Genomic DNA, 54,981 nt, shown 5'->3' with positions numbered 1-54,981 from the left:
CTGTTCGGCGCGCTGAAGGCAGCGCCCGACGAGACCAGCGCCAAGCATGTCGAGGCGCGGATCTGGGCGATCTGGCTGCAGACCCCGAGCGACACCGCGGCACTGTTGATGTCGCGCGCCAAGACCGCGGTCGAGGCGCAGAAGATCGATGTCGCGATCAAGCTGCTGGATTCGATCATCAAGCTCAGGCCCGACTATATCGAGGCCTGGAACCGGCGCGCCACGCTCTATTACATGCAGAACGATTATGGCCGCTCGCTCGCCGACATTCAGCAAGTGCTGATCCGCGAACCGCGCCATTTCGGTGCGCTCGCAGGGCTCGGCATGATCATGCAGGAGGTCGGCAACGAGAAGCGCGCGCTGGAAGCCTACCGCAAGGCGCTCGCCGTCAATCCGCACCTCGAGAAGATCCCCGACCAGGTCAAGGCGCTGACCGAGAAGGTCGAAGGTCGCGACATCTAGCCTATAACTCGATCATTTCTTGAGCGATCGCGGCCGGCGTGGATTAACCACGATCGCAGGCGTCGCGTCGCGAGGGCTATTGCCGGGGCTGCCGCAGGCCTACCTGCATCGCAGGAGCAAAAGCCATGAAGCGTTTGATCTTTGCAGGTAGCTTGCTGCTCGCGTCCGGGACGGTGAGCCTTGCCGACGGATTGTTCTGGGTGGTCGGCAACCGCGCCACCGGCAAATGCGATATCGTGACCAGCAATCCCGTGATCATCGGCGATATCTGGTTCGGTGACGGCCCCTACAAATCCAAGGCCGACGCCAAGCTTGCCCGTTCGACGATCCGCGCCTGTCCCGCGGTCACGCCCGACGAGGAGAAGGACGAGGACGGGTCGAACTAAGTCGCTTGCACCTGGTGCAGGACACCTAGTGCAGGACGCTGCCGCCGCGCTCGGTGAGGCCGCGATCGGCGACGGCGGCGTAAGCCTTTGCAAGCTCAGCTTCGAGATGCTCGTTGATCAGGAGCAGCGCCCGCACGGCACCGCGCAGGTCGCCGCTGCAGCTCGCGACGATCTCGTCGATCGCAGTGTCGTTCGATCTGAAGCTCATCGAAAATCCTCCGGTTCAAACCAGGAAAAAATCCTGCCGGTCTTTCCCGCATCCCCGAGGCTGCGAGGAGGATCGGCGCCCACCCGCGCCTAGATGGCCGAACCGACCATGGCGATTATATGGAAGCCGCGATGACGACTGCATGAAGCTGGTCCGAGGCTTGCGTGTCGCCAAGGAATATTGTTGATTCCGTTGGGTTTTTACGTTCCCTAATTGTGCACATATCCACAGCCCCGCTGTTTCCGGTGGAAGCCCTGAAGCCGACTGAGCGAAACTGGCGTGTGCCAAGACCCGTAACTGTCCTGTGCCCAGGACCGCCCGGATTCGCTCAATGATCGTGATGTCAGTCGTGACGGCGCTGGTTCTGCTGGCGCTGGCCACGCAGGCCGGAATCCTCGTCGTGCAGCGCGCCTATCCGCCGCAGGGCCGGATGATCGCGGTCGACGGCGCGGTGCTTCACGTCGTCGATCTCGGCCCGCGCAACGCTGGCCTGCCGATCGTGATGCTGCACGGCGCAAGCTCCAATCTCGAAGCAATGCGGCGGCCGCTCGGCGATCTCCTCGCCAGGGATCGTCGCGTCATTCTGATCGACCGTCCCGGCCATGGCTGGAGCACGCGTGTGCGGCGGCAGGATTCGACGCCGCAGATCCAGGCGCGGATGATCGATGATGCGCTTCAGAAGCTCGGGATCGACCGCGCGGTCTTCGTGGTGCATTCCTGGAGCGGCGCCCTCGGCGCGCGGATCGCGCTCGATCACCCGTACCGCGTCGCTGGCCTCGTGATGCTCGCGCCCGTCACTCATCCCTGGCGCGGCGGCGTCGGTCGCTACAACGAGATCATCGCAACGCCCGTGATCGGTCCGCTGCTCGCCTACACGATCACGCTGCCGCTCGGCTATGTTCTTACTGAATCCGGTGCGCGCAACGTCTTCCTGCCGCAAGTTATGCCGGACGGCTTCGTCAGGGACTCCGCGACGCCGCTGCTGTTACGTCCGCGCGAGTTCATCGCCAATGCCTATGATCTGGTGACGCTGAAGGAAGCGGTTGCTGCACAAGTCTCGCGCTATGGCGAGATCAGGGCGCCGGTCACGATCATCGCCGGCGAGCCCGACAAGACCGTATCGACCGGCATCCACGCACGCCCGTTTGCCGCGATCGTGCCGAATGCGAAGCTGATCGTGCTGCCCGATCTCGGCCACATGGTGCAGAACGCCGTACCGGATGTCGTGAAGGCGGAGATCGAGACGATGATCGGGAAGATCGTCCAGGCGCAGGCGGCCGCCGATTAAAGCGTTTTCGAGCGAAGTGGATGCTGGAGCTTCGGTTCTGATTCAATCAGAACCGTAGCTCTAGCGGCCGCCTTTTCCGCACCTATTGCTTGATCTTCCCGTCCTTGTCGAACTGCGAGACATAGGCCCAGAGATTGTTGATCTCGGTCTCGTTCTTGATGCCGGCGAACGCCATCTTGGTGCCGGGGATCTTGGCTTTGGGATCCTTGATGTATTCCTTGAAGGTCGGCTCGTCCCAGGTGATGCCGGAATTCTTGTTCGCATCCGAGTAGTTGTAGTCGGGAGCGGTGCCCGACTTGCGGCCGTTGAGGCCGTTGAGCTCGGGGCCGACCTTGTTCTTGGCGCCTTCGCCGATTGCGTGGCAGGCCAGGCATTTGTTGAATGATGTCTTGCCGGCCGCGACATCCTGCGCCATCGCGGCGGGTGCGGTGGCAATCACGGTGAGGATCGTCAGTGCGCCAAAAGTCAGTTTTGTCATCGGGTGCTCTTCGTCTCTTCCCTGGTGGGTCTAGTCAGTCTCTTGCCTGAGCGGCAATTGTCGGACCTGCCGGTTTTGGCAGGCCTGCCCGGCTTGGACAAGCCGCCAGACCATGGCAGGTTTCACGATTTCCTACTTGTCCCAGAGCGAACTCGCTGGCGATTGCGGGTCCGACTTTCGGATGGCCTACCCAAACACCCCCGGACGTGGTTGATTTACCGCGATAAATTGGATCGTGCGGCGTGAGCCGGACGGATATGCCATGAAGGATTTGATATGGCCATCATGATGCCTGCGAGCGACCAGGCCGTGCTCGCGCGCCGCGCGGACGTCGTTGCCGCACTGCGCGCAATCGTCCCCGGCGAAGGCGTGATCGACAGCGCCGCCGAGATGCGAGCCTATGAATCCGACGGATTGACGGCCTATCGGCAGCCGCCGATGGTCGTGGTGCTGCCTGACACCACCGAGCAGGTCTCGCTGGTCCTGAAATATTGTGCAGAGCAGGGCATCAAGGTCGTGCCCCGCGGGTCCGGTACCTCGCTGTCCGGGGGCGCGCTGCCGCTCGAGGACGGCGTGCTGCTCGGGCTCGGCAAGTTCAAGCGCATCCGCGAGATCGATTTCGACAACCGCGTCGTCGTCACCGAGCCCGGCGTCACCAACCTTGCCATCAGTCAGGCGGTCGCGCATGCCGGCTTCTATTACGCGCCAGACCCGTCCTCGCAGATCGCCTGCTCGATCGGCGGCAATGTCGCGGAAAATTCCGGCGGCGTGCATTGCCTGAAATACGGCATGACCACCAACAACGTGCTCGGTTGTGAGATCGTGCTGATGAGCGGCGAGATCCTGCGCATCGGCGGCAAGTCGGCGGAGAACCCCGGCTACGATCTGATGGGCGTCATCACCGGTTCCGAAGGCCTGCTCGGGGTCATCACCGAGATCACGGTGCGCATCCTGCAAAAGCCGGAGACCGCGCGCGCGCTGATGGTCGGCTTCGCCGAGGTCGAGGCCGCCGGCGAATGCGTGGCGCGCATCATCGGCGCCGGCATCATCCCTGGGGGCATGGAGATGATGGACAAGCCCGCGATCCACGCCGCCGAGGCCTTCGTCCATGCCGGCTATCCGCTCGACGTCGAAGCGCTGCTGATCATCGAGCTCGACGGTCCCAAGATCGAGGTCGACGAGCTGATCACGCGCGTCGAGGCGATCGCGAATGGCTGCGGCTCGACCACCTGCCAGATCTCGACCTCGGAGGCCGAGCGCAATCTGTTCTGGGCGGGCCGCAAGGCAGCGTTTCCCGCCGTGGGCCGCATCTCGCCCGATTATCTCTGCATGGATGGCACGATTCCCCGCGGCGCGCTGCCGAAGGCGCTGGCGCGCATCCGCGAACTCGGCGAAAAATACCAGCTCGGCTGCGCCAACGTGTTCCACGCCGGCGATGGCAATCTACACCCGCTGATCCTCTACGACGCCAACAAGCCCGGCGAGATCGAGCGCGCGGAGGCTTTTGGCGCCGACATCCTGCGCGCCTGCGTCGAATTCGGCGGCGTGCTCACCGGCGAGCACGGCGTCGGCATCGAGAAGCGCGACCTCATGCCGGATATGTTCACCGAGATCGACCTCAACCAGCAGCAGCGGTTGAAATGCGCCTTCGACGCGCAGGGTCTGCTCAATCCCGGAAAGGTGTTTCCGACCCTGCATCGCTGCGCCGAGCTCGGCCGCATGCATGTGCATGCAGGTAAGCTCGCGTTTCCGGATATTCCCCGGTTCTGAGCGACCGGGATCGCTCACACAAAGAGCCGCCGGGTTGAGACCGCGGCGGCTCTTGTCATTGGCCTATTGGCAATTGCGAGACGACCGTCAGTAGCCAGACTTCGTGCTCGCGCCACCAGACTTCGTGCTCGCGCCAGTGGTTTGGCCGGGAGCGTAGCCAGAAGCGCCGGGGTGACCTTTCTTAGAACCCATGGCGTGCTTCTTATGTCCCGGAGTGTAGCCGGATGCTCCCGGATGGCCTGCCTTGGAGCCCTTGGTCTGCATCTCTTGGCCCGGCGTCTTGCTTGATACGCCTTGGGCAAAGACGGCCGGCGCAGCGCCGATGAGGGCGATGGCAGAAAGTGCAACAATTATCCTCTTCATCTTCATTCCTCCTTCTGAAGGAAGCATCGTGATCAACGGGTTGGAAACTGCGCCGTTCCATGAACGCCTGTTCATCAATCTATTATCGCAGGTCCAGCAAATGCCCGATGGGCGCGTCGCGCCGATCCGCCGAAGCAGTGCCGGTGATCCCGACGATCGATGCAGAGCGCGAAGTCTGGTTGCGGGCGCCGCGAGATTGCGTCGCCCCACCGTTCTTGCTCGCTTCGTCCGGCTGGGCTGCTTCGGTAAGATGCGCCAGTTGACGACAAGCAGCGGAAGGCTTGCCTGCCAACGGGAGCGCCCCGGCCAGCGCTCTTTCGCGTTGCACCAGAGATTGTCAGCCCGGGCGAAGCGCAGTGTCTGACAGATTTGATTTCCGGCGCGAATTTCGTTACGGCCTCCTCTCGTGGATACGCTCAAGGTCAGAGACGGCAAAGACGTCGAAGAGGTGGTGCGCGCGGCGATCGCCAACGAGCAGCCGCTCGAGATCATCGGTCATGGCTCCAAGCGCGGTATCGGCCATGCGATGGCGACCAATGCCGTGCTCGACGTCTCCGCGCTCAATGCGGTCACCTCCTACGAGCCCAACGAGCTGATCGTCACGCTCCAGGCCGGCGCGCCGCTGGCCGACGTGCTGTCGCTGATCGATGCCAAGAACCAGCAATTCGCCTTCGAGCCGATGAACACGGCGCCGCTGCTCGGCACGCCGGCGCTCGGAACCATCGGCGGCATGATCGCCGCCGGGCTCGCCGGTCCGCGGCGGATCAGGGCGGGCGGGGCGCGCGATCATCTGCTCGGGGCGCACGCCGTTTCCGGCTTTGGCGACAGTTTCAAGACCGGCGGCAAGGTGGTGAAGAACGTCACCGGCTACGACCTTTGCAAGCTTCTCGCCGGCTCCTGGGGCACGCTGGCGGTGATGACCGAGGTCACGCTCAAGGTGATGCCCAAGCCCGAGGCCGAGCGGACGCTGTTGCTCCGCGGACTCGACGATGCCCGCGCCAACAAGGCGATGACGGCGGCGCTCGGCTCGCCCTTCGACGTTTCCGGAGCCGCGCATCTGCCGAAATCGGCCTTTCGCACCAAGGCCAATGGGCTCGGCGACGTCGCGGGCCAGGACGAGGCGCTGACCGTGCTGCGGCTCGAGGGCATCACGGCGTCCGCCGCGCACCGCGCCGGCTCGCTGCGCGAATTGCTGGCGCCGTTCGGAACCGCGACCCTGATCGAAGACGCCGCATCGTCCGCGCTGTGGGCCACGATCCGCGACGTCCTGCCGTTCGCGGCAAACGGCGCGCTGGGCGCTTGGCCGGTCTGGCGGATCGTCTGTCCGCCGGCGTCGGGTGCGGCGCTCGGCACCCAATTGGCACGCGAGACCGGCGGCGACCTGATCTATGATTGGGGCGGCGGACTGATCTGGGCGGCGGTGCCGCCGAAGCCGGACGCGCATGTCCCGGCCGTGCGCCAGCTCACCAACGCGTTCGGAGGACATGCCACGCTGATCCGGGCGACCGAGGACGTCAGGTGTGATATCGATGTATTCCATCCGCAAGCGCCTGGCATCGCGGCGCTGAGCGAGCGGGTGCGCGCCAGTTTCGATCCGAAGACCATTCTCAACCGGGGACGCCTGAGGCGGGGCGCTGCGGCATGAAGACCGAATTCTCACTGGCGCAGCTCGCCGACCCCGACATCGCCGAAGCCGACAAGATCCTTCGCGCCTGCGTCCATTGCGGCTTCTGCACCGCAACCTGTCCGACCTATGTACTCCTCGGCGACGAGCTCGATAGCCCACGCGGCCGCATCTACCTGATCAAGGAGATGCTGGAGAAGGACCAGGAGCCGACGGCGGAGGTGGTCAAACATATCGACCGCTGTCTGTCGTGCCTTGCCTGCATGACGACCTGCCCGTCAGGGGTGAACTACATGCACCTCGTCGACCAGGCCCGGGTCCGGATCGAGCAGCGCTATCAGCGGCCGCTGACTGAGCGGTTGTTGCGTCAGGTGTTGGCCTTCGTCCTGCCGGACCCGCAGCGTTTCCGCGCGAGCATGTGGCTGGCGCGGCTGGCCCGCCCGCTTGCCGTCTTCCTGCCGACGCCTCGGCCTTCGGCTACGCCCGGATTGATCCAGCGCATCAAGGCGATGCTGGCGCTGGCGCCGAACCGGCTGCCATCGCCCGGGCCCGCCGCCGGCAGCGTGTTCGCCGCGCTCGGCAAGAGACGCGGCCGGGTCGCTCTGCTGCAAGGCTGCGCCCAGCAGGTGCTGGCGCCGCGCATCAACCAGGCCGCCATCAGCCTTCTCACCCGCCACGGCATCGAGGTTGTCCTGGTCCGGGACGAGCAGTGCTGTGGCGCGCTGACCCATCACCTCGGCAACGACCACGATGCATTGGCACGGGCGCGCGCCAATATCGCTGCGTGGTGCCGGGAGGCGGCCGGCGAGGGGCTCGACGCCATCCTGGTGACGGCGTCCGGCTGCGGCACCGTGATCAAGGACTACGGCTATCTGCTGCGCGAGGATGTGGCGTTCGCAGCCGATGCGGCGAAGGTGTCCGCGCTTGCCAAGGACATCACCGAATACGTCGCCGGCCTCGGACTTTCGGCCACCGCGCCACAGGACAACATCGTGGTCGCCTATCACTCCGCGTGCTCGTTGCAGCATGGGCAGAAAATCACGGGCCTTCCGAAAGAATTGCTTTCCAAGAATGGATTCGTGGTGAAAGATGTGCCGGAGAGCCATTTGTGTTGCGGTTCGGCGGGCACCTACAACATTCTCCAGCCCGAGCTTGCGGACCGGTTGCGCGATCGCAAGGTCGCCAACATCGCGAGCGTCAAGCCGGACATGATTGCTGCGGGCAATATCGGCTGCATGGTGCAGATTGCCAGTGGCACATCAATTCCGGTCGTACACACGATTGAGCTTCTCGATTGGGCTACGGGCGGGTCGCGGCCGGCATTGAACGCGCAAGTTTGAGCTTTCAAAAGCTGAGCTTTCGTCCGCAGGTGACGGCAGAAAGACGCCCGATCGACCATTGTTCGGCGGCAACAGGAGGACCACGATGGCGAAAGCGAAGAAGAAAAAAAGCAAGAAGGCCAAAAAGGCTAAGAAGGTCGTAGCGGCGAAGAAGAAGACCGCGAAGAAGGCAGCCAAGAAGTCCGCGAAAAAGTCTGCCAAGAAGTCTGCAAAGAAAGCTGCCAAGAAGGCAGCCCCGAAGAGAGCCGCCAAGAAGGCTGCGACGAAGTCGGCCAAGAAGGCCGCACCCAAGAAGGCCGCGAAGAAAGCAGCACCGAAGAAAGCGAAGGCAGCTCCTGCTCCGAAGCCATCAGCACCGGTGGAAGCTCCGGCTCCCGAGCCTGCCGCCGAGACAAGCTGGGCGATGCCTTCGTCTTCTGCGGAATCGTCGCCGGCCGAGGGACAGGGGTAGGTCCAGCGACCGCGATCGACAACAGGAAGGCCGCTGCGGTGACGCTGCGGCCTTTTTGCATCGCCGCAAGCACCTACAGAGGACGTCCTTTCTCGCGCCCGTCTGATTCGTCACCTGGGTGACACGCTTCCCGGGCCGTCCCGTACTTGCACGGTGCTTCCTGCGCTTTGCGATGCAAATAATGTGTTCGAGAAGACACACAGGCTGACAACCTTTCGTGGAATCGTCAAAACGCCTAAAAAGTCGGCAGATGCCCGCGCTTTTTGCTTCACCGTTCGCACCCCTCAATTCACATTGCCGCAGTTACGAAATTTGCAATCAGGTCGAGCGCCCCGGGGGGCTATTGGGACCTGACTAGGTCTAAGAACTGGCGATGGGGATCGAAATGAAAAAAGTGGCTTTGTTGGCAACGGCGCTGGCAATGGTGACGGGTTCGGCTTTCGCGGCAGATATGCCGGTCAAGGCATTGAAAGCCCCGCCGCCGCCCGCTTTCGAGCCCTGGGACGTCGCCTTCGGCGGCGGCATCATGAGCGACTATATTTTCCGCGGTATCACCCAGTCGAACCACAAGCCGTCGGTCACGGCCTATTTCGAGCCGCGCTACAACGTCACTAAGGACCTCCAGCTCTACGTGGGCGTGTCCGGTGAGAGCATCTCCTTCCCGAACCGCGCCGCGGCCGAGATCGACGTCTATGGCGGTATCCGCCCGACCTTCGGTGCCTTCGCCTTCGACATCGGCGTATGGGGCTATCTGTATCCGGGCGGCAGCTGCTTCTTCGGCGCGCCCGGAATTGACTTTGCCGGCAACTTCCAGGGCGCCGAGTGCGCCTCGCAGGCCCTGATCAACGGCAACGTGATCAAGAAGGACCTGAGCTTCTTCGAAGTCTACGGCAAGATGACTTATACGGTGAACGACAACTGGTCGTTCGGCGTCAACGAATACTACACCCCGAGCTACCTGAACTCCGGCGCCTGGGGCAACTACACCTCGATCACCGGCAAGTACATCGCGCCCAGCACGGTCTTCGGCTCGAGCGGCGTCGGCATGTATGTCTCGGGCGAGTTCGGCCGTCAGTGGCTCGGCACCTCCGACAGCTTCTACGGCGTGCCGGCGTTCCCGAACGGCATCAAGTACGCCGACTACAACACCTGGAACATCGGCATCGGCTTCACCTACAAGGTGTTCACGCTGGACCTGCGTTATTCCGACACCGACCTGTCCAAGGGTAACTGCAACGCCTTCACCAGCGACTTCTCCGCCCGCGGCAACATCGCTCCGAACCTCGGTACCGACGTGACCCCGATCAATCCGTCGGGAGTCGGCTCCAACTGGTGCGGCGCGGCCGGTATCGCCAAGCTGTCGTTCGACCTGACGGCGATGACCAACCTGAAGTAAGACTTTTCCCGGAATACTTGGCGAGGGCGGCAGAGCGATCTGCCGCCCTTTTGCTTGGGGCGAACGGCTCTCGTGGGGCGCCGGATTGATAGCTGTCGTCATGCCCTGGCCAACGGTTCATTCCGTCATTGCCGGGGCGCGAGCGGAGCGAGGGAGCCCGGAATCCATCGGGCCACAGAGTACGCGGCTGAATGGATTCTCACGGCCCCGTACCCGGGAATGACATTCCCGGAATGACGTTGACTCGCTCAGACGTCAGAGACGCAGCACCAGATGTGCCGGGCATCCACGTTCTTCGTGCCGCTGGGCAAGGCGGGGAGATAGGCGAGCGGAAGCGACGCCATCCCTTGGACGGCTGTCCCAGCGATCACGATCCGGCAGGTAGCGCAGGCGGTCTCAGCGCGCCGCGCTCGGCTCCGCCTCGGCCGGCTCTTGGCTGCTGCCGAGTACGTGGATCTCTCCGCTCTCCACCATCGCGACCTTGCGGGTGTGGAAGACGTCGAGCGTCGAGCGGTGCCCGATCGAGACGATGGTGGCTTGCGGCAGCTTCTCCGCCAGCAACCGGTACAGCCGGGCCTCCGACAACTCGTCGAGCGAGGCGGTCGCCTCGTCGAGGAAGAGATAGTCGGGCGCATGCAGCAGGGCGCGGGCGAGCCCCAGGCGCTGCTGTTCGCCCAGCGACAGCGTCCGGTTCCAGTGGCCTTCCTCGTCAAGCCGTCCCGACAGCCGCGGCATGCCGACCCCCGCCAGGGCCTCCCTGATCTTGTCGGGCGCGATCGTGCCGTGCTCGGCGGGGTAGATCACGGCATCGCCGAGCGGGCCGACCGGGAAATACGGCCGCTGCGGCAGCATCATCAGCCGGGCGTTCTCGGGGATGGAGATCGTCCCGGTGCCGAACGGCCAGATGCCGGCGACGGCGCGGAACAGCGTCGACTTGCCTGAGCCCGACGGCCCAGTCACCAGCACCCGCTCCGACGGCTGGATCGTGAAGGCATCGACCGTGACCAGCGGCGCGCCGTTTGGCAGCTTCACCAGCAACTGCTGGAGTGCGATCGCCTTGCTGCGGCTGGACGGCGCAACGCCAATGGTGGGCTCGTGCGCCGCGATGTTGGCGGCTGCGCCGACCGACATCTCGAAGCCGTCGAGACGGGCGACCACCGCGCGCCATTCGGCGAGCGAGCGGTAGGCCGTGACGAAGAAGGACAGCGCATCCTGCACGCTGCCGAATGCCGAGCCGGTCTGCATCATGTCGCCGAGCTGGATCCTCTTGGCGAAGAAGGCGGGCGCTACCATCACATAGGGAAAGACCACCGCCGCCTGCTGATAGCTTGCCGTGAACGCCGTGAGGCGCTTGGTCCGGCTCATGATCGCGTACCAGTTGGCGATGACGAAGCCGAAGCGGTGCAACAGGCGCCCTCGCTCGGCACGTTCACCCTTCAGGAGTGCGATCTGCTCGGAATTTTCGCGCACCCGGACCAGGTTGAAGCGGAAATCGGCTTCAAAGCGCTGCTGCTCGAAATTGAGATTGACGAGCGGTACACCGATCCAGTGCGTCAACGCGGTGCCCAGGATCGCGTAAACCAGCGCAGACCACACCAGAAAACCGGGGATGACGATATCGGTGCCGTAAATGTGCAGAGGCGCCTTGTTGGACAGGCCCCAGAGGATGACGACGAACGATGCCAGCGTCACGATCGACGACAGCAAGCCGAGCCCGATGGTCAGCGTTTGCTCGACGAAGGTCTTGACGTCCTCGGTGATGCGCTGGTCCGGGTTGTCGGCGGCCTCGCCCCTGAGCTGCATGCGGTAGTGCGTGGCGCCGTCGAGCCATTCGCCGAGATAGTGTCGCGTCAGCCACTGCCGCCAGCGGATCTGCAGCCACTGGTTCAGGTAAAGCTTGTACACGGCCAGCGCGACGAAGGTGAAGGCGAGGCCGAGGAAGATCCAGATCTCCGTAACGAAGGCGTCCAGATCGTAGGCCTGCAGCGCACTGTAGAACCGGTTCTGCCACTGATTGACGAGGACATTGATCGCGACCAGCGCCAGCTCCATCGCGATCACGGCGGCGAGCAGGCCGAGGCCGGCCCATTTGTCCTCCGATCTGAAATAGGGCATGGCGATTCGCCAGACGATCGCGAGCGTGGCGCGGATGTTCTTCACAGAGCTGGGTCTCCTGGGTGGTGCGCAAGGGTTCGGGGGCAAATGCCGGGAGCCATGGCGAAAATTAGATGGCTGCTTAGACTAAGGTCGTAAACCCTTCAATCCGCGTTGGCTTGTCCCGGCCTGCCGCTCGACCCTAGCATGGCCGAAACGGGGCCGCTTAAGAGGCCTCGGAACTTCGCGAGGATGTGAGCCGGTCCGGCTGGTCCGAAATTGCTCCAGCTGGCTGCAAAAAATTGCGGAATAACCGCTGAGTCCGGAGGTTAAGCCGCAAAGATAACCGCCCATAAGGGCGGAATACGGCGACCAGAAGGGAGGAGTCAATGACCAACGAAACAACCAAGCGAAAGACCACTCGTCGCAAGTTTCTTGTCGCGGCCGGCACGGCCGCCGTCACGGCGCCCTACATTCGTGATGCCCAGGCTGCCGAGACGACAACGTGGAAGGTCCAAACTTCGTGGCCGGCTGGCGTCGGGCTCGCCACGTTCAAGCAATGGTGCGGTTCCATCAAGGAAAAGACCGGCGGTGAGCTTGAGTTCAAGCCGTTCGCTGCGAAGGAAGTCGTCGGCGATTTCGAACTCTTGGACGGCGTGAAAAACGGCGTGCTCGAGGCGATGAACTCGTTCACGCTCTATTGGGCCGGCAAGGTGCCTGCAACGGCCTTCCTCTCGTCCTATTTGATGGGACTGCGCTATCCTCATGAATGGGACGTGTTCTTCTACGGCAATGGAGGACTGAAGCTCGCGCGCGACGTGTTTGCCAAGCAAGGGCTGATGTATGTCGGCCGCATCCACCACGGCCCGAACATCATCCACTCCAAGAAGCCGATCAGGTCGATCGATGATTTCAAGGACCTGAAGTTGCGCGTGCCGGGCGGCATGATCGCCGAGGGCTTCGCCGCGATCGGTGCGAAGACGACCCTGCTGCCGGGTGGCGAAGTGTTTTCCGCCCTCGAGAAGGGCACCATCGAAGCGGCCGACTACACCGGTCCCGCGGTCAACTGGGACCTCGGCTTCCAGCAGGTCGCCAAATACATCTGGATGGGACCTCCAGGTCTGGAGTCGATCTACCAGCCAGTCGACCTGATGGATTTCTGCGTCGGCCTGAACCACTGGAACAAGCTGTCACCGAAGATGCAGCTCTGGGTGGAGAACGAGATCGAGGCCTATTCGGCCCTCCACCATGGCGCGATTCAGAAGGCCGACATGGTCGCCTGGGGCAAGTTCGAAAAGGCCGGCGTTCAGATCAATCGCCTGCCAGCGGAAGATCTCGAGGAATTCCAGAAAGTCGCCGTCCCGATCTGGTTCAAATGGGCCAACAAGGACAAGGACGCGGCGCGCATTTTCAAGGCGCAGCTTGAAGTCATGGAATCTCCGAGCTTCGGCTACGTCACCCCCGAGATGTACCGGGGCCAGAAGCTCGATCTTTGAGGTCTGCTCGATCTGATCGAAAAATTGTGCAAGGAGGCACTTTCGATGCCTCCTTCCACGGGATCGAACAGGCTCTTTCCGATCGTCTCCTTGCCTTAGCCCGCTCTTACCGAGGCCTCGATGCCAAGTCTGAATTTCGTGCTGCCCCATTGGCTGTATTGGGGCACCCTGATCGTATTTCCATTGCTAGCCATGTACTTCGTCAAGCGCCAGAAGCAGCGCGGGACCCCGCAAGGTCCATCGTTGTTCATCGCCTACATGTTCTGGCTGTGCGCGGGCTTCATGGGGCTGCACCGCCTGTATCTCCGCAACATGTGGGGCCTCATCTTCATTCCAGTCTTCCTTGCGATCCTCTATACGAATGATGAAATGCGCGACCGTCGCGAGGACGTCTCGCGTACCCGCGCCGCCGTCGAGAGATCGCATACTGCCATCAGGCGCGCGGAGATACCGCCGAATGTGTCAGCAACGCCGCGGATGACCGAAAGGCTGAAGAAGGCCCAGAGCGAAGGCTCTGCCGCCGAACAGCAATTCGCGCAAGCACAGGCCGATCTCGACCGGTGGCGCGGCTACTCGCGGTGGCTCGCGATTCTGATGGCTGCGATGCTGCTCGTGGATGCCGTGCTGTTGCCGGGCGCCGTGAGGCGCGCGTCAGAACGCGAGGCTGCGGAGCGCAGGCTTCATCCGCCCCCTGCCGAGCAGGCCGCATATGTCGATCAGCAGGGGACAGGCGAAGACCCCACGCTGCGCGTGCACACCTGGCTGACCGACAAGATCGAGTTCGTGAACGTCCGGGCCGGCGAGTTTGCGGCCTATTGGGCCGTGCTTTCGGTGTTCGTCTATTACTACGAGGTGATCGCGCGATTTGCCTTCAACTCGCCCACCAATTGGGTGCACGAAAGCATGTTTCTGATGTATGGCATGCAATACATGCTGGCGGGCGCCTATGCCTATCGCGAAGACCAGCACGTTCGCGTCGACGTGATCTACACCAGGTTCTCGCCGCGCGGCAAAGCGGTGGCCGACATCGTCACATCCGTCTTCTTCTTCATCTTCGTTGGGGTATTGTTTTGGACCAGCTGGCGTTTTGCCGCCGACGCCATCAACAACGACGAGCACTCGTTCACCGAATGGGGCGTGCAATACTGGTCCGTGAAGCTGTTGATGCCGATCGGCGCAGGGCTGCTCTTCCTGCAGGGAATTTCGAAACTCATGAAGGACATCGCGTTCCTTGCACGTGGGAGAGCCTGAGCCATGGGGTGGAGTATCGATATTGCCTGGCTCACGCTGCTGATGTTCGGCTCGCTCGGCGTCCTGCTTGCGCTCGGGCTGCCGATGGCGTTCTGCACTGGAAGTCTTGCGGTCATCTTCCTGTTCCTGTTCGGCAATGCGGCCGTTCTGAACATGACGCCCGCGCGCATTTTTCCGTTCATGACCGACTACCAGCTGTCCGCGGTGCCGTTGTTCATCTTTATGGCGGCCATGCTGGAAAAAGCCGGCATCATCGAAGAGCTGTTCGATGCCGTCTATAAGTGGCTGGGCTCACTCAAGGGAGGCCTTGCCTCCGCAACCGTGCTGGCCTGCACCGCGCTCGCCGCCATGGTCGGCGTCGTTGGTGCGACCGAGGTCACGATGGGCATGATCGCGCTGCCGGCCATGATGAAGCGCGGCTACGATCAGAAGCTCGCCTGCGGCGCTCTGTTGGCGGGCGGCACCCTGGGTATTCTGATTCCGCCATCGGTGATGGCTATCGTGTATGCGGTGGTGGCGCAGCAATCGCTTGGCGAATTGCTGGTTGGCTCGATCCTGCCGGGCTTTCTGCTCTCCGGCATGTACATCGCCTACATCACCATCCGATGTTACATCAATCCGAAGCTTGGTCCGGCGCTTCCACGGGAGGAGCGGGTCGATCTGAGGGAGAAGCTGCGGCTGCTGAAGAATACGATCGCACCGCTGCTTTTGATCGTTCTCGTCCTCGGCATCATCTTCTTCGGCATCGCCACTCCGGTCGAGGCGGCCGGAATTGGCACCTTCGGCGCGCTGTTCGTGTCAGCCCTGCACCGGCGGCTGACCTGGCCGGCGGTCGAGGAGGCGGCCATTGCCACGTTGAAGGCGACGGCGATGGTGATGTGGATCTTCTTCGGCGCCACCATGTTCGTCGGATTCTTCATTCTCAAGGGCGGTCAGGAGTTCGTCGCCAATTCGATCCTTGGCACCGGCCTGCCGCCATACGGCATCCTGTTCCTGATGATGCTGATCCTGTTCGTGCTCGGCATGTTTCTCGACTGGGTCGGCATCCTGTTGCTGACGGTGCCGATCTTCCTGCCGATCATGAAGAGCCTGGACTGGAGCGGCCTATTCGGAGTTCCCGGCGTGGAGGCCGCGGACGTGCCGCTGTGGTACGGGGTGATCTTCATGATCAACATGCAGATGGCGTTTCTCAGCCCTCCGTTCGGCTATTCGCTGTTCTATCTGAAGAGCGTCGCTCCGCCCGAAATCAGCATGGCCACGATCTTCAGGGCTTCGGTCAATTTCATGGTGCTGCAGGCGATCGGCGTCGGACTCTGCATCATGTTTCCTCAGATCATCCTTTGGTTGCCGAGCCTGGTCTACAGTCGTTGAACGCCGCTTGGCACTGGCGAAATCCCCGCAGGCTTCGGACTTGCGGGGATTTCAGGCATCCGCTGTCCTCGAAGCTTCTCAGCGCCTTCGCCGTCTTATAGAAGGTCCGGCGAGTCAGAATGATCGAGGATTCCAGATGATGGCGGTGAAGCAGATCGCGTGCGCGGCGGTCGCGTTGTGGCTCGTGGCGGGAGGTGCTCGCGCACAGGAGGGGTTCCCCTTCGGCACCGAGATGACGCTGGAAGCGCTGCCACAGCCCGGCTCGAAGCGGATACCGAACATCGAGATCGGCGACAATGGCGAGGTGATGCTGGAGCTCTGGTGCAAGGGCGGCAAGGGCCAGTTCTCGGTCGCCGGCAACACCGTGATCTTCGTCCCCGGCCAGATCCAGGACCGTTCCTGTCCGCCGGCAAAGGCACAGGCCGACGACGATCTCGTGGCCGCGCTCGGCAGCGTCGAAACCTGGAAGCGCCAGGGCGACGTGCTCATGCTGGTTGGTCCCAAGCCGCTGCGCTTTCGCGTCAACGGGAATTAGCTTTCGCAGTGCGCTCGTCTCGGACAAGCCGGAGCGCGTAAGCGCTGCGCCGCAGAGCCGGGACCCAGAATCCTATCCTCGAACGTGCTCGTAGCTTCTGGGCCCCGGCTCGGCAGCGCATCACTGACGTGCTGCGCTGCGTCCGGGGCACGAGAGTCTACTTCCACACCGACTTGTCGGCGTCCCAGCGCTGGGCTTTCAGCTCCTTGGCAAGCGCCTCGATCGAGCCGTTGTCGTCGGGCAGATCGCCTTCTTCGTCCGGGCTCGCGTCATCGGACAGATTGAGCTTGGCGCCGCTGCTCTCATCGGATGTGGTCGTCGCGGGGCTGCCGATCCAAAGCATGAGCTTGTCGGTCGTGCCGGGCTTGTCGGGCGAGACGAGGCCTGCGACCTCGATCGTGTCGGTGAGTTCGAGCGCGGGGAAATCCTGGTTCGGCCGCTTGAAGACGAGCTTGAGCTTGCCGGTGGCGGGGTTGAAGCTCTGCGAGGCCGGCTTTGCCGCGAGCGTCCTGCTCAGCACACCCGCAACCGCGGTCGCGAGCTTGTCGCGGTTGATCTTGTCGCCATCGCGCCAGTCGGCGGCGGGAAAGCGGATGGTGCGGTCCATCTCGGTCATGCCCGCGGTCCAGCCCGCGGCGGTGACGCCGGGCATCGCCTTGAACTTTGCCAGCAGCGCCCCCGCGCGCTCCGGATCGACCGACATGTTGATGGTCTGCTCACCGGCGCGCAGCGCGTCGCAGCCGACATTGAGGCTGGCCAGCGTCACCTCGACCTCCTGGCCCTTCAGGCTCTTCAGGAAGTCGGTCGCGGCATCGAGCTTGACCTTGACGGCGATCGCCTCCGGCGAGACGTCGGTGAAATCCTTCGGCTGCGGCGTGATGCCGTCATCGGAGGTCTGGTTGTCCAGAAATTCCTTCTCGCTGAGATCGGAATTGTCGGGCGAGGTGACCTCGGTCACGGCCTGGCCGATCGTGATCTGGCCGCGGAACTCGAACATGTCCCCGGCCTGCTTGCGCAGCAGCTTGACGCTGACCGGCGCCTTCGCGCCGAGGCTCTGCGTCGTGCCCGTCAGGTTCTGGCCTGCGACCTGGAGATTGACGACGAAGCGGTCCTTGCGGTCGGAGTTCTTCGCGACGGGATAGCAGACGTCGAGCACGGCCGCCGTGACCGTCTTGCCCTGGCGCGTCTCCTTCAGGATCACGTCGGCATTGCCGTCCATCAGCCCGTCGATCGAGGTGAAATAGCGCGTCTCGACGCCGCCGGGCGTCGTGGCCTTCGGCGACAGCTTCATCTGGGCGGAAGCGACCTCGGGCGAGGCGGCGAGTAAGGCCACCAACAGGGCTGTCGAACAAACCGGAAGCGCGCGCATCGACGAAATCCTCGAGCAATCAGAATCGGGGCCACCGTAGTGGGTTTTGGCCGCCGGTTGAATCGGAAAGCGGAGGGGCAGGGTCGGCAAAAAAGAAGGCCGCCCGGAGGCGGCCTTCGTAATACTGGAAGGTGAGGATGGGCCTTAGAAACCGCCCATGCCGCCGCCGGCCGGCATGGCGGGCGGAGCTTCCTTCTTCGGCATTTCGGCGACCATGGCTTCGGTGGTGACCAAGAGGCCGGCCACGGAGGAGGCGTCCTGGAGCGCGGTGCGCACCACCTTGGCGGGATCGATGATGCCCTTCTCGACCATGTCGACATAGTCCTCGTTCTGGGCGTCGAAGCCGAAGGTCTCGGACTTGTTCTCCAGGATCTTGCCGACGACGATCGAGCCTTCCACGCCGGCGTTCTCGGAGATCTGGCGGATCGGGGCTTCCAGCGCCTTCAGCACGATGTTGATGCCGGCCTGGACGTCGGCATTGTCGTTGGACAGGCGGCCGACCGCCTTCTTGGCGCGCAGCAGCGCGACGCCGCCGCCCGGAACGATGCCTTCCTGCACCGCGGCGCGGGTGGCGTTGAGCGCGTCCTCGACGCGGTCCTTCTTCTCCTTGACCTCGATCTCGGTGGCGCCGCCGACGCGGATCACCGCGACGCCGCCGGCGAGCTTGGCGAGGCGCTCCTGGAGCTTCTCACGGTCGTAGTCCGAGGTGGTCTCCTCGATCTGCGCCTTGATCTGGCCGACGCGGGCCTCGATGTCGGGCTTTTTGCCGGCACCGTTGACGATGGTGGTGTTCTCCTTGTCGATCACCACCTTCTTGGCGCGACCGAGCATCTTCACCGTGACGTTCTCGAGCTTGATGCCGAGCTCCTCCGAGATGAGCTGGCCGCCGGTGAGAACCGCGATGTCCTCGAGCATGGCCTTGCGGCGGTCACCGAAGCCAGGCGCCTTGACGGCGGCGACCTTGAGGCCGCCGCGCAGGCGGTTGACGACCAGGGTAGCGAGCGCCTCGCCCTCGACGTCCTCGGCGACGATGACGAGCGGCTTGCCCGACTGCACCACGGCTTCGAGCACCGGCAGCATGGCCTGCAGGCCCGAGAGCTTCTTCTCGTGCAGGAGGATGTAGGCGTCCTCGAGCTCGGCGGTCATCTTCTCGGCATTGGTGACGAAGTAGGGGCTGAGATAGCCGCGGTCGAACTTCATGCCCTCGACGATGTCGACCTCGGTGTCGAGCGACTTGTTCTCCTCGACGGTGATGACGCCCTCATTGCCGACCTTCTGCATCGCCTGGGCGATCATCTTGCCGATGGCGGCATCGCCGTTGGCCGAGATGGTGCCGACCTGGGCGACCTCGGAGGAGGCGGCGACCGGCTTGGCGCGCTTTTCGATGTCCTTGACCACAGCCGCAACCGCGGAATCGATGCCGCGCTTGAGGTCCATCGGGTTCATGCCGGCGGCAACCGCCTTGGCGCCTTCGCGCACGATGGCCTGGGCCAGCACGGTCGCGGTGGTGGTGCCGTCGCCGGCGAGGTCGTTGGTCTTGGAGGCGACCTCACGCACCATCTGGGCGCCCATGTTCTCGAACTTGTCCTCGAGCTCGATCTCCTTGGCGACGGTGACGCCGTCCTTGGTGATGCGGGGCGCGCCAAAGCTCTTCTCGATGACGACGTTGCGGCCCTTCGGGCCGAGCGTCACCTTGACGGCGTTGGCGAGAACGTCGACGCCGCGCAGCATGCGATCGCGCGCGTCTCCGGAAAACTTGACGTCTTTGGCAGCCATTTCTGCAATCCCTCGTGTTTGGTGATGTGTCTGCCGCTTGTGTTGCACCAATCCCGGGTCCGCAAGTCGAACCCGGCGGAATGATGGATGCCCGGATCGCGCGATCCGGGCATGACATTCAGCGGCTGTTCAGACGGATGGCCTTAGGCCAGCACGCCCATGATGTCCGACTCCTTCATGATCAGGAGCTCTTCGTTCTCGATCTTGACCTCGGTGCCCGACCATTTGCCGAACAGCACGCGGTCGCCGACCTTGAGGTCGATCGGGATCAGCTTGCCGGTCTCGTCGCGGCCGCCCGGGCCGACGGCGACGATTTCGCCCTGGGAGGGCTTTTCCTTGGCGGTGTCGGGAATGATGATGCCGCCCTTGGACTTTTCCTCGGCGTCGATACGTTTGACCACGACACGGTCATGCAGCGGACGAAATTTGGATTTAGCCATGACGTTTCCCTTTGGAGGCTCGCTTCGGAAGTAGTGGAAGTGGGTTGGGGCGGCGCTTCCGTCCACCCTCTTCCCGAGGATCGAACGGCACGCTTAGCAATCGGGCTTTCCGAGTGCTAATAGTGCGCCCGGAAATATGGCTTGGCCGCGATCCTGTCAAGCAAAGGTGGTTAAGCGATTGGTGAGGCGGATATAGGATGGTGGCATTGGAAACTCGTTCGGGGCGCCGGCGTATCAAACGACGGCATTGCTCCAGCGGCGGTTTTGCGCTTGGCTGCGGGAGGGGTGCGGCCATGGTCTTGTTCGGGGGAATGCCATGATCAGTTCAGCTCGCGCGCGCACGGTTGCCAATCTGGCCGCCGCGTCTTGTCTGGCGCTATTGCTGGGCGCCTGCGGCGGCGGCATGAGCCTGCCGTCCTTCTCGTCGTCTTCGCCGCCGCCCGAGGCTGAGCCCGGCACCGGCCCGGAAATGCCCGCAACGATCCGCTCCGACGAGATCGTCGGCCGCTGGGGTCTTGCCTCGTTCCAGAATCCGGCCGACCGCGCCCGCACGGAGGCTGCCGCCCGGGCGCAGTGCAAGAATCCCTATGTGATCACCGCCGGCTCCTCCGGCGGCGTGATCATGCATCTGGCCGACCAGGCGACCCCGCAGGAGCTGCGGCTGAAGGGCTCGCCGAGCGGCAAGAACTACATCGGACCCGCCGGCCCGACGCCGGGCGAGCAGGACCGCGAGATCATCTCCTTCGATGGCCGCGTGCTGATCACCCGCTTCATCGACAAGGACGCCGCCACCCGCTACGGCAACATGGTCTACGTCCGCTGCGCGCCGAGGGCGTAGTCTCCCTCCACCGTCATGCCCCGCGAAGGCGGGCATCCAGTACGCCGCGGCCTCTCGATTCAATCGCTGGCGTCTCTGGAATACTGGATCGCCCGGTCAAGCCGGGCGATGACATCGGAGGGGATAATCCCCAAAACAAAAACGCCGGCTCGCGCCGGCGTTTTGTTTTTCAGAGTGCCAAGTCCGCTCAGTCGAACAGCGCGTCGATGTCGTCCTGCGAGGCATGGCCGACGTCGCCGGCCAGCTTCGGGCCGTTGAGGAGCTTTTCGTCATCGCTGCGGCTGTCGACAGGCGCCGGCACATGGGCCTTGATCGCGTCGACGCCGCCCCAGATCTCCATCATCGCATTGATGTGCTGCTCGATGAACTTCATCGTGGTCATGACCTTGCTGATGCGCTGGCCGGTCAGGTCCTGGAAGTTGCAGGCTTCGAAAATCGAGATGACGCGTTCCTGGATGTCGTCGGCGAGCCGCTTCTGCTGATCGGCCGATTGCACCTTGGACATCGCGCTGGCCGCCTGGTCGATCGACTCGGCGGCTTCGAGGATCTGCTGGGTCGCCTGCTCGGTGCCGCCGACGACCGCGCCGAGCTCGCCATTGACCTTGGCCATTTCGCCGCCGTCGAAGCTCTTGCCGTGCAGCGTCGCGATCTCGCGCTTGGTGCGGTCGATGGCGTCGTGGATGAGGTCGAGCTCGACCTTCAGCTTCTCGCACTGCTCGATCTGCGCCCGGTAGGTCTCGAGCATGGTACGAGCTTCCGAGAGCTCGTGGGCGGTGGAGGCGTCGATCGCCGCCATGGCTGCGCTGCCGGACAAGGGCACACTGCCCTTCGCCATCTGTGCGCGGATCGCACGCAGCTCGGCCATGATCTCGCTATGCATCGGGATTGCCTCTTCGGTTACGTCAAGAATCGGCATTTCGCCACCGGCGATATCTTCGACGCGAAAACGCTTGCGGTGAACAGCCATCAGGATACTCCCCCCACCTCATTCACGCGTCTTTGTAGGCAGAAGCGATTTAACACGAAGTTCACAGCCGGAACTGTTGTGCGGCATCGCGCGACGGCGCGCAAAGAAGCGATTAACCATGGCTGCGCTGCGTTCATCGAAAATAAACGCTGATCGCCAAATTGGCTCGCGCTTGACGACGTGGTGAATCCAAACGCCTGATACGTTTACCAAACAAAACGGCTTTTGCCTTTTATTGACCACGTCGCGGCGGTCGATCAGCCAGGCGCCTTCCCCGACGCATGTGATCTAGACGAAACAGTACAGAGTACGTCGATGTTCAAGAAAATGTCTGTCGCGCTGCTCGGCAGCGCTTGCACCTTCATTGCCGGCGCAAACAGCGCCAGCGCCTTCGACAACACCGTGCCGAACGATCCGCCCGCGGTGCTCTATGCGCCGCAGGTGCCGCCGGCGCCGGTGCGCGTCGCCTCCAACTCGAACATGGGCGGCGGCTTCATCGAATTCCTGTTCGGTGACGGTCCCGGCCGCGGTCCGGCCTACGCGCCGCAGCAGCCGGTGTACCAGCAGCAGCCGGCCTATTACGATCAGCGCCGTCTGCCGCCGATGGGCGAGCCGCAGATGCAAGGCGGAGTTCAGCAAGGCGCGCTCCAGCAGGATGCGGTCGATCCGCGGCAGCGTCCGTTCGATCCGAAATTCGAGAAGCAGCTCGTCGACTATAGCGGCAAGGAAAGTCCCGGCACGATCGTGGTCGATACGCCGAACAAGTTCCTCTATCTCGTCGAGGGCAACGGCAGGGCGATGCGCTACGGTATCGGTGTGGGCCGTCCCGGCTTCACATGGTCCGGCGTGAAGTCGATCACCGCCAAGCGCGAATGGCCGGACTGGACGCCGCCGGCGGAAATGCTCGTACGCCGCCCCGATCTGCCCCGGCACATGGAAGGCGGCCCGGAAAATCCGCTGGGCGCCCGCGCGATGTATCTGGGCTCGACGCTCTACCGCATCCACGGCTCCAACGAGCCCTGGACCATCGGCACCAACGTCTCCTCCGGCTGCATCCGCATGCGCAACGAGGACGTCATCGACCTCTACGGTCGTGTCAATGTCGGCACCAAAGTCGTGGTGATGTGAGGCGTCATGAGCTTGAAGCGAGCCGTCAACTCCGCGCCGGCTCGCGATGCGCGGCATCGAAGGCGTTGCGTGCCGCCGGCGAACGCCTTCCAGCTATGCTCGCTGACGGTGCCGCGTCGACCCGGCAACGGAGCAGCGACGACGAGTTGACGAATGGGAATGTGGTGCGCCAGCGGAGCGGTTCAACCGCCGCGCCGACAGCTCTGCCTTCCTGAGCCGCTCGTGCAGTCCCTCCAACTCGTACAATTCGGTGATGAGATGTGTCGTCACGTCGGATAAGGTTGCAATGCGCTGCTGAAGTGAACTCATTTTAAAACCCCGACTGTTGCCAAGAGCGGCAGCCACATCGTGTGTGGCATGAGCAACGTGTTCTTCCAGTTGAACACCCATGTCCGAATTTGGAAATCCGGGAGTCTACGGCCGCGCGCGTCAGAATGTGATTTCGTTTTTCATGGTGAACTCGGGCGCGTCCGGCAACCTTCAGCTCAGTGTAAGCCAGCAACCGTGCGCATTAGTCATACTATATCGAACGGCTTCTCTGCGCGCGGTGGCACAAGAGGCGCTTGAGCTACGCCCTAAAAGAAAACGGCCGCCTAGAGGCGGCCGTTTCGTATCTAGCGGGTGAATTGCTCACGCGTAATCGCTGCCGCCATCGTCGCCGCCGCCGAAATCGCCGTCGTCGCCGGTGTCCATGTTGTCGTCGTGATCGTCGCTGTAATTCTGGTCGTTGTTGTCCCGATCGTTCGACGCCTGATCGAAGAAGCCTTGGCGGGAGTCGTCGCGGCGGTTCGAGCCGATATCGTCGAGGCCCGCATCGCGCGCGAGCGAGCCGCCGGACTGGTCACTGCCGCCCCAAGGACTTCCACCAGCGCTGCGGTCGCCCAGGGCGTTGGTGTCGCCAAAGGCCTGCTGATGCGGTCCGCCCATCATGCCGCGGATGCTGGAGAGCAGCAGCGAGCCGCCGACGACGCCGGCCGCGGCCGCCGCCGCCGTGCCGAGGAACGAGCCGCCACCACCGCCGATCGGCGGCGCGCCATAACCCTGACCCGGACCCTGGCCGTAGGCCTGACCGTAAGGCGGCTGGCCGTAGCCCGGCTGGGTCTGCTGCATGGCCTGGCCGCTATTCCAGACCGGCCGCGAGTCACGCGGCGGCACGTTCGGAACCGAACCCCGCGACGGACTTCCGCCGAACAACGTCTCGCGCATGGAATCCAGGAAGCCGCCGGACTGCGCCTGCTCGGGCGCCTGCCCCGCTTCCAGCTCCTGGATACGGGCGTGGGCGCGCTTGAGCGCTTCGTCCTGCAACAGCACGGTCTGCACCAGCGCGTAGATTGCACCGGGTGCCTTGCGCAAGCCGTCGGAGATCGCGGCGGTTGCGTCGGGATCGCGCGGTGCATTTTCCAGTTTGGTAAGCCGGTCGAAAAGCTCGTCGACGAGCTGGCGTTCCTGCGGCGTCATGATCTGTCTCCTCTGCGCAAAACCAAGCGCGCAGGAGATGTAGGGTTCCATTATGGCCCCAACAGTGCCGGCCGGATTAAATTTCCGTATGCAGACAAGCTGCCCGGCAAGGCGGTTTTCGGCGATTTTATCCCAGCGTGACGCCGCTGTCCGCCAGCAGACGTGGGAACGCGTCGCCGGCGAAATACGCGTGCTCGCGTTCGCGCACATCCGTCATCGGGTCGAGACCGACAAGGACGTCATCGACGAAACCGGGATGGCACATCACGAGACCGCCCTCGGGGAGGCCTTCCAGGAACTGCCGCATCAATGCGCCGAAATCGGCTGCCCGCGTGAAGTCGTAAGCGCCGGCGAAGCCGCGATTGAAGCTGAGACCGGCCGCGCCGGCGCGGCGGCGGAATTGCGCGCTGAGGATATCGAGCACCATGGCCTTCAGTGAGGCCAGCCGCTGCGCCAGCGGCAGGTTGCGTCCGCACTGGCGTACCCAGGCGTTCGGTGCGGTCTCGCTAACGGCATCGATGAAGCCGTCGCGCACCTGCGGATAGAGCTGCACATGCTGGTGACCGTCGACGAAGTCGGGCGCACGCCCGAATGCTTCGGTGAACGCTGCGAGCTGCGCCTTCACCTCATTGCGAAAGAATTCGCGGTCGAGCCGCCGCATCAGTCCGGCGCGCAGCAGCTTCGGAAAGGCCAGGAACATGTCGCCGTCGAGAGGGCGGAAATGCATGGTGAGCGGCCGGAACGGCGCCGACAGCGTCACGTGCAAGCCGATGGTGCAGCGCGGGCTCGATTTGGCTGCCGCGTCCAGCGCCTCGATCTCGCTGCGCTGGATCGCCGGTCCCACCATCATCACCGACGTGGCGTTGAGGCGGCCGCGTTCGATCAGGTCGCGGATGGCGCGGTTGACGCCCGGGCTGATGCCGTAATCGTCGGCGCAGAGCCAAATCCGCCGCAGGCCCGCGGCAGCACTCATTCGGCGGCCGTCCTTTTCGAAGCGTCGTCGGCGTTGTCGGCCTCAAAATGCTTCTCGCTGTGCTCGGCGACGAAGTAGATCGGGCGCGCCTTCAGCTCGGAGAGAATCTTGCCGATATATTCGCCGACGATGCCGATCATGATGAGCTGCACGCCGCCGATGGTCATCAGGCCGACCACGAGCGAGGGATAGCCGGGCACCTGCTTGCCGGTCGTGAAGACCTCCCAGAGGATGGAGAGGCCGAACAGGAAGGCGATACCGGCAAGAGCCGCGCCGAGCAGGCTGGCGAAGCGCAGCGGTGCCACCGAGAACGAGGTCAGGCCCTCGATCGACAGGCCGAGCAGGCGAGCGGCGTTGAAGGTGGTGACGCCATGGGCGCGCGGCGCCGGTTCGTAGTCGACACGGATCTGGCGGAAGCCGATCCAGCTGGCCAGTCCCTTGAAGAAACGGTTGCGCTCCGGCAGCTGCCTCAGCGCTGCGACCGCGCGCGGTGAGAGCAGGCGGAAGTCACCGGCGTCCTCGGGAATCTTTTGCCGCGCGCCCCAATTGATCAGCGCGTAGAAGCCGTGCACGGCGAGCCGCCGCAGGAAGGGCTCGTTGTCGCGATGCGCCTTGGCGGTATAGACGACGTCGTAGCCGTCTTCGATCCAGTGCTGCACCAGCTGCTCGACCAGGGCCGGCGGATGCTGGCCGTCGCCGTCCATGAACATGACGGCGCCGAGCCGGGCATGGTCGAGGCCGGCCATCAGCGCCGCCTCCTTGCCGAAATTGCGCGACAGCGAGACCACCTGGACGCCGATCGCGTCGGCCGGCAGGCTGCGGGCGATCGACAGCGTCGCATCCGCGCTGCCGTCGTCGACATAGACGACCTCGCAAGCAAGCCGATAGCGCTGCCGCAAGGACTTCGCGAGCTCGCAAATCCGCTGATGCAGGGCGGCGAGGCCCGCCGCCTCGTTATAGACGGGGACGACAATCGACAGCCCCTTGGCGGCGGCGCTGGCCGCTGTGGTTGTCATGCCGGAAACGTCAGAGCCCAGCGTCATCGATCAAGGTTCCAGAGGCGTTTAGGTCTTCTCAACCGCATATGGTAGCAGCCGTTTGCTGTCGCTACGCTGAACAAAGCTAGGGCTCACCGCCCCAGGAACGCTTCGAGCTTGGCGAACAGCGGGTTCTCCCGGTCGAACACGTAGTCGAGCGAAACCACCGAGACGGTCTCGGCGCCATGCTCGCGCAGGAAGCTCGCCAGCGCATAGAGCTGCCCTGGGGGGCAGTGCAGCGTCAGCATGCCTGACGAGGTCGGTCCGCCAAACGGGGCCTCCACGCCGAACCGGCTGTGGGCCTCGCCGAGCAGGGCGGCGTCGCACTGCCGGAAGCGGGTGCGGACCTCGCGGTATTTGTTGGCCCGCGCCCGCGCCGCAATGTGATCGAGGATGACGCGCGCGGTCTCGCGCGCCTGCGGCGACCAGTCGGCCTCCTTCGAGGCGACCAGATTGGCCTGGCTGCGCAGGATCACGCCGTCGTCGAGCACCCGCAAGCCATTGGCGGCGAGCGTCGCACCGGTCGTGGTGATGTCGACGATCAGCTCGGCGCTGCCGGCCGCGGGCGCGCCTTCGGTCGCGCCGGCGCTTTCGACGGTGCGGTAGTCGGTGATGCCGTGGCTCTGGAAGAAGGCGCGGGTCAGATTGATGAACTTGGTCGCGACCCGCATCCGCATGTGATGCTGCTCGCGAAAGCCGGTGGTGACGTCGTCGAGGTCGGCCATGGTGCGGACGTCGATCCAGGCCTGCGGCACCGCAACGACGACATCGGCATAGCCGAAGCCAAGCCCCTCGATCAGCGACACGCGCTTGTCGGCATCCGCGATGTTCTCACGCACCAGGTCTTCGCCGGTGACGCCGAGATGCGCGAAACCGCGGGAGAGTTGCGAGGCGATCTCGCTCGCCGAGAGATAGGCGACCTCGACATTGTCGAGGCCCGCGATGGTGCCGCGATAGTCGCGGGCGCCGCCGGCCTTCGACAGCTTGAGCCCGGCGCGGGCGAAGAAGGCTTCGGTGTTTTCCTGCAGGCGACCCTTGGAGGGAACGGCCAGAACGAATGGCGCGCTCATGACTTAAGCTCCCACCTTGCGGCCGATCTTGGTCAGCGCATCCACCCAGACCGAGAAGCCGACCGCGGGGATCGGCCGCGCTGAGCCGAGCTGGGTCATCAGCCCGTCATAGCGGCCGCCGGCGACCAGCGGCTCGGCGCCATTACCCCTGTGATGCAATTCGAACTCGAAGCCGGTGTAATAGTCGAGCCCGCGTCCGAACGCGGTCGAGAAGCGCGTCAGCTTCACGTCGATGCCGCGCGCCGCCATGAAGCCGACCCGGCTCTCGAGCTGGTCGATCGCAGCCGTGAGATCGAGCTTGGCATCGGCGGTCAGTGCGCGCAGCTCTGCGATGGCATCGTCGGGATTGCCTGCGATCGACAGGAAGCGTTTGAGCACGGTGATCGCCTCGCGCGGCAGCGCGCCACCCTTCAGCGTCGATTGCTCGAGGAAACGGTCGGCGATCTCGGCCGTAGTGCGGCCGCCGACATTGGTGGTGCCGGCGATCGACATCAAATCGGTGACGAAGGCGAGCGCTGCCTTGCGATCGGAGCCGGCAAGCGCGGCGAGCACGCCCTCATATTCGCTGCGGGTCGCGGTGGCCGCCGCCGCCAGCCGCTCCAGATCCTGCTCCAGGCTGATCTTGCGGTTGAAATCCTTGACCAGGCGGCGGCGCCAGACCGGATAGAGATCGAGCGCATCGAGCAGGGCGTTGAACAACGCGACGTCGCCGGTGCGGATCTCGACATCGCCGACCCCGAAGGCGGCGGTCGCCTCCAGCGCCAGCGCCAGCATCTCGGCATCGGCCGCGGCGCGGTCCTGGCGGCCGAACGATTCGATGCCGGCTTGCAGGAATTCGCTGGCCTGGCCGCTGCGGTAGCGGAACACCGGGCCGAGATAGCTGAACCCGGCCGCCTGGCCGGCGCGGGCAGAGGCGAGGTAATCGCGCGCCACTGGAATGGTCAGGTCCGGGCGCAGGCAGAGCTCCTCGCCCGTGAGATCCGTGGTCAGGTACAGGCTCTTGCGGATGTCTTCGCCCGAGAGGTCCAGGAACGGCTCGGCCGGTTGCAGGATGGCGGGCTCGGCCCTGACATAGCCGGCCTGCGCGAACGACAAGAGCAGCGTATCCGCCCAGGCGGCGGAGCCGGCAGCATTTGAGGTGGCAGTCGCGGTCATAACAGGGGTCCATCGATCCGGTGGAACCGGGCAGGCAAAGGGGGAAACGGGATTTGGCGCAGCCCTTAGCATGGCCCGAAAGCGGTTTCGACCTCCAAAGGATCAATCGCTTAACGGCCGGGCAATTCATCGTTCATCGTCAGGCCGACGGAAGCTAGCCGGTCTTGCCGCCCCAATCGCCCAGCACCGCCTGCACCAGCGCCAGCGCCGCCACCGCGGCGGTGTCGGCCCGCATGATCCGGGGGCCGAGCGCCAGCCGCAGGATCTTCGGCTGCCGCAGCAGCAGCGCCCGCTCCTCGTCGGCAAAGCCGCCTTCGGGGCCGATCAGCACGTCGATGCCTTGGCCGGCCTCGCGCGCGCTTTGCAGGTTCTGAACGGGGTTTTCGACCTCCGCCGCCTCGTCGCAGAAGATCAGCAGGCGGCCCGCGGCGCGCTGGCTGAGGTACCGCTCCAGCGGCACCGGCTCGGCCACCGCGGCGATGCTGAGGATGCCGCATTGCTCGGCCGCTTCGACGACGTTGGCGCGCATCCGCTCGGTGTTGACCCGGGAGGCCTGGGTGAACCGGGTCAGGACCGGCTGAAGCGTGGCGGCGCCCATCTCGATGGCCTTCTGGACCATGTAGTCGAGCCGGGCATGCTTGAGCGGGGCGAAAACGTAGGCGAGGTCGGGTAGCCGGTCCTGGGGCCGGGTCTGCTGGAGGATGACGAGGCCGTCCGGCCGCTTGCGGCCCTCGATGGCAGCTTGCCACTCGCCGTCGCTGCCGTTGAAGGCCAGGACCTCGGCCCCGGCGGCAAGCCGCAGCACATTGCCGAGATAGTTGCTCTGGTCGCGGTCGAGCGGGACCCTGGCGTCCTGGGCCAGGGGAGCGTCGACGAACAGGCGGGGGGCGCGAAAATCGTGGGAAGGCATCGTTCAAGGGTCCGATTTATTGCCGTTCTTAACCGAAAGCCGCCATTTCGGGGGTAAATATTGCCAAACCGGTGCGTCCCAGCGCCGCGCTCTTGCCCTATTCCACGGGTTGTTAAGCGCTGGCGGGAATCGTAAAAACGCGAACACGCTGGTTGCGCTTCAATTGGGAAGGCGCCGAAACCCGTAAGCTCCTGCCGGAGAGACTATCTTGATGATCCGTCATTTGATGGTTCCGATCACTGCCGCCATGGTCACTATGGGCGCCGCGGGCGCTTATGCGCAAAGCGCGTTCCCGGCGCCGCTGCCCAATCAGGCCGCGACCAGTTCCGCGTTTCCGCCCGTGAACGGTTCGGCGCCCGTCGCGTCCGTCGGCACCGCGCCGCAATCGTCCTTTCCCGTGAACGGCGCTGCGCCGATCGGCGGCGCCGGCGCCTTCAGTGCGGCCCCGCCGACGCAAGGCGGTCCCGGCGAGGACTGTATGAAAGCGTTCATTCCGCTCCGCGAGGAAGCCGAGAAGCGCGGCAAGCTGATCAAGGCCGCGAGCGACCGTCACGCGCCGCCGGACGAGGCCTGCAAGCTGATCGGCAACTTCAGCCAGGCTGAGCTGAAAATGATCAAATACATCGAGTCCCACGCCGCCAAATGCGGAATCCCGCCGCAGATCGGCGAGCAGATGAAGACCGGCCACAAGAACACCGAGACCATGCAGAAGAAGGTCTGCACGGTCGCGCAGCAGATGCAACAGCAGCAGGCGCGCCCGGCCGGCCCATCGCTGAGCGAGGTGCTGGGTTCGGGCTCGGCGCCTGAAGCCAATGCCGGCAAGAAGGGCGGCAGCACCTTCGATACGCTCAACGGCAACGTCCTGACCCGATGAGCGATACATCCGCCCGCGTTGCCGATTCCACTGGCAACTGGGTCGATACGCTCGCGCCGCAATGGGCGCGGCCTTATTTGCGCTTGTCCCGCTTCGACCGTCCGATTGGCTCCTGGCTGCTGTTGATGCCGTGCTGGTGGTCGGCGGCGCTCGCTGCCGGCATCGCGCACGAAGTCCGCGATCTGCCGCTCACCATCATCCTGTTCTTCGTCGGCGCCTTCGTGATGCGCGGAGCCGGCTGCACCTGGAACGATATCACCGACCGCGACCTCGATGACAAGGTCGAGCGCACCCGCTCGCGGCCGCTGCCGTCAGGGCAGGTGACCACGAAGCAGGCGCTGGTGTTCATGGTCGCACAGGCGCTGATCGGTCTCCTCGTGCTGCTGCAGTTCAACCGCTTCGCGGTCCTGACCGGCATCGCCTCGCTCTTGATCGTCGCGATCTATCCCTTCATGAAGCGCATTACCTGGTGGCCGCAGATCGTGCTCGGGCTGGCTTTCTCCTGGGGCGCCCTGATGGGATTTGCCGTCACCTTCGGACGCATCGACGTCACCGCGCTCGTGCTCTATGCCGGCGCGATCTCCTGGGTGATCGGCTATGACACTATCTACGCGCATCAGGACGCCGAGGACGACGCGCTGATCGGCATCAAGTCCACCGCGCGCCTGTTCGGCGCGCACACGCATCAGGCGCTGATCCTGTTCTACGGGCTCGCGGTGATGCTGATCGGCGTCGCGCTGGCCTCCGGCGATGCGCGCTGGCCGGCCTGGCTCGGGCTTACGGCCTTCGCCGTCCATCTGGCGTGGCAGATCGTGCGATTAAGGATCAACGATCCCGAGCTCTGCCTGCGCCTGTTCAAGTCGAACAAGTATGCGGGGGCGCTGCTGTTCGCGGGACTGCTCGCGGACGCGGTGATGCGGGTGGCGTAGCTAGGGTGGGCAAAGGCGCCCTTGCGCCGTGCCCACCATGTTTCCGAGACTGGGATAGAAGAGGTGGGCACGCTTTCGCTTTGCCAACCCTACGGCACCTTTAATTCCGCGCGATGATCTCGCGCTCGCCCTGATGAACGGTGAGCTCGCGTGCGATGCCGATGCGCCGGCGCATCAAAAATTTCGGGCGGCGGGCGCGGATCGCATTGGCGCGGCGGCGTCGTGATGCGGGCTTGCGGGCGCCTTCGTCGAGCTGCGGCAGCGCAAAGATCTCGCTCCAGATCGCCCAGGCTTCAGTGAGCTCGTCGCCATCGGCGCCGACCAGCAGCGGAACGGAGAGCGAGGGATCGCGATGCACGAGGATAAGGGCTTGCGCCTCGTCGTTGCCGCGGAGCGCGACGCCCGTGAAGTCGCTGACGCGGACGTTGATCGCCATTTGCATGCCGCGAACGGCACGGCGCAGCACCACACGCTCGCGATGGAGCTCGATCTGCCTGACATGTCCGTCGGCGCGCGGATCGTGCGCATCGAAGCGAACCGGTAGGGAAAGAGGGTCGAGCCGCAAGGAGCGGCTCGACCCGGCGGGAGCGACCCCGCATGTTGCTGTTTGACGCCTCACGGCTTTAGTTCTCCCCGCCGGGATTATGTTCCCGGTCGATGCGAGGACCTTAGCGCGCGCCTTTCCCAAACCGCTTAAAAAGGCTGGTTAACCCACCGTCACTGCTGCTCATGATTGACAAGACCTTGGCGCGCATGATTGACGAGACGTTGCGCCGAAGTCGCGAATCTGAGCTTTTGGCGGGCTGAAAATGCTTGAAGTCCGCGCTATCAGGGCACATCTGTGGGTTCCAGTCCCGAACCCCCGCCCCAACAGGATTTCGTTCGTGAACTCTTCACCATCCGCAAGCTCGACGCTTTCGACCTCAGCCAATCGCGACCTGTTCGATCAGTCCGCGCTCTCCGATCTCGCGCAGCGACTGGTCGAGGCGGCCAAGCGCGCCGGCGCCGATGCGGCCGATGCGGTCGCAGTGCGCGGCGTCTCGCAGGGCGTCGAGGTGCGCGACGGCCGTGTCGAGGAATCCGAGCGGTCCGAAGGCGACGATGTCGGCCTGCGCGTTCTGGTCGGACAGCGCCAGGCGGTGGTCTCGACCAACGACGTCAGTGGCGATGCCGTGACCAAGCTCGCCGAGCGCGCGGTGGCGATGGCGCGTGTTGCGCCCGACGACAAATATGTCGGCCTCGCCGATCCCGCGCTGCTCGCGCGCGACTTCCCCGATCTCGACCTGCTCGATTCCGACGTGCCCACGACATCAGAGCTCGAGCGCCGCGCGCTTGCGGCCGAAGCTGCCGCGCTCGGCGTCAAGGGCGTGACCAAATCCGGCGGCGCCTCGGCTTCCGCCGGCATCGGCGGCATGGTGCTCGTCACCTCTACCGGCTTCCACGGCTCTTACTTACGCTCCAGCCAGGGCATCTCCGCGACCGCCATATCGGGCGAAGGCACCAGCATGGAGCGCGACTACGACTTCACTTCGGCGCCGCACGGCGCCGATCTGCTGTCGCCGGAAACCGTCGGCCGTTCCGCCGGCGAGCGCACTGTGGCGCGCTACAATCCGCGCAAGGTCGAGACCTGCAAGGTGCCCGTCGTGTTCGATCCGCGCGTTGCGGGCTCCCTCGTCGGCCATCTCGTCGGCGCCATCAATGGCGCCTCGATCGCGCGCAAGACCAGCTTTTTGAAGGACAAGCTCGGCCAGCAGCTGTTCGCCAAGAACATCCGCATCGTCGACGATCCCCTGCGCAAGCGCGGCCTGCGCTCGCAGACGTTTGACGCCGAAGGCGTCGCGGTGAAGAAGATCGCGCTCGTCGACGAGGGCGTGCTGACGACTTGGCTGCTCGACTGCGCCACCGCGCGCGAGCTCGGCCTCACCACCACCGGCCACGCCCATCGCGGCGTCTCCTCCTCGCCCTCGCCCGGGCCGTACAACCTGCATCTCGAAGCCGGAACGCCGACACCGGCCGAGCTGATCGCCGACATCAGCCAAGGCTTCTACGTCACCGACCTGATCGGCTCCGGCGTCAACGGCGTCACCGGCGATTACAGCCGCGGCGCCTCCGGCTTCTGGATCGAGAACGGCGAGATCACCTATCCCGTCAGCGAGGTGACGATCGCCGGCCATCTCTTCGAGATCTTCAAGTCGATGCAGCCGGCGAACAATCTCGAGTTCCGCTACGGCATCAATGCGCCGACGGTGCGCATCGAGGGTTTGACGCTTGGCGGACGCTGATCGGGCAGATGCAGGCGCGCTTACCTCTCCCGTAGGGAGAGGTCGGATCGCATCGCAAGATGCGATCCGGGTGAGGGGTTACCCTCTCTCGTGGGACCTGAACCCCCGCACCCGATTTGCTGCGCAAATCGACCTCTCCCCGATGGAGAGAGGTGATTCCCAAACGCGGCCTCATTGAACCAAATGGCCTCACCCAATAACCCTGCTCTCATAGACGACAATATCCTTGTACGCGACGCGGCGCTGCTGAAGGACGCGGTGCGAGACGCGGGCGCGCTGGCGCAATCGATGTTCCGCACCGAGCTGAAGAAGTGGATCAAGGGCGTATCCTCGCCGGTGTCCGAAGCCGATATCGCGGTCAACGATCTGCTCGAAGCGCGCTTGCGTGCTGCGAGGCCCGATTATGGCTGGCTGTCCGAGGAGAGCGCCGACGATGCGGCACGGCTGTCGCGGCGGCTGACCTGGATCGTCGATCCCATCGACGGCACGCGCAATTATCTGGGCGGCCATGACGATTGGTGCGTCAGTGTCGCGCTGGTCGAGGACGCCTCGCCGGTGCTTGCCGCGGTGTTCGCGCCGTCGCGCGATGAGTTCTTCTTCGCGGTCCGCGGCGAGGGCACGACGCTCAACGGCGAGCCGGTGCGGACGACGTCCGGGTCCGAGCTCGACTTCGCCCGTGTCGCCGGCCCGAAGCCGCTGGTCGAACGGCTGAAGCCCTCGCTTGGCGAAATCAAGCTGCATCCGCGAATCGGCTCGCTCGCGCTGCGTCTGTGCCGGGTCGCCCACGGCGCGCTGGATGCGGCTTTTGCGGGCGGCAATAGCCATGATTGGGATCTTGCGGCGGCCGATTTGATCGTGCAGGAAGCGGATGGTAAGATGAGTGACCTCTCCGGAGAACCCATCCTCTATAACCGCCGGGAAGTGGCGCACGGGGTGCTGGTGGCAGCGGGACGCGATCGTCATGCGGGCATTGTCGCGCTTTTTCGAAACCGTCCCTTAGCCTAAAGCGCTTTCGTCGTGCTTGTCGAACACTGCTTTGCCGGGCAGCCCGTTAGGAAGAGAACCCATGCCAGATAGTGCCCCGCAACAACTGCTTCACCTCGTCATCGGTGGCGAGCTCGTCGATCTCGAGCACAACACCTTCAAGAACCTCGACGACGTCGACATCGTCGGCATCTATCCGAACTATGCCACCGCGCACGCGGCTTGGCGGGCCAAGGCGCAGAGCACGGTCGACAACGCGCAGATGCGCTATTTCATCGTCCATCTCCACCGGCTGCTCGACCCCAATCAAGAACCGGCGCGTTGAAAAAACTGCTTCGCAATACGCTGCGAAGCAGCTGGTTTCAGCGTGCCGTCGGGGTCCTGGCGGCCGAATATCTGCGTCTGGTCTGGTGGACCAACAAGTTCACGTTCGATCCGGCTGACGTCTATGACCTCGTCGAGCCGCAGATCCCGGCGATCTTCGCCTTCTGGCACGGCCAGCATTTCCTCACCCCCTTCATCAAGAACAAGGATTGGTACCGGGCCAAGGTGCTGATCTCCCGTCATCGCGACGGCGAGTTCAATGCCATCGCCGCCGAGCGGCTCGGCATCGGTACCATCCGCGGTTCTGGCGATCACGGCGGTGCCTTCCACCGCAAGGGCGGGGTCGGCGCCTTCAAGGAAATGGTGCGGACGCTCCAGGACGGCTGTAATGTCGCACTGACCGCCGATGTCCCCAAACGCTCGCGCGTGGCCGGGCTCGGCATCATCATGCTGGCACGGGAATCGGGGCGGCCGATCATGCCTTTCGCAATGGCGACCAGCCGCTTCATCCGGCTCAAGAACTGGGACCGCACCACCATCAATTTGCCATTCGGGCGCGGCGCATTGGTCGGCATCAAGGAGATCCACGTTCCGCCGGATGCCGACGCAGCCACCATGGAAGCGCTGCGGCTGGAGTTGGAGGAGACGTTGAACGAGGCGACCCGCCGCGCCTATGCGCAACTCGGCCGCCCGGGACCGGAAGATGTCTGACCCGCTGCCGATGACGCTGCGAATGTATCGCCGGCTGGCCTCCGGCCTGGTGCCGCTCGCGCCCGCGCTGATCAAGCGGCGATTGAAGCAGGGCAAGGAGGATCCCGCGCGCGTCGGCGAGCGGCGGGGCTTGTCGCGGGACGTGCGGCCACATGGCCCGCTGGTCTGGATCCACGGCGCCAGCGTCGGCGAGGTTCTGGCCGCGGCGGCGCTGGTCGAGCGACTGCGCGATCTCAATCTGCGCATCCTGCTCACTTCCGGCACCGTCACCTCGGCGGCCGTGGTGGCGAAGCGCTTCCCGCCCGACGTCATTCATCAATACGTGCCGTATGATTCCCCGCGCTATGTCGCGCGCTTCCTCGACCATTGGAGGCCATCGCTGGCGCTGTTCATCGAATCCGACCTGTGGCCGAACCTGATCCTCGCCGGCGCGGCGCGCCGGGTGCCGATGGTGCTGATCAACGGGCGGATGTCGTCGCGCTCCTTCCCGCGCTGGCGGCGCATGCATGGCACCATCTCGGCGCTGCTGTCGCGCTTCGACATTTGTCTTGCACAATCGCAGACGGATGCTGAGCGTTTTGCCGCGCTCGGCGGCCGCGACGTCCTCACGACGGGCAATCTCAAGCTCGACGTGCCGGCGCCGCCGGCCGATCCCGCCAGGCTCGAACGGCTGATGGCCATGACGCGCGGGCGTCCCATCATCGTCGCGGCCTCGACCCATCCGGGCGAGGACGAGATGCTGATCGCGGCACATCGCAGCCTCGCCGGTTTCTTCCCGCAGCTCTTGACCGTGATCGTGCCGCGCCATCCGGATCGCGGCCCCTCGATCGCGGCCCAGATCACGGCCTCGGGCCTGAAGCCGGCATTGCGCTCGCGCGAGGAACTGCCGACGGCGACGACCGACGTCTATGTTGCCGACACCATGGGCGAGCTCGGCCTGTTCTATCGCCTTTCGCCGATCGTCTTCATGGGCGGATCGCTGATCCATCACGGCGGCCAGAATCCGATCGAGGCGATCAAGCTCGGTGCCGCCATCGTCCACGGCCCGCACGTCTTCAACTTTACTGACGTCTACGAGGCGCTCGACAACAGCGGCGGTGCGCGCCAGGCCGACACGCAAGAGGCGCTGGTCAAGCAGCTCGGCCAATTGCTGGCTGATCCGACCATGCGCGACAAGATGCAGCGCGCGGGCTCAGGCGTGGTCGAGCAGCTCGGCGGCGCGCTCGATCGCACCATGACTGCGCTTGAGCCCTATCTGTTGCAGCTGCGGATCGAGATGGGGGCCGCCAATGCGTGAGCCGGCCTTCTGGTACCGGCCACGTTCCCCGCAGTCGTATGTCCTTAGTCCTCTGGGCGCGCTCTACGGCGCGATTACGGCGCGCCGCATGGCGCGCCAGGGCTTTGACGCCGGCATTCCCGTGATCTGCGTCGGCAACTACCATGTCGGCGGTGCCGGCAAGACGCCGACCGTGCTGGCGCTGACCAAGCTCCTGCGCGAGCTCGGTGAAACCCCGGTGGTGCTCAGCCGCGGCTATGGCGGAAGCCTGAAGGGGCCGGTGATGGTCGACCGGATGCGCCACACCGCTGCCGACGTCGGCGACGAGCCGCTGATGATGGCGCGCGAGGTCCCTGTCGTGGTCGCGCGCGATCGCCTCGACGGCGTCGCGCTGGCGAAGTCGCAAGGCGCTACCGTGATCCTGATGGACGACGGCTTCCAGAACCCGAGCCTGCTCAAGGACGCCTCGCTGATCGTGATCGACAGCGAGCGTGGCCTCGGCAACAGCATGGTGTTTCCCGCCGGTCCCTTGCGCGCGCCACTGCAGGCACAGCTCGCGCGCACCGATGCGCTGGTCCTGATCGGCGACGGCCGTGCCGCGAACGATGTCGCGGCCGAGCTTGCCAAGCGCGACAAGCCGGAGCTGCGCGCGCGGCTGAAGGCGGATGCGGCCTTGCTCGCGCAGCTCCTTGGCAAGCGGGTTTTCGCCTTCGCCGGCATCGGCGATCCCGAGCGCTTCTTCCGCAGCTTGCGCGCCAGCGGCGTCGACGTCGCGCGCGCGCGTTCCTTCGCCGATCACCACATGTTCTCGGAGAACGAGCTCGCCGCACTTGCGGCTGAGGCCCGGCGCGAGCAGCTCACGCTGGTGACCACGGAGAAGGATCTCGCGCGTTTGCGCGGCCGCGCGGGCGTGCCTGATAACATCGTGCCGTTCGCCGTCCAGCTTGAGTTCGACGATCCGGCAAAGCTGCGGCAGTTGATCAGCGATCATCTGTACAAGGCGCGCGAGTGGCGCTTCAGCGCGCGTTGATTTCGTGCGTTAGGCAAGCGTCTCTGCCGTAGCCCCAAAAGCGAAGTGTAACGGTCGACGAATTCTCTTCCGCACGTTTGGGACTTGATGTAGCCTTTCATGAGAGCCGTCACCGGGACGTGCCGAACTCCCGGCAATCATCGGCGGCGTTTATGCCCACGGCGGGCACTATCTTCATCATTTCAGATGCGACGTCCGCAACGACGAGTTCGGGGCGGCAGCGAAAGTTATTTCCAAGAGTCACAGAGGAGAACATGCCATGCATTTTTGCCTCACCGGACAATACACACAACGCTCTCTCACGGCCATTTTGGAAAACCCCACGACCGATCGCCAGGAAGCGGCTCGAAAACTCATCGAAGCGGCCGGCGGAAGGCTGATCTCGATGTACAGCGTTGCAACCGACGGCCCCGGCGTTTTGGTGATTTTCGACGTGCCTGACCCGAGTGCGGCTCCCGCCATTTCCGGCCTGACCGTCGCGTTGGGCACCCTGCAGAATGTGAAACTGACTCGACTGTTCACGCAGGAAGAGATCAAGCAGGTCCGCCAGAACGCGGCAAAGCTGCGTTCTTCGTATACCCCGCCTGGAAGCTGACATCCGGATCTGAAGCGAAGCCGCCGCAGCACCAAGCGGCGGCAACGCTCGTCACAGCAACAATCAAATCTGCAAGCCGAGAAGGGCCTTTCGGCGTCCATTGACTGACAATGAGATGCGGCGCGTGCCGCGTCCGGCGCCATACGCCGACCGAACTTGCTTGCCAGCGGCATCGGCAACAGCCTGGATCGCGGTGCAGCATTCAGTCACGCTCACCACGCCCCGATGGCGATCAATCCGATAATGGTCAGGCATGAGGCGCAGGCTACCATCACAGTATAGCATTCGGGTGTATTCATCGCTACCTCCCAAGCTGCAATTTGCTCGGTCATCGCTACGCGGGAGAGATCGTAGTCCTGGAGCCGCTTCAATTCGGCATGCCGCAATCGGTCTTGCGCTGCGCGTCCGTCCTCTCATCGTCACCCCGATCCGCGGGCGGATAGTGCGCTTCGTGAGCTTCAGAGCGTTGGGCTGAGATCAGAAGCTGTTTCCGCATTTCAGCGAGGCGGGCGCGACAATATTCACGATAGAGCATGTCGAATATGGTGGGCATGATTCACCCCCATCGTTTGACCCTGATTTACAGATATTCCACCGCGAATTTTCGAGGTGATCGTAGCCCGCCAGATGGCTCTTCGATATGAGCCCGTTCACAGACTGCGCCAATTCCAAAGCTCGATCGCCGTTTGGCTGACTTGATTGTCTGCGCGATAAAAAGAGCAGGGCTAATTACCTAACACGCAATATAGCAGCCCTTTGTTTCACCAAGACTTCGTCAAACAACTTAAGAGCGCCGATCTGCAACAAAGAATCCAACTACAGCGCGAAATGACAAACTACGGAGTGCAAGCACCGTTCGATGCAACGTCGGATCGGAACGATTGCGGGAGGGCGAGCCGCGCACAAGGCGCGGGAACGGCGGTTCAGCGCACGATGATTCCGTAGGGGCGGCAAGGCGATCCACCCACGACCTCAACTCGGAAAGCATGCCCGGGCGGTCAGCGTCACCGGGGCGAGATTGAGAATCTCCGGAAACGTAAATGCATAACTCGCGCTTACCTCATTGCCGCATGCTGACGTGGAAAAGGTGAATGTGTCCGCAGGGAGCGTGAGGCCGAACGCCTGCTGGGCAGCGTAGCTCGTTATGGCGCTGCTGCTTGGGCAGAGCGTGGTGTTGACGGTTGCGCAACGCGCCGCCATTTCGCTCCCATGCTGGATCCCCAGCTGAGTCCAGAACAGCAGCCCGCATTCGATGATCCCAAATATGAACAGGAAGAACGCGGGAGCGGTTAGCGCAAATTCCAGCGCCGACGCGCCCCGATTGTCGTGCCACAATGCCGTGAGTTTCACTGCAGCCTCGCAGTGGACTGCGCACTATAAGTATATGTGGCCGCCACGATCTGGTAATCGATGAGCGTATAGTAGGTCGCTCGCGCCGAGACCGTCGTATATGTTCCAGCCTGCGCACCGCCGGTGCAGGTCGTCCCGCAAGTGACAGTGCTAACTCCCGCGCTCGTTGGGCATCCGCAAAATTGGACCGGCGCAGGCGAAGCAGTGATGTCCGTGGCGTTGGTGGCGCTCGTTACGGCGTTCGAAATGCCGCTCGTGTCAAAGCCGCGCGCAATTGCATATTGCGCTCCCGCTTGTGCGGCATTTTCGACCTGCATCTTGCGATAGAGTGCAAGCCCGATGTCTGTCACCGACACGACCATCAGAGACAGTATCGGGATCAAGATGCCGAATTCGGCGGCCGCGACGCCGCGTTTGTCGCCGATAGCGGCGCGCACGTGCCCCGTTAGAGAATGAAGTAATCGACGGCAGTGCTTGGATGAGAAGTTCTGGATTTGCATTGGTCCAAACCTCATTCGATGAGCTGCGCGGTTTGCGAACCTATCGTCGCGGTGCCGAGCGCGGTACAATTGACCTGGAGGTTCGACGTGCCGCTGAACGTCAGCGTATCCGCGATGATTTTGGTGCAGGATGTGCTCGTGCCGTTGCCGCCACTGAAGCTGAGATTGGCCTTTGGCAGGTAGATGGCACCGCCGAAGTTTTGTGTGCTGCCGCCGGTGAGATTGAAAGCAGTCCCGGCCGGCATATTGCGATCGCCGTACATGACGATGCCTTTTGTGGCGCCGCTGGTCGGCGCCGTCAGGTCGACGGTCGCGTTGCTGCCGATTGAAGCGGTGCCCCAGTTGCTTCCCGAGCCGGTAAACACAAGGGTTACGCCGCTGCCCGTGATGGTGGCGTTTCCAGCGACGCTCAAGCTTGCCCCGTCCAGATAATAGATGCCTGGATTGAGGTTCAGGACTGCGCCGGCATTGACCGTGATGCTGCCCGTGTAGCAGCCGGGGTCGAGCGATGTTGTCTTTCCATTGGAGTTGACCACTATCTTGCCGTTGGTGCAACTCGGCTTCGCGGGGGGAGAGACGTTGGCGTAGGGGTCGGCGACGGGCGATATGTGCGTCTTGACACCGTTGGTCGCCGTGATGCTGCTCGCGCCGGAGACGTCGCCAACCACTCCGACCTGATTTGCAGCGACCGTGGCGCTGCCGGCAACGTTGAGCGAGGGGCTTGCACTCGAGTTGCTGTAAAGGTTGCACTTGATCAAGTTGAGCTGGTTGCCGCCGCTGACGTTGACGGCGGGACTTGCGCTCGAGTTGAGCGCAAGTACGCAGCCTGTCCCGGAATTGGGCAGGGCGACAGAGCGTGCGGTTATGAGGACAGGATCCGAGCCGAACAAGGCTGATAGCAGCCGCTGTTGCGGTTGACTCACGATGACTTCGATGGCCTGCGAATTCGATGCATGATTGCCTGTCTTCGGCGGCTGGTTCACCGCGACCGTGACGTTGTTCGCCCCGTTCGCGTAACCGTAGTTTGCCGTAACCGCTTTGGCTTCGGACGAGGGGTCGGTCCCTGCACTCGCCGCTGTTGCAGCGCTGACCGCGCCAGAGTCAGCCGCGCTCTGCATGTTCTTGTGTTTGTAGTACCACCAGCCCACTTCCGTGCCGAGCCCTGCTGTGCCGACCAGGACCGGCATCAGCAGCGCCGAAATGATCACATAGCTGCCCGACTGATCGCGGGCGAATCGTTCAAGCAGGCTAACCGCCCGCTCGCGCCGACGGACATGTCGCTCTGGGCCCAATGGTGCATCGAACGAACGGCTGCAAAGTCTCCGGGTGTCCATGTGCGTCCTGCCCGCTTGCCACTTTTTCCCGTGGCAATGTGCTGCAGACCGACTTAAACCGGCCCCAACGGAAACGAGACAATTTTAAACATCAGCTGACATTCAGCCGGCATTCATGGCCGCGCTCCTATCGATATAGCTCCGATCAGGAGAATTCGATGAAACTGCGGTCCGCGATCATTGCCGTCAGCCTCACCTGTCTGCCGGTTTTGCCCGCCCTTGCTCAGACCCCCTCGCCGCCGCCTGCGGCCGCTCCGGCAAATCCGACAAGTGCGGTGCCGGTTCCCGCGACCAAGCGCGTCACGTGCCTCGCCACGACGCAAAACCTGAAGGGACAGGATAAACGCGACCAGCTGCAGCTCTGCATGGCGCAGGCGCGGTTCGATTGCCTCAAGCAGGCGATCGATCAGAAGATCGTCGGCGAGGCCCGCAAGACTTTCATCAAGACCTGCGTGGGCGCGGATGGCACCGAGCAACAATAGCCGCGCGGGCGCGGCCTTATCCCTGCGGCTTCGGCGCGCCAGGGAAATGCCGCTGGAGCACGGCGGCAGGCGTGGCGTAGGCTTCCTGCAGATCCACGCTCCAGTATTTCAATTCGTCGAGCGGGATGCGCGTGTCGGTGATCGCGCAGCGCACATAGGTCCCCGGCGAGATCACGCGGAAGTCGCCGTCGAGATATTGCACCTGCGCTTCGCCGTGGCCCGAGGGGCCGAACTTGTTCAGCACGGTCGAAAGTCTCCGTGGAAGGCCTCTCCGTGGAAAATCCTTGGAGGGCACGATGTGTCGGGCTGGATGTAGCATAGATAGGGTGGCTTGTCCGCCCGGTAAACCCACTGGTTTGTGATGTTTTGGCGCCGTTTCCGCGTGGTAGTGCTTGGACGAAGGGTCTTGACGCCGAGTCCGATGCGCCTTCGAGTGACCGCCTTGTTCCTGACGCTCCTGATGTCGGCCGCGCACGCTGCGCCTGTGCCGCAGCAGGTCGACATCCCGCTGTCGTCGGGCGTCCTGCATGCGCAGCTCTACAAGCCCGAGGGCGAGGGGCCGTTTCCGGCCGTGATCGCGCTGCATGGCTGCGGCGGGCTCAGTGGCCATTCCGATTCCGTCCTGCCGCGTTATCGCGACTGGGCCGAGCGGCTGCTTAGGGCCGGCAATGCGGTGCTGCTGCCTGACAGCTACGGCTCGCGCGAGCTCGGGCCGCAATGTCGCGTCAAGGAGATGCACGTCAAGGCGCGGCGCGAACGCGTCACCGACATTGCGGCGTCACGCGCCTGGCTGATGAAGCAGAGCTGGGTGGCGCGCGACCGCGTCAGCCTGATCGGCTGGGCCAACGGCGCCAGCGCACTGCTGTGGGCCGTGCGGCCGCAGAGCGCGGCGCGCGATTTGGGCCCGGATTTTCGCGCCGCGGTCGCCTTCTATCCCGATTGCCGGATCTCCGCCGGCCTCGGCTGGAGCACCCGGGTGCCGACCCTGGTGCTGATCGGCGCCGATGACGACGTGTCATCGCCGCCGGCCTGCCGCCAGATGGTGGACGGCGCGCGCGGCCGCAGCGCGCTCGCGCGCATCGTGGTCTATCCCGGCGCCTATCATGATTTCGACCGCGCCAACACGCCGCTGCACGCAGCTGCCGGCGGCACCGACGTGGCCGCGCCCGAGCATGGCCATCTCGGCACCGATGCGCAGGCGCGTGCGGAGTCGCAGAAGGACGTCGCGGAATGGCTGGCGCGGTGAGGATGGTGCCGTAGTTCGTAGCCCGGACTTGTCCCGCCGTAGCTCGGTAGAGCGAAGGCGGAAGCGGGGCTGGCCGAGGAACAACGTCAGGCGAACAGCCCCGCATCGACCACCGCCCTGCACGGACCATGATGGCCGACCGGGAATCTACGGATCGCGCGTGGCGCCGGTTTCAGCATGTCGCGACGCCATCATTCGACCACGATGTCGATTAAACGCATTTCATATGCGCAGCCGTATCGTCCTGCTCTCCTCCGCCGTGATCGTCTTCACCGTCGCGATCTTCCTGTTTGAAGCCCACGCCGGCGCACCACAGCTGGCGCCGGAACATTGCGGCTTCTGGACCACGATCGACGCGGGATTGTCCTGTAGGTAAGGCGGACTGTCGCCACAGTCGTCATTGCGAGCGCAGCGACTTGTCCGCCGAAGCTTTAGCGAAGGCGGAAGCAATCCAGAGTCCCTCTGCGGAAAGATTCTGGATTGCTTCGTCGCAAAGGCTCCTCGCAATGACGAAGTTGTGGCCACACTCGCCGCCACACACGCGCTGTCATCGCCCGGCTTGACCGGGCGATCCAGTACGCCGAGACGTCTGTGGTTCACCGAGAAGCCGCGGCGTACTGGATTCCCCGCATTCGCGGGAAATGACTCCGGCCGGAGTGCTGCCCTCGCGCCTAGAACAAGCTGCCCTGATCCACCGGCTTGGCCACGCGCTTCGGCGCGGGTTTTGCGTCTTGCGCGGCCGGCTTTGGTTGTGAGGGCGCACGCTTCGCCGTCGGTGCCGGGCGGTCCGCATCCGCAGTCGCGGCCACACGACCGTCGGCAAACTCGATCTCGAGCCGTGCATTCGGCCCGACGCTGTCGGCCGCATGCAGGGGGTGGCCGGCTTCATCGCGCACCAATGCAAAGCCGCGCGCGAGCACGCTGCGATAGGACAGCGCGGATAGCAGCTTGCCGCTGTTCTCGACACGCGCATCGAGCCGTTGCAGCAGCGTGACAAGCGCGCGTTGCGCGCGCTCGGCGAGCCGATGCGTGTGCTCGCGCTGGCGGAGAATCGCGTTGCGCTGTGCCTGTGCGTTGGAAAGCTTCGAGGCGCGCAAGCGAACCTCGAGCCCGGCAAAGCGGTCGCGCCGCCGCCGCAGCAGCGAGCGCGCGGACAGGCCGAGCCGCTCGCCGCACACGGTGAGGCGGTGATCGGCCTGCGCGATCTGGCCGTGCAGTACCCGTAGCGTCAGCTTGGCACTCGCCGCCGTAAACCGGCGGAAATGCGCATGCGTGTTGGCCTTGAGGCAGCGGGGCAGGGAGGCCCCCGCCGAATCCAGCCGCTGCCGCGGGATCGCCAGCAAGTCGCCGGCCGCCGGCAGCGCGCGCGCGGCCGCGCGCAACTCGTTGCGCCGGCTTTCTTGGCCGCGCTGCCAGCAGGCGCGGGTGCGCCGTCCGAGATCGGCGACCTCGACGAAGAGGTCGCTGCGCACCGGCACCGCCATCTCGGCCGCCGCCGTCGGCGTCGGCGCGCGCTTATCGGCGACGAAATCGATCAGCGTGATGTCGGTCTCGTGCCCGACCGCCGAGATCAGCGGGATCATGCTGTCGCTAGCTGCCCGAACCACGATCTCCTCGTTGAACGACCAGAGATCCTCCAGCGAGCCGCCGCCGCGCGCGACGATCAACACATCGGGCCGCGGAATCATGCCGCCTTCGGGCAGCGCGTTGAAGCCGCGGATCGCGGCTGCGACCTGCTCGGCCGAGCCTTCGCCCTGCACCTTGACCGGCCACACCAAGACGCGACGGGGAAAGCGGTCCTCCAGCCGATGCAGGATGTCGCGGATGACAGCGCCGGTCGGCGAGGTGACGACGCCGATCACCTCCGGCAGCCAGGGCAAGAGCTGCTTGCGCGCCTGGTCGAACAGGCCTTCGGCGGCAAGCTTCTTCTTGCGCTCCTCCATCAGCGCCATCAGCGCGCCGATGCCGGCCGGCTCCAGCGCCTCGATCACGATCTGGTATTTCGAGGAGCCGGGATAGGTGGTGAGCTTACCGGTGGCGATCACCTCGAGCCCCTCCTGGGGCTTGAAGCGCATCCGGCTATGCACGCCCTTCCAGATCACCGCCTCGATCTTGGCGCTGTCGTCCTTGAGCGCAAAATAGCAATGGCCGGAGGAATGCGGTCCGCGGAAGCCGGAGATCTCGCCGCGGACCCGGACATGGCCAAAGGCGTCCTCGACCGTCCGTTTTAGGGACAGCGAGAGCTCGGAGACGGTGAATTCGGGCGCGTTGAGCAATTGTTCCGCAGGCGGCATCGGCAAACGATTCGGCATTTTGGGGTCAGACCCGACGTTAAGGATTTTCGCGCCGCGGCGCCAATCCCGGGATTGATTGGAAGAGTACTCTGTAATATAGAGTTCTCTATTGATTGATGAGTTTAGGGAGATGAGCCATGGCGATCCAGCTGCTGCGCGGCGTTTTGACCGGCCTGAAATGGGCCTTGTGTGCGGTCGGCGGCGTGGCGCTGATTCTGGGCGCGATGATCGCAACGCCGCTTGAGCGGCCGCCTGAGATGCGATCGGTCTCGGATTCAGCCAAGGGCATCGACTGGTCCACGTTGCCACCGCTCGAACGCTTTCAGGCCCGCGATGGCACCTGGATCGGTTATCGCCACTATGCGCCGAAAGGCCCCGAGACGGGCCGCGGTGCGATCTTCATCCATGGGTCCTCCGGCTCCAGCGGCACCGTCAATCACGCGCTGACCCATGCGATCGCCGCGCGCGGGGTGGAGACCTGGGCGCTGGACATCCGCGGCCATGGCGGCTCCGGCACGCGCGGTGACATCGGCTATGTCGGCCAGCTCGAGGACGACCTCGTCGACTTCGTCGCTCATGTCCGCAGGAACGCGCCCGACCTGCCGCTGACCCTGATCGGCCATTCCGCCGGCGCCGGCTTCTCGCTGCGCGTCGCGGCCACGCCGATCATGCAGGACATGTTTGTCCGCACCGTGCTGCTCGCGCCCTATCTCGGCTATGACGCGCCGACCAACAAGCCGCATTCCGGGGGCTGGGCCAATGCCGATATGCCGCGCTTATTCGGGCTTGCCGCGCTGCGCAAGCTCGGCATCGATTGCTGCGCGCAGCTGCCGGTGCTCGCCCTGGCCGTGCCGCCGGCCTCGGCGAAGTACCTCGTCTCCACCTATTCCGACCGCCTGATGCGCAATTTCGCGACGCGTGGCTATCGCATCGATCTTCCGGCGACGACACGTCCGATCACGATCTTCGGCGCCGCCGAAGACGAGATGATGATCTCGGACAAATATGCCGAGGCCGTGCAGGCCATCAAACCGTCGATCGACGTCAAGATCATCGACGGCATCAACCACATGGGCATCGTCACGAGTCCGAAGGCGATATCGGCGATCGCCGAGGACGTGGCAACGCGTGGAGCAGGACAGTCATGATCGACAGCAAGGAGGCCTCCGCAGCACTGGCCGACATCGACGACATCGTCCAGCGCGTAAAGCAATCCCAGCTCTACGAGCTGGCGAGCCATGCCGCCATCTGGTGGGGCATCCTGGTGTTCGCAGGCAATCTCGTGACCTGGCTCTGGCCGATCTACGCAGTCTACGCCTGGGTCGCGGTCGATGTTCTCGGTGTCGGCGGGCTGGTAGCGCTTCGCCTATTCAATCCGCCGCATCATCCCCACGGAGCAGCCTTCGACATCAGGCTGCTGCTGGTGTTCGCGCTGTTCTTCGCCTTCGGTTACCTCTGCACCAACGTCGTCGGTCATTTCGGCCCGCGCCAGCTGGGGACATTCTGGCCGCTCTATTTCATGCTGTTCTATACGCTGGCGGGCCTGTGGTTCGGCTACGCCTTCGTGGCGATCGGACTCGGCATCGCTGCGCTGACGCTGATCGGCTTCTTCTACATCGGTGGGGCGTTCCCGCTCTGGATGGCCTTCGTGAACGGCGGCGGCCTGATCCTCGGCGGCCTCTGGATGCGGCGGATCTAACGGGATGGCCGCGCTCGACGACATCATCCACCAGCCGCTGCGCCTGAAGATCATGGCGGCGCTGAACGCGCTGCCGCAGTCGACCGGCCTGGAATTCGCGCGGCTGAAGAAGCTCACCGGCGCCACCGACGGCAATCTCGGCGCACATATCGAGACCCTGGCCAAGGCGGGCTATGTCCAGGTGGACAAGGCTTTCGTCGGCAAGAAGCCGCAAACCACGGTCACCGCCACCGCTGCCGGCCGCGGCGCCTTCGCGCGACACGTGACGACGCTGCAGGAGATCATTGCGGGGAAGCAGGGGTAGGCTATCGGCACAACTGGTATAGTTGTCTGGGAGCCGCGAGCTAGCGGCAACAGCATTTAATTTAGAAGACTAGCGAACTTGCGCTCGCATTAGTCGCCTACGTAGGATCTCCTATTTTGCAACACGGAGTTAGAGAGCTTCAGCCAGTTGAGAAATGGCGCTCCCTAGGAGAACCAACGAGTGGGCCAGCAACCTGTTGACAAAATTCAATTCTTCTGACTGCGCCGGAGCCCATGTGTGGCGCGACGATTTGATCGCGGTCGTGTGGTTCTTTTTTAAACTTACGCGTGCAACCTTTGTTGATATATTCAAATCATCGCAAGTACGACTATGGTCCCTTGTCTCTGACCTTGAATGTGGAGTCGGAATCCGAATGACCGACGAAGAATATATGCAAATGGCTATCGACGAAGCCCGGAAGTGCCGTGGCGAGGACAGTAGAGTTCACCCCAAAGTTGGTGCGGTGGCCGTCCTGAAAAGTGGGGAAGTTATCACAGCCCACAGAGGCGAATTGGGCGACGGCGAGCATGCGGAATTTACGATTCTCGAAAGGAAAGCTAAGGACAAGAATTTCGTTGGAGCAACAATCTACACTACCCTTGAGCCGTGCACGCACAGGAATCACCCGAAAGTGCCGTGCGCCGACAGACTGGTGGAGCGTAAGGTCGGGCGTGTCGTTATCGGAATGCTCGATCCGAACCCAATCATCCAAGGGAAGGGGCAAAGTAGACTCCGCGACGCTAACATTGACATAGCAACGTTTCCGGCGCCGCTTGCATCCGAAGTCGAGGATTTGAACCGTGAGTTTCGTCGTGATCAGCAAAAAAAAAGGCGAATTGAGAACGCCAGATGCGGCTCGCTTCAAGACGATCCAATCGCAATCATTGGACACTTGGTATCACTCAATCAATCGGACTTACTGGAACCGTAATTACGATCGTGACGTCAGCAGCATCTTTACGCATTTAGTGGAAGTGATTGGCGGCATGAGCTCGCTTGCGAGCAATAAGCGAAAGGCGGGGATCGAGCCTGAACGTCACATAGCAAAAGCCTTAGCTTGGTGGCTTACGCTTTGTGGCAAACTCGGGATCAAAAGCGTTGAGGAGATGGTTTGGGACAAATTTCCCCATGCTTGCCCGTATTGCCAGCAAGGAGTGCACAATCAAGATATCTGCTCGCAGAAAAAGGCTGAAGGGACTGGTGTTTCTTGGGAGACCCTAGCCCAGCTTGGCAAGACCAAGGAGCGGCCGGCGCGGTTGAGCGCGTGGCAAACGATGTTCCAGCAAATTTACCCAGCCGGCCAGACCGAGGAGTATGGTCCCTCGTTTGCTCGCTTGACAGAAGAGCTTGGAGAACTGGCTGAGGCGGTTCGTATTTTTAAGGCGGAGCCCGGGTACATACTAAGCGAGGCTGCCGATGTCTTTGCTTGGCTTATGCATATTCAGAATATCAGAGACACCAAGCAAGGCGTGTCCGCTTCGCAACGAGGGAACGCACTAGAAAAGGTAATGAGCGAGGCATATCCGACAGGATGTCCAGATTGCAATCAGACGGTCTGCGCTTGTCCCCCTATCTTGCCCAAAACTATTGGCCGAATTGCGCACGAGGTGCCAAAAGGCCGCGGCTCGTTTGGAGCGGAAGGCCGCTTTATGCCGCCTGACAAGGCTAGCAAGTTTTTCTTACTGGACTAGCACAGCACGCGCTATCTTATCGTCGTCACTTGGTCGCCGGGATTCCAGTTGGTGCCCGGCGAGCCGAAACAAAAACGCCCACACCGCATTCACCTTTTTAATTACAATCTGGAGTTGGGTCGATGTGACTGATATGCTCTCGGTGTTGGCGCAATGTACATTTCATTAATTTCAATCGAGAATTTTCGGAATTTCGGTTCTGGCTCTAATGCATTTGTCTTGCCGCTGAAGCCGGGATTTACGGCTATCGTCGGAGAGAATGACGCGGGCAAAACCGCGGTCATTGATGCCCTGAGACTTGTGCTTGGCACGCGCGACCAAGAGTATATGCGGGTTGAGTCGTCAGATTTTCATTACCTACCGGGCGGCCAACAAACCGACCAAATCAGCATCCGTCTGACATTTAGTAGCTTGAGCGTTCAAGATAGGGCTGCATTTGCGGAGTATTTGACTTATGCGAAAGGTGGTGTTGGCAACGAGACGCAGCTGATCGTTACTTGGGTCGCAAAGCGCAATTCGAACAACAGTACTCGGAGAGTGCGGCCCGCTGAGCTTCGCGCGGGCGCAACAGGTGATGGACCATTGCTTGATAGCGTGGCCCGTGCGCTATTGACAGCTACTTACTTGCGTCCGCTTCGAGACGCTGAACGAGCAATGAGTGCAGGGCGTGGGTCGCGGCTCTCCCAAATACTCCAGCATACGAAAGAGATCAGGGATACGGGCATCGCCTTCGACCCCAAGGCAGATCCTCCCATCGACCCGAGGAAACTGAGTGTTTTAGGCGTCGGCGACTATGCGAGCTTTCTCTTCGGTGAGAGTGATGGGATCAGACAAGCTCGAGACAAACTCAACTTTGAATTCTTAAATCCATTATCCTTTGCAAACGATTTGCTCAACGCTCGTATTGCCGTGAGTAGCGCTCAAGATGACACGTCGCGTCTTCGGCAGATGCTTGAAAAGCTGGAACTCGAGCTGGGGGAGGGTGATGTTGCCCATATGCGAGGGCTTGGATCGAATAACCTGCTCTTCATGGCATGTGAGCTCCTATTGCTAGCCGCCGAGATGGATGGCTTTCCGCTTCTCCTTATTGAAGAGCCAGAAGCTCACCTACACCCTCAGCGCCAACTTCGCTTGATGTCATTCCTTCAGACTCAGGCCGACAAAATCAGAGCGGACGGCCAACAGATACAGATCATAGTCACTACGCATAGTCCGAATCTCGCCTCGGAACTTCGTCTCGAAAACGTGGCTCTGATTGAAGGTGGCAAGGCTTTCCCAATGGGAAGCGAACATACGAAGCTCAGCCGTTCGGACTATCGTTTCCTGGAGCGCTTCCTCGACGTGACAAAGGCAAACCTATTCTTTGCGCGTGCTGTTATGATCGTCGAGGGGGACGCTGAGACGATTCTCTTGCCCATCATAGCCAAACTGATCGGTCGGGATTTCGGTCGCTACGGCGTCTCGCTAGTAAATGTGGGCGGCGTGGGGCTTAGCCGCTACGCGCGCATCTTCATGCGTGCGAACCCAGGTGTCGCAGGAGGGATCAACACACCTGTGGCCTGCATAACGGACATGGATGTTATGCCCGACGCCGCGCCGTGGATTGTGGGAAAATTAAAGCAGGGCGAAGATATCCCTCCACTTAAGGTTCGTGGGCGCCAATGGCGCGTAAAAGCTGACTTTCCTGGAGCCAGATTGGAGGAGCGCAGACAGCAGCGCCGGATGAAGGCATCAGAGCAAGCCGTTGAAACTTTTGTTGCCGATCAATGGACTCTGGAATTCGACCTTGCGTATTACGGCCTCCGTCTGGCGGTATGGTTTGCCGCTCACTTCGCTCTTGCAGACAACAAGCTTGTTGATGGAAGGGCGACGAAAAAGGATGTTGCGTTAGCATGCAGTTCCGAGTTCTTCTCGCTCGTCAAACAAGACCTAAGTTCTGAAGTGTTCGCGGCTCACGTCTATTCGAAGTTTGAAAAGGACGCTGCGTCCAAGACTGTCGCTGCCCAATATCTCGCCGAACATCTGGAGAACCTGATAGCGAAGGGAAGGATGGATGCGGTCAGTCTCCTAAAGCGACTGCCGCCCTACCGGACGCGAGTAGGCCAACTGACTGATATTTCGATATCTTCGCGACGCCCTCTTTCTAAGAAGTCGAACCCGACTGCAGCAAGGTACGACCAGCAATGACTGGGAAGCTGCCTTCAATCCCCCTTGAGCCCCGCCGCGATTCGTGCGACCTCCGCCCCAGCAAACCCCTCATTCTGAGCCATCGATGCACATTCTCCTGCTCGGTTCCGGCGGCCGCGAACATGCTCTGGCATGGAAGATCGCAGCCTCCCCTCTGGTGACCAAATTCTGGTGCGCGCCCGGCAATGCCGGCATCGCGAAGGAGGCGGAATGCGTGGCGCTCGATGTTGCCGACCATGCCGCCGTGATCGACTTCTGCAGGAAGAATGCAGTCGAGCTCGTGGTGGTCGGCCCGGAGACGCCGCTCGCGGCCGGCATCGTCGACGATCTCGCCGCCGCCGGCATCAAGGCGTTCGGCCCGAGCAAGGTGGCCGCCCAGCTCGAAAGCTCCAAGGGGTTCACCAAGGCGCTCTGCACCGAATTCGGCATTCCGACCGGCGCCTACAAGCGCTTCACCAATGCCAATGAGGCGCGCGCCTATATCCAGAGCCAGGGCGCGCCGATCGTGGTCAAGGCCGACGGTCTTGCCGCCGGCAAGGGCGTCGTGGTCGCCAAGACCGTGCGCGAGGCCGAAGACGCCATCGCCATGATGTTCGAGGGCGCCTTCGGCGAGGCCGGTGCTGAAGTCGTGATCGAGGAGTTTCTGCCCGGCCGCGAGATCAGCTTCTTCGCGCTGTGCGACGGCGAGACGGCGATCCCGCTGGCCTCGGCGCAGGACCACAAGCGCGTGTTCGACCATGACGTCGGCCCGAACACCGGCGGCATGGGCGCCTATTCGCCGACGCCGCTGGTCACGCCTGCGATCCACGACGCGATCATGGCGAAGATCATCCTGCCGACGGTGGCCGGCATGAAGCAGCGCGGCACGCCGTTCCGCGGCGTGCTCTATGCCGGCATCATGCTGACGACCCAGGGCCCGAAACTGTTCGAGTTCAACGTGCGCTTTGGCGATCCCGAGTGCCAGGTCCTGATGCTGCGCATGATGTCGGACATCGTGCCGGCCTTCCTTGCGGCCTGTGACGGGGAGCTGAAGCATTTCGATCTGCGCTGGTATCCGGAATCCGCGCTCACCGTGGTGATGGCGGCGAAGGGCTATCCCGGCGACTACCGGAAGGGCACGCGCATCCAGGGGTTAGAGGAGGCCGCCAAGGTCGACACCGTCGAGATCTTCCACGCCGGCACGGTTGAGAAGGATGGCGCGATCCTCGCCAATGGCGGCCGCGTGCTCAATGTCTGCGCGCTCGGCAAGACCGTGGCCGAGGCGCAAGGGCGCGCCTATCAGGCCGTCGACCGCATCGACTGGCCGGAAGGCTTCTGCCGCCGCGACATTGGCTGGCAGGCGGTGGAGGCGGAGAAGGCCAGGAATTAACGCGACTGGCTCGCGACCCCGGGCGATGCGCAAAGCGCACCAGTCCGAAAATCTCGAGGCTTGGTGTCACCGCGCCGCCACATCGATATTCCAGAATGTGCAATCGGCTGTTGGGGTTAGCAGCCCCGCCGATAATACCGCTACTGTGCATGGGGTTGTTTTCGACATTTTTTGCTGTGTCGGGCCGGCTCCGGGACTGACCAGACAAGGATGCAGAAAGATGTCCGATCTCGCCGACCTCTATCCGGGCTTTGCCGCCGAATGGATCGACACCTCCTTTGGCCGCATCTTCGCCCGTATCGGCGGCAGCGGGCCGCCGCTGCTCCTGCTCCACGGCTTCTCCGAGACCCACGTGATGTGGCATCAGGTGGCGCCGCAGCTGGCCGATAGGTTCACGCTGATCATTGCCGACCTGCCGGGCTATGGCTGGTCGGACATGCCCGCGAGCGATGCGCTGCATATCCCCTACAGCAAGCGCGCCATGGCCAAGGCCATGGTCGAGGTGATGGAGCGCCTCGGCCACGTGCATTTCGCGCTCGCCGGCCACGACCGCGGCGGCCGCGTCTCCTACCGCCTCGCGCTCGACCATCCCGGCCGGCTGTCGCGCCTCGCCGTGCTCGATATCCTGCCGACCTACAATTACTGGGAGCGGATGAATCGCGCCTACGCGCTGAAGATCTATCACTGGACCTTCCTGGCGCAGCCTTATCCGTTGCCCGAGACCCTGATCGCGAGCAATGGCGAGTTCTTCCTGCGCTTCAAGATGGCAAGCCAGACCAAGTCGAAGACGTTGGACGCGATCGACGAGCGCGCGCTCGAGCACTACCTCGCCCCGTTCCGCGATCCCGCCCGGGTGCATGCGATGTGCGAGGACTATCGCGCCGGCGCCTATTTCGACTACGACCTCGACAAGGCCGATTTCGAGGCCGGCAAGAAGATCACCCTTCCCATGCTGGCGCTGTGGGGCAATGCCGGCATCGCCCAGGCCGCCGCCACCCCGCTCGACACCTGGAAGGAATGGGCCACGAATGTCGTGGGCATGCCGGTGGACTCGGGGCACTTCCTCACCGAGGAGAACCCGGACGTTACCGCGAGCGCGTTGCGCGAGTTTTTCTCGGCTTGAGAGCCGCGCTGTTCGCCAAGCATTCAAGTGTCATCGCCCGGCTTGACCGGGCGATCCAGTACTCCGAGACGGTTGTGGTTCAAACGATAGGCCGCGGCGTACTGGATGCCCCGCCTTCGCGGGGCATGACAGCGGTGTGTGGGGCAATCAGCGCCTCTCCCGGAAGAACTCCTTGAGCAGCCGCGCCGCCTCGCTCTCGCCGACGCCGGAATAGACCTCCGGCGCGTGATGGCAGGTCGGGGAAGCAAAGAACCGCACGCCGGACTCGACCGCGCCGCCCTTGGGGTCGGCGGCGCCGTAATAGAGCCGCCTCACCCTTGCAAAGGAGATCGCGCCCGCACACATGGTGCAGGGCTCGAGCGTCACGTAGAGGTCGCAGTCGACGAGGCGCTCGCTGCCGATCTTCTTCGCCGCCTCGCGCAGCGCGATGATCTCGGCATGGGCCGTGGGATCGTAGTCGGTCAGCGTCCGGTTCGCCGCGGTGGCGATGACCTCGTAATTGCGGACCACGACGCACCCGATCGGAACTTCGCCCGATTTTCCGGCATTTTCGGCCGTCTTAAGCGCCAAATCCATGAAAGAAGGGGCTTTCATGCCTCGTATCATCGCCAGAAACCTGCTACTAGCTCCGCCTTCAGCAAGAGTGGATACCGATTTTGCCTGAGCATGCGGCTCGGAACGAGCGCGCACAATGCTCATCGCGCCACCCCTAAGTGAGATTATTCATGCCCCGCGACAGCGACAAAGACAACGATTCCCGCGG

Annotated in this window: 55 protein-coding genes (2 of these 55 cut by a window edge); 35 read left to right on the top strand and 20 right to left on the bottom strand. The window is 63.4% G+C overall.

The window, feature by feature from the left end:
* Positions 1–462, top strand: partial view of a tetratricopeptide repeat protein gene (locus BLV07_RS15375; RefSeq protein ID WP_091886982.1) — the 3' portion only. It extends 180 nt beyond the left edge of the window; only the last 462 of its 642 coding nucleotides appear in the window; its start codon lies off the left edge, out of view; its stop codon occupies positions 460–462.
* A 125-nt stretch (positions 463–587) separates the two neighbouring features.
* On the top strand, positions 588–848 hold the full coding sequence (locus tag BLV07_RS15370; protein ID WP_091886980.1) for a hypothetical protein: 261 nt from the start codon (positions 588–590) through the stop codon (positions 846–848).
* A 25-nt stretch (positions 849–873) separates the two neighbouring features.
* Here BLV07_RS15370 and BLV07_RS15365 read toward each other — a convergent pair whose 3' ends face one another.
* Positions 874–1,056: a hypothetical protein gene (locus BLV07_RS15365; RefSeq protein ID WP_091886978.1), complete on the bottom strand. Its 183-nt coding sequence runs from the start codon at positions 1,054–1,056 to the stop codon at positions 874–876.
* A 331-nt stretch (positions 1,057–1,387) separates the two neighbouring features.
* Between BLV07_RS15365 and BLV07_RS15360 the strand changes: the two genes are divergently transcribed.
* Positions 1,388–2,344, top strand: a complete 957-nt coding sequence (locus BLV07_RS15360; RefSeq protein ID WP_176945553.1) for an alpha/beta fold hydrolase — start codon at positions 1,388–1,390, stop codon at positions 2,342–2,344.
* A gap of 82 nt (positions 2,345–2,426) precedes the next feature.
* On the opposite strand, the gene cycA is transcribed toward BLV07_RS15360, so the two are convergent.
* The gene (cycA, locus tag BLV07_RS15355; RefSeq protein ID WP_091886974.1) at positions 2,427–2,822 is read right to left on the bottom strand and encodes a cytochrome c-550 CycA; all 396 of its coding nucleotides are present in this window, start codon (positions 2,820–2,822) and stop codon (positions 2,427–2,429) included.
* Between the two features lie 276 nt (positions 2,823–3,098).
* Here cycA and BLV07_RS15350 point away from each other — a divergent pair, with 276 nt between their 5' ends.
* The 6 genes from BLV07_RS15350 (at position 3,099) to BLV07_RS15325 (ending at position 9,766) form a co-directional block, all read left to right on the top strand.
* Positions 3,099–4,592 (top strand): FAD-linked oxidase C-terminal domain-containing protein, encoded by a 1,494-nt coding sequence (locus BLV07_RS15350; RefSeq protein ID WP_091886972.1) that lies wholly within the window; start codon positions 3,099–3,101, stop codon positions 4,590–4,592.
* 331 nt (positions 4,593–4,923) lie between these two features.
* A complete protein-coding gene (locus tag BLV07_RS47555; protein ID WP_176945552.1) occupies positions 4,924–5,319 on the top strand; it encodes a hypothetical protein in 396 nt (131 codons plus the stop codon).
* Between the two features lie 42 nt (positions 5,320–5,361).
* Positions 5,362–6,600, top strand: a complete 1,239-nt coding sequence (locus tag BLV07_RS15340; RefSeq protein WP_091886970.1) for an FAD-binding protein — start codon at positions 5,362–5,364, stop codon at positions 6,598–6,600.
* Complete coding sequence (gene glcF, locus BLV07_RS15335; protein ID WP_091886968.1) at positions 6,597–7,919, top strand: glycolate oxidase subunit GlcF; 1,323 nt, start codon at positions 6,597–6,599, stop codon at positions 7,917–7,919. Before BLV07_RS15340 ends, glcF begins: the two co-directional genes overlap by 4 nt.
* Before the next feature lie 85 nt (positions 7,920–8,004).
* Positions 8,005–8,370, top strand: a complete 366-nt coding sequence (locus BLV07_RS15330) for a histone (RefSeq protein ID WP_091886966.1) — start codon at positions 8,005–8,007, stop codon at positions 8,368–8,370.
* Positions 8,371–8,755: 385 nt separating this feature from the next.
* Positions 8,756–9,766 (top strand): TorF family putative porin, encoded by a 1,011-nt coding sequence (locus BLV07_RS15325; protein WP_091887077.1) that lies wholly within the window; start codon positions 8,756–8,758, stop codon positions 9,764–9,766.
* A gap of 396 nt (positions 9,767–10,162) precedes the next feature.
* On the opposite strand, the gene BLV07_RS15320 is transcribed toward BLV07_RS15325, so the two are convergent.
* Positions 10,163–11,926, bottom strand: a complete 1,764-nt coding sequence (locus BLV07_RS15320; RefSeq protein WP_091886964.1) for an ABC transporter ATP-binding protein/permease — start codon at positions 11,924–11,926, stop codon at positions 10,163–10,165.
* Positions 11,927–12,249: 323 nt separating this feature from the next.
* Here BLV07_RS15320 and dctP point away from each other — a divergent pair, with 323 nt between their 5' ends.
* The 4 genes from dctP (at position 12,250) to BLV07_RS15300 (ending at position 16,513) form a co-directional block, all read left to right on the top strand.
* Positions 12,250–13,356, top strand: a complete 1,107-nt coding sequence (gene dctP, locus BLV07_RS15315; protein WP_091886962.1) for a TRAP transporter substrate-binding protein DctP — start codon at positions 12,250–12,252, stop codon at positions 13,354–13,356.
* Positions 13,357–13,476: 120 nt separating this feature from the next.
* Positions 13,477–14,607, top strand: coding sequence for a TRAP transporter small permease subunit (locus BLV07_RS15310; protein WP_091886960.1), 1,131 nt, complete (start codon positions 13,477–13,479; stop codon positions 14,605–14,607).
* A 3-nt stretch (positions 14,608–14,610) separates the two neighbouring features.
* On the top strand, positions 14,611–15,978 hold the full coding sequence (locus BLV07_RS15305; protein ID WP_091886958.1) for a TRAP transporter large permease: 1,368 nt from the start codon (positions 14,611–14,613) through the stop codon (positions 15,976–15,978).
* Between the two features lie 136 nt (positions 15,979–16,114).
* Positions 16,115–16,513: an META domain-containing protein gene (locus BLV07_RS15300; RefSeq protein WP_091886956.1), complete on the top strand. Its 399-nt coding sequence runs from the start codon at positions 16,115–16,117 to the stop codon at positions 16,511–16,513.
* Positions 16,514–16,670: 157 nt separating this feature from the next.
* Here the strand turns inward: BLV07_RS15300 and BLV07_RS15295 are convergent, their stop codons facing one another.
* The 3 genes from BLV07_RS15295 to BLV07_RS15285 form a co-directional block, all read right to left on the bottom strand.
* On the bottom strand, positions 16,671–17,882 hold the full coding sequence (locus BLV07_RS15295; RefSeq protein ID WP_091886954.1) for a hypothetical protein: 1,212 nt from the start codon (positions 17,880–17,882) through the stop codon (positions 16,671–16,673).
* A 144-nt stretch (positions 17,883–18,026) separates the two neighbouring features.
* Positions 18,027–19,658: a chaperonin GroEL gene (gene groL / locus BLV07_RS15290; RefSeq protein ID WP_091886952.1), complete on the bottom strand. Its 1,632-nt coding sequence runs from the start codon at positions 19,656–19,658 to the stop codon at positions 18,027–18,029.
* Positions 19,659–19,801: 143 nt separating this feature from the next.
* Positions 19,802–20,098 carry a co-chaperone GroES gene (locus tag BLV07_RS15285; RefSeq protein ID WP_091886950.1) on the bottom strand — a complete coding sequence of 99 codons (297 nt, stop codon included), beginning with the start codon at positions 20,096–20,098 and terminating at the stop codon, positions 19,802–19,804.
* A 316-nt stretch (positions 20,099–20,414) separates the two neighbouring features.
* Here BLV07_RS15285 and BLV07_RS15280 point away from each other — a divergent pair, with 316 nt between their 5' ends.
* The gene (locus BLV07_RS15280) at positions 20,415–20,936 is read left to right on the top strand and encodes a hypothetical protein (RefSeq protein WP_164934682.1); all 522 of its coding nucleotides are present in this window, start codon (positions 20,415–20,417) and stop codon (positions 20,934–20,936) included.
* Positions 20,937–21,123: 187 nt separating this feature from the next.
* On the opposite strand, the gene BLV07_RS15275 is transcribed toward BLV07_RS15280, so the two are convergent.
* Positions 21,124–21,903, bottom strand: coding sequence for a protein phosphatase CheZ (locus tag BLV07_RS15275; RefSeq protein WP_091886946.1), 780 nt, complete (start codon positions 21,901–21,903; stop codon positions 21,124–21,126).
* A 315-nt stretch (positions 21,904–22,218) separates the two neighbouring features.
* Between BLV07_RS15275 and BLV07_RS15270 the strand changes: the two genes are divergently transcribed.
* Positions 22,219–23,031: a L,D-transpeptidase gene (locus tag BLV07_RS15270; RefSeq protein ID WP_091886944.1), complete on the top strand. Its 813-nt coding sequence runs from the start codon at positions 22,219–22,221 to the stop codon at positions 23,029–23,031.
* 630 nt (positions 23,032–23,661) lie between these two features.
* Here the strand turns inward: BLV07_RS15270 and BLV07_RS15265 are convergent.
* The 6 genes from BLV07_RS15265 to BLV07_RS15240 form a co-directional block, all read right to left on the bottom strand.
* A complete protein-coding gene (locus tag BLV07_RS15265; RefSeq protein ID WP_091887076.1) occupies positions 23,662–24,489 on the bottom strand; it encodes a DUF2076 domain-containing protein in 828 nt (275 codons plus the stop codon).
* 127 nt (positions 24,490–24,616) lie between these two features.
* Complete coding sequence (locus BLV07_RS15260) at positions 24,617–25,462, bottom strand: ChbG/HpnK family deacetylase (protein ID WP_091886942.1); 846 nt, start codon at positions 25,460–25,462, stop codon at positions 24,617–24,619.
* Positions 25,459–26,505, bottom strand: a complete 1,047-nt coding sequence (locus BLV07_RS15255) for a glycosyltransferase family 2 protein (RefSeq protein ID WP_091886941.1) — start codon at positions 26,503–26,505, stop codon at positions 25,459–25,461. Before BLV07_RS15255 ends, BLV07_RS15260 begins: the two co-directional genes overlap by 4 nt.
* Positions 26,506–26,591: 86 nt before the next feature.
* A complete protein-coding gene (hisG, locus tag BLV07_RS15250; RefSeq protein ID WP_091886940.1) occupies positions 26,592–27,569 on the bottom strand; it encodes an ATP phosphoribosyltransferase in 978 nt (325 codons plus the stop codon).
* Positions 27,570–27,572: 3 nt separating this feature from the next.
* Positions 27,573–28,724: an ATP phosphoribosyltransferase regulatory subunit gene (locus BLV07_RS15245; protein WP_091886938.1), complete on the bottom strand. Its 1,152-nt coding sequence runs from the start codon at positions 28,722–28,724 to the stop codon at positions 27,573–27,575.
* Between the two features lie 154 nt (positions 28,725–28,878).
* The gene (locus BLV07_RS15240; protein ID WP_091886935.1) at positions 28,879–29,634 is read right to left on the bottom strand and encodes a 16S rRNA (uracil(1498)-N(3))-methyltransferase; all 756 of its coding nucleotides are present in this window, start codon (positions 29,632–29,634) and stop codon (positions 28,879–28,881) included.
* A 211-nt stretch (positions 29,635–29,845) separates the two neighbouring features.
* Between BLV07_RS15240 and BLV07_RS15235 the strand changes: the two genes are divergently transcribed.
* Both BLV07_RS15235 and ubiA read left to right on the top strand, forming a co-directional pair.
* Positions 29,846–30,508 (top strand): hypothetical protein, encoded by a 663-nt coding sequence (locus tag BLV07_RS15235; RefSeq protein ID WP_091886933.1) that lies wholly within the window; start codon positions 29,846–29,848, stop codon positions 30,506–30,508.
* A complete protein-coding gene (ubiA, locus tag BLV07_RS15230; protein ID WP_091886931.1) occupies positions 30,505–31,437 on the top strand; it encodes a 4-hydroxybenzoate octaprenyltransferase in 933 nt (310 codons plus the stop codon). The genes BLV07_RS15235 and ubiA overlap by 4 nt, the downstream gene beginning before the upstream one ends.
* 100 nt (positions 31,438–31,537) lie before the next feature.
* On the opposite strand, the gene BLV07_RS15225 is transcribed toward ubiA, so the two are convergent.
* The gene (locus BLV07_RS15225; RefSeq protein ID WP_091886929.1) at positions 31,538–32,056 is read right to left on the bottom strand and encodes a DUF6101 family protein; all 519 of its coding nucleotides are present in this window, start codon (positions 32,054–32,056) and stop codon (positions 31,538–31,540) included.
* Positions 32,057–32,321: 265 nt separating this feature from the next.
* On the opposite strand from BLV07_RS15225, the gene BLV07_RS15220 reads away from it, so the two are divergent.
* From BLV07_RS15220 to BLV07_RS15190, 7 genes are all read left to right on the top strand, one after another.
* Positions 32,322–33,719 carry a TldD/PmbA family protein gene (locus BLV07_RS15220; RefSeq protein WP_176945551.1) on the top strand — a complete coding sequence of 466 codons (1,398 nt, stop codon included), beginning with the start codon at positions 32,322–32,324 and terminating at the stop codon, positions 33,717–33,719.
* A gap of 183 nt (positions 33,720–33,902) precedes the next feature.
* The gene (locus tag BLV07_RS15215) at positions 33,903–34,724 is read left to right on the top strand and encodes a 3'(2'),5'-bisphosphate nucleotidase CysQ (protein WP_091886923.1); all 822 of its coding nucleotides are present in this window, start codon (positions 33,903–33,905) and stop codon (positions 34,722–34,724) included.
* A gap of 61 nt (positions 34,725–34,785) precedes the next feature.
* Positions 34,786–35,028 carry a DUF4170 domain-containing protein gene (locus BLV07_RS15210; RefSeq protein WP_091886920.1) on the top strand — a complete coding sequence of 81 codons (243 nt, stop codon included), beginning with the start codon at positions 34,786–34,788 and terminating at the stop codon, positions 35,026–35,028.
* Entirely contained in the window at positions 35,025–35,738 is a 714-nt protein-coding gene (locus tag BLV07_RS15205) for a lysophospholipid acyltransferase family protein (RefSeq protein ID WP_091886918.1), read from the top strand. Before BLV07_RS15210 ends, BLV07_RS15205 begins: the two co-directional genes overlap by 4 nt.
* Positions 35,701–37,035 (top strand): 3-deoxy-D-manno-octulosonic acid transferase, encoded by a 1,335-nt coding sequence (locus tag BLV07_RS15200; protein WP_091886915.1) that lies wholly within the window; start codon positions 35,701–35,703, stop codon positions 37,033–37,035. Before BLV07_RS15205 ends, BLV07_RS15200 begins: the two co-directional genes overlap by 38 nt.
* A complete protein-coding gene (gene lpxK / locus BLV07_RS15195; protein WP_091886912.1) occupies positions 37,028–38,044 on the top strand; it encodes a tetraacyldisaccharide 4'-kinase in 1,017 nt (338 codons plus the stop codon). The genes BLV07_RS15200 and lpxK overlap by 8 nt, the downstream gene beginning before the upstream one ends.
* A gap of 259 nt (positions 38,045–38,303) precedes the next feature.
* Entirely contained in the window at positions 38,304–38,639 is a 336-nt protein-coding gene (locus BLV07_RS15190) for a GYD domain-containing protein (RefSeq protein WP_091886909.1), read from the top strand.
* Between the two features lie 972 nt (positions 38,640–39,611).
* Here the strand turns inward: BLV07_RS15190 and BLV07_RS15180 are convergent.
* Genes BLV07_RS15180 through BLV07_RS15170 form a run of 3 tightly spaced genes read right to left on the bottom strand, consistent with a single transcriptional unit; the run spans position 39,612 to position 41,823 of the window.
* Complete coding sequence (locus tag BLV07_RS15180) at positions 39,612–39,989, bottom strand: TadE/TadG family type IV pilus assembly protein (protein ID WP_244551119.1); 378 nt, start codon at positions 39,987–39,989, stop codon at positions 39,612–39,614.
* Positions 39,986–40,489: a TadE/TadG family type IV pilus assembly protein gene (locus BLV07_RS15175; protein WP_244551118.1), complete on the bottom strand. Its 504-nt coding sequence runs from the start codon at positions 40,487–40,489 to the stop codon at positions 39,986–39,988. The genes BLV07_RS15180 and BLV07_RS15175 overlap by 4 nt, the downstream gene beginning before the upstream one ends.
* An 11-nt stretch (positions 40,490–40,500) precedes the next feature.
* Entirely contained in the window at positions 40,501–41,823 is a 1,323-nt protein-coding gene (locus BLV07_RS15170) for a pilus assembly protein TadG-related protein (RefSeq protein WP_091886900.1), read from the bottom strand.
* A 158-nt stretch (positions 41,824–41,981) separates the two neighbouring features.
* Between BLV07_RS15170 and BLV07_RS15165 the strand changes: the two genes are divergently transcribed.
* Entirely contained in the window at positions 41,982–42,305 is a 324-nt protein-coding gene (locus tag BLV07_RS15165) for a hypothetical protein (protein WP_091886897.1), read from the top strand.
* Positions 42,306–42,321: 16 nt separating this feature from the next.
* On the opposite strand, the gene BLV07_RS15160 is transcribed toward BLV07_RS15165, so the two are convergent.
* Positions 42,322–42,549 carry a DUF2093 domain-containing protein gene (locus tag BLV07_RS15160; RefSeq protein ID WP_091886894.1) on the bottom strand — a complete coding sequence of 76 codons (228 nt, stop codon included), beginning with the start codon at positions 42,547–42,549 and terminating at the stop codon, positions 42,322–42,324.
* A gap of 177 nt (positions 42,550–42,726) precedes the next feature.
* Between BLV07_RS15160 and BLV07_RS15155 the strand changes: the two genes are divergently transcribed.
* Both BLV07_RS15155 and BLV07_RS15150 read left to right on the top strand, forming a co-directional pair.
* Positions 42,727–43,551, top strand: a complete 825-nt coding sequence (locus BLV07_RS15155; protein WP_176945550.1) for a dienelactone hydrolase family protein — start codon at positions 42,727–42,729, stop codon at positions 43,549–43,551.
* 226 nt (positions 43,552–43,777) lie between these two features.
* Positions 43,778–43,927: a hypothetical protein gene (locus BLV07_RS15150; protein WP_176945549.1), complete on the top strand. Its 150-nt coding sequence runs from the start codon at positions 43,778–43,780 to the stop codon at positions 43,925–43,927.
* Positions 43,928–44,222: 295 nt separating this feature from the next.
* On the opposite strand, the gene xseA is transcribed toward BLV07_RS15150, so the two are convergent.
* On the bottom strand, positions 44,223–45,845 hold the full coding sequence (gene xseA, locus BLV07_RS15145) for an exodeoxyribonuclease VII large subunit (RefSeq protein ID WP_176945559.1): 1,623 nt from the start codon (positions 45,843–45,845) through the stop codon (positions 44,223–44,225).
* A 137-nt stretch (positions 45,846–45,982) separates the two neighbouring features.
* On the opposite strand from xseA, the gene BLV07_RS15140 reads away from it, so the two are divergent.
* From BLV07_RS15140 to BLV07_RS15105, 7 genes are all read left to right on the top strand, one after another.
* Positions 45,983–46,993: an alpha/beta hydrolase gene (locus tag BLV07_RS15140; RefSeq protein WP_176945548.1), complete on the top strand. Its 1,011-nt coding sequence runs from the start codon at positions 45,983–45,985 to the stop codon at positions 46,991–46,993.
* Positions 46,990–47,544 carry a hypothetical protein gene (locus tag BLV07_RS15135; protein ID WP_091886882.1) on the top strand — a complete coding sequence of 185 codons (555 nt, stop codon included), beginning with the start codon at positions 46,990–46,992 and terminating at the stop codon, positions 47,542–47,544. The genes BLV07_RS15140 and BLV07_RS15135 overlap by 4 nt, the downstream gene beginning before the upstream one ends.
* 4 nt (positions 47,545–47,548) lie before the next feature.
* The gene (locus BLV07_RS15130) at positions 47,549–47,848 is read left to right on the top strand and encodes a winged helix-turn-helix domain-containing protein (RefSeq protein ID WP_091886877.1); all 300 of its coding nucleotides are present in this window, start codon (positions 47,549–47,551) and stop codon (positions 47,846–47,848) included.
* Between the two features lie 373 nt (positions 47,849–48,221).
* Positions 48,222–48,779 carry a deaminase gene (locus BLV07_RS15125; protein WP_176945547.1) on the top strand — a complete coding sequence of 186 codons (558 nt, stop codon included), beginning with the start codon at positions 48,222–48,224 and terminating at the stop codon, positions 48,777–48,779.
* A 913-nt stretch (positions 48,780–49,692) separates the two neighbouring features.
* Positions 49,693–51,726 carry an ATP-dependent nuclease gene (locus BLV07_RS15115; RefSeq protein ID WP_091886868.1) on the top strand — a complete coding sequence of 678 codons (2,034 nt, stop codon included), beginning with the start codon at positions 49,693–49,695 and terminating at the stop codon, positions 51,724–51,726.
* An 85-nt stretch (positions 51,727–51,811) separates the two neighbouring features.
* Positions 51,812–53,095: a phosphoribosylamine--glycine ligase gene (gene purD / locus BLV07_RS15110; RefSeq protein WP_091886864.1), complete on the top strand. Its 1,284-nt coding sequence runs from the start codon at positions 51,812–51,814 to the stop codon at positions 53,093–53,095.
* A gap of 220 nt (positions 53,096–53,315) precedes the next feature.
* The gene (locus BLV07_RS15105) at positions 53,316–54,218 is read left to right on the top strand and encodes an alpha/beta fold hydrolase (protein WP_091886861.1); all 903 of its coding nucleotides are present in this window, start codon (positions 53,316–53,318) and stop codon (positions 54,216–54,218) included.
* Positions 54,219–54,365: 147 nt separating this feature from the next.
* Here BLV07_RS15105 and BLV07_RS15100 read toward each other — a convergent pair whose 3' ends face one another.
* Entirely contained in the window at positions 54,366–54,824 is a 459-nt protein-coding gene (locus BLV07_RS15100) for a nucleoside deaminase (RefSeq protein ID WP_091886858.1), read from the bottom strand.
* A 119-nt stretch (positions 54,825–54,943) separates the two neighbouring features.
* On the opposite strand from BLV07_RS15100, the gene BLV07_RS15095 reads away from it, so the two are divergent.
* Positions 54,944–54,981, top strand: partial view of a pseudouridine synthase gene (locus BLV07_RS15095; RefSeq protein ID WP_176945546.1) — the beginning only. The gene runs 1,885 nt beyond the window's last position; the window shows 38 of its 1,923 coding nt (coding positions 1–38); the start codon lies at positions 54,944–54,946; the stop codon falls past the right edge of the window.

This window comes from Bradyrhizobium sp. Rc2d, from assembly GCF_900099855.1.
Classification (GTDB): Bacteria; Pseudomonadota; Alphaproteobacteria; order Rhizobiales; family Xanthobacteraceae; genus Bradyrhizobium.
Note: the sequence above shows the minus strand (reverse complement) of the source record. Positions and strands in the feature narration are given on the sequence as shown.

Excerpts from the sequence above, each read along its gene's own strand:
- BLV07_RS15365 (WP_091886978.1), bottom strand. The coding sequence starts at position 1,056 with ATGAGCTTCAGATCGAACGACACTGCGATCGACGAGATCGTCGCGAGC.
- xseA (WP_176945559.1), bottom strand. The coding sequence starts at position 45,845 with ATGCCGCCTGCGGAACAATTGCTCAACGCGCCCGAATTCACCGTCTCC.
- BLV07_RS15165 (WP_091886897.1), top strand. The coding sequence starts at position 41,982 with ATGAAACTGCGGTCCGCGATCATTGCCGTCAGCCTCACCTGTCTGCCG.
- BLV07_RS15265 (WP_091887076.1), bottom strand. The coding sequence starts at position 24,489 with ATGACGCCGCAGGAACGCCAGCTCGTCGACGAGCTTTTCGACCGGCTT.
- BLV07_RS15175 (WP_244551118.1), bottom strand. The coding sequence starts at position 40,489 with ATGCAAATCCAGAACTTCTCATCCAAGCACTGCCGTCGATTACTTCAT.
- BLV07_RS15255 (WP_091886941.1), bottom strand. The coding sequence starts at position 26,505 with ATGACGCTGGGCTCTGACGTTTCCGGCATGACAACCACAGCGGCCAGC.
- BLV07_RS15240 (WP_091886935.1), bottom strand. The coding sequence starts at position 29,634 with ATGCCTTCCCACGATTTTCGCGCCCCCCGCCTGTTCGTCGACGCTCCC.
- BLV07_RS15235 (WP_091886933.1), top strand. The coding sequence starts at position 29,846 with ATGATCCGTCATTTGATGGTTCCGATCACTGCCGCCATGGTCACTATG.
- BLV07_RS15210 (WP_091886920.1), top strand. The coding sequence starts at position 34,786 with ATGCCAGATAGTGCCCCGCAACAACTGCTTCACCTCGTCATCGGTGGC.
- BLV07_RS15280 (WP_164934682.1), top strand. The coding sequence starts at position 20,415 with ATGATCAGTTCAGCTCGCGCGCGCACGGTTGCCAATCTGGCCGCCGCG.
- cycA (WP_091886974.1), bottom strand. The coding sequence starts at position 2,822 with ATGACAAAACTGACTTTTGGCGCACTGACGATCCTCACCGTGATTGCC.
- BLV07_RS15330 (WP_091886966.1), top strand. The coding sequence starts at position 8,005 with ATGGCGAAAGCGAAGAAGAAAAAAAGCAAGAAGGCCAAAAAGGCTAAG.
- BLV07_RS15260 (WP_091886942.1), bottom strand. The coding sequence starts at position 25,462 with ATGAGTGCTGCCGCGGGCCTGCGGCGGATTTGGCTCTGCGCCGACGAT.
- BLV07_RS15135 (WP_091886882.1), top strand. The coding sequence starts at position 46,990 with ATGATCGACAGCAAGGAGGCCTCCGCAGCACTGGCCGACATCGACGAC.
- BLV07_RS15305 (WP_091886958.1), top strand. The coding sequence starts at position 14,611 with ATGGGGTGGAGTATCGATATTGCCTGGCTCACGCTGCTGATGTTCGGC.
- BLV07_RS15285 (WP_091886950.1), bottom strand. The coding sequence starts at position 20,098 with ATGGCTAAATCCAAATTTCGTCCGCTGCATGACCGTGTCGTGGTCAAA.
- BLV07_RS15275 (WP_091886946.1), bottom strand. The coding sequence starts at position 21,903 with ATGGCTGTTCACCGCAAGCGTTTTCGCGTCGAAGATATCGCCGGTGGC.
- BLV07_RS15295 (WP_091886954.1), bottom strand. The coding sequence starts at position 17,882 with ATGCGCGCGCTTCCGGTTTGTTCGACAGCCCTGTTGGTGGCCTTACTC.
- BLV07_RS15115 (WP_091886868.1), top strand. The coding sequence starts at position 49,693 with ATGTACATTTCATTAATTTCAATCGAGAATTTTCGGAATTTCGGTTCT.
- BLV07_RS15200 (WP_091886915.1), top strand. The coding sequence starts at position 35,701 with ATGCGCAACTCGGCCGCCCGGGACCGGAAGATGTCTGACCCGCTGCCG.
- ubiA (WP_091886931.1), top strand. The coding sequence starts at position 30,505 with ATGAGCGATACATCCGCCCGCGTTGCCGATTCCACTGGCAACTGGGTC.
- BLV07_RS15100 (WP_091886858.1), bottom strand. The coding sequence starts at position 54,824 with ATGATACGAGGCATGAAAGCCCCTTCTTTCATGGATTTGGCGCTTAAG.
- BLV07_RS15140 (WP_176945548.1), top strand. The coding sequence starts at position 45,983 with ATGGCGATCCAGCTGCTGCGCGGCGTTTTGACCGGCCTGAAATGGGCC.
- BLV07_RS15105 (WP_091886861.1), top strand. The coding sequence starts at position 53,316 with ATGTCCGATCTCGCCGACCTCTATCCGGGCTTTGCCGCCGAATGGATC.
- BLV07_RS15370 (WP_091886980.1), top strand. The coding sequence starts at position 588 with ATGAAGCGTTTGATCTTTGCAGGTAGCTTGCTGCTCGCGTCCGGGACG.
- BLV07_RS15325 (WP_091887077.1), top strand. The coding sequence starts at position 8,756 with ATGAAAAAAGTGGCTTTGTTGGCAACGGCGCTGGCAATGGTGACGGGT.
- BLV07_RS15350 (WP_091886972.1), top strand. The coding sequence starts at position 3,099 with ATGGCCATCATGATGCCTGCGAGCGACCAGGCCGTGCTCGCGCGCCGC.
- BLV07_RS15130 (WP_091886877.1), top strand. The coding sequence starts at position 47,549 with ATGGCCGCGCTCGACGACATCATCCACCAGCCGCTGCGCCTGAAGATC.
- BLV07_RS15310 (WP_091886960.1), top strand. The coding sequence starts at position 13,477 with ATGCCAAGTCTGAATTTCGTGCTGCCCCATTGGCTGTATTGGGGCACC.
- BLV07_RS15150 (WP_176945549.1), top strand. The coding sequence starts at position 43,778 with ATGCGCAGCCGTATCGTCCTGCTCTCCTCCGCCGTGATCGTCTTCACC.
- BLV07_RS15360 (WP_176945553.1), top strand. The coding sequence starts at position 1,388 with ATGATCGTGATGTCAGTCGTGACGGCGCTGGTTCTGCTGGCGCTGGCC.
- BLV07_RS15190 (WP_091886909.1), top strand. The coding sequence starts at position 38,304 with ATGCATTTTTGCCTCACCGGACAATACACACAACGCTCTCTCACGGCC.
- BLV07_RS15300 (WP_091886956.1), top strand. The coding sequence starts at position 16,115 with ATGATGGCGGTGAAGCAGATCGCGTGCGCGGCGGTCGCGTTGTGGCTC.
- lpxK (WP_091886912.1), top strand. The coding sequence starts at position 37,028 with ATGCGTGAGCCGGCCTTCTGGTACCGGCCACGTTCCCCGCAGTCGTAT.
- BLV07_RS15125 (WP_176945547.1), top strand. The coding sequence starts at position 48,222 with ATGACCGACGAAGAATATATGCAAATGGCTATCGACGAAGCCCGGAAG.
- purD (WP_091886864.1), top strand. The coding sequence starts at position 51,812 with ATGCACATTCTCCTGCTCGGTTCCGGCGGCCGCGAACATGCTCTGGCA.
- dctP (WP_091886962.1), top strand. The coding sequence starts at position 12,250 with ATGACCAACGAAACAACCAAGCGAAAGACCACTCGTCGCAAGTTTCTT.
- groL (WP_091886952.1), bottom strand. The coding sequence starts at position 19,658 with ATGGCTGCCAAAGACGTCAAGTTTTCCGGAGACGCGCGCGATCGCATG.
- BLV07_RS15170 (WP_091886900.1), bottom strand. The coding sequence starts at position 41,823 with ATGGACACCCGGAGACTTTGCAGCCGTTCGTTCGATGCACCATTGGGC.
- BLV07_RS15155 (WP_176945550.1), top strand. The coding sequence starts at position 42,727 with ATGCGCCTTCGAGTGACCGCCTTGTTCCTGACGCTCCTGATGTCGGCC.
- BLV07_RS47555 (WP_176945552.1), top strand. The coding sequence starts at position 4,924 with ATGGCAGAAAGTGCAACAATTATCCTCTTCATCTTCATTCCTCCTTCT.
- hisG (WP_091886940.1), bottom strand. The coding sequence starts at position 27,569 with ATGAGCGCGCCATTCGTTCTGGCCGTTCCCTCCAAGGGTCGCCTGCAG.
- glcF (WP_091886968.1), top strand. The coding sequence starts at position 6,597 with ATGAAGACCGAATTCTCACTGGCGCAGCTCGCCGACCCCGACATCGCC.
- BLV07_RS15245 (WP_091886938.1), bottom strand. The coding sequence starts at position 28,724 with ATGACCGCGACTGCCACCTCAAATGCTGCCGGCTCCGCCGCCTGGGCG.
- BLV07_RS15215 (WP_091886923.1), top strand. The coding sequence starts at position 33,903 with ATGGCCTCACCCAATAACCCTGCTCTCATAGACGACAATATCCTTGTA.
- BLV07_RS15270 (WP_091886944.1), top strand. The coding sequence starts at position 22,219 with ATGTTCAAGAAAATGTCTGTCGCGCTGCTCGGCAGCGCTTGCACCTTC.